Origin of the sequence: Streptomyces sp. CB00316 (assembly GCF_001905595.1) — a bacterium.
Lineage (GTDB): Bacteria > Actinomycetota > Actinomycetes > Streptomycetales > Streptomycetaceae > Streptomyces.
Genome location: NZ_LIXI01000012.1, coordinates 173,015 through 230,685, shown reverse-complemented (window position 1 = coordinate 230,685; position 57,671 = coordinate 173,015). Strand labels below are relative to the sequence as shown.

The 57,671-nt window shown below is 72.3% G+C and carries 24 protein-coding genes (2 of these 24 running past the window's edge); 5 read left to right on the top strand and 19 right to left on the bottom strand.

Going from position 1 to position 57,671, the window contains the following annotated elements:
* The 9 genes from AMK21_RS29670 to eccD all read right to left on the bottom strand — a co-directional run.
* Window positions 1–22,280: the 5' portion of a lonely Cys domain-containing protein gene (locus AMK21_RS29670; RefSeq protein WP_234422077.1), read on the bottom strand. 4,246 nt of this gene lie to the left of the window's left edge; only the first 22,280 of its 26,526 coding nucleotides appear in the window; its start codon is at window positions 22,278–22,280; its stop codon lies beyond the left edge, outside the window.
* Between the two features lie 114 nt (window positions 22,281–22,394).
* Window positions 22,395–22,763 (bottom strand): hypothetical protein, encoded by a 369-nt coding sequence (locus AMK21_RS29665; protein ID WP_073882257.1) that lies wholly within the window; start codon window positions 22,761–22,763, stop codon window positions 22,395–22,397.
* Window positions 22,764–22,765: 2 nt separating this feature from the next.
* Window positions 22,766–23,218, bottom strand: a complete 453-nt coding sequence (locus AMK21_RS29660) for a YbaB/EbfC family nucleoid-associated protein (RefSeq protein ID WP_073882256.1) — start codon at window positions 23,216–23,218, stop codon at window positions 22,766–22,768.
* Between the two features lie 102 nt (window positions 23,219–23,320).
* Window positions 23,321–26,875 carry an AAWKG family protein gene (locus tag AMK21_RS29655; RefSeq protein ID WP_073882255.1) on the bottom strand — a complete coding sequence of 1,185 codons (3,555 nt, stop codon included), beginning with the start codon at window positions 26,873–26,875 and terminating at the stop codon, window positions 23,321–23,323.
* 48 nt (window positions 26,876–26,923) lie between these two features.
* Window positions 26,924–27,397, bottom strand: a complete 474-nt coding sequence (locus AMK21_RS29650) for a type VII secretion system-associated protein (protein WP_073882254.1) — start codon at window positions 27,395–27,397, stop codon at window positions 26,924–26,926.
* Between the two features lie 109 nt (window positions 27,398–27,506).
* The gene (locus tag AMK21_RS29645) at window positions 27,507–27,815 is read right to left on the bottom strand and encodes a WXG100 family type VII secretion target (RefSeq protein ID WP_018516200.1); all 309 of its coding nucleotides are present in this window, start codon (window positions 27,813–27,815) and stop codon (window positions 27,507–27,509) included.
* 23 nt (window positions 27,816–27,838) lie between these two features.
* Complete coding sequence (locus AMK21_RS29640) at window positions 27,839–28,174, bottom strand: hypothetical protein (RefSeq protein ID WP_003970669.1); 336 nt, start codon at window positions 28,172–28,174, stop codon at window positions 27,839–27,841.
* A 385-nt stretch (window positions 28,175–28,559) separates the two neighbouring features.
* Window positions 28,560–30,110, bottom strand: coding sequence for a type VII secretion protein EccB (eccB, locus tag AMK21_RS29635; RefSeq protein ID WP_073882253.1), 1,551 nt, complete (start codon window positions 30,108–30,110; stop codon window positions 28,560–28,562).
* A gap of 81 nt (window positions 30,111–30,191) precedes the next feature.
* On the bottom strand, window positions 30,192–31,598 hold the full coding sequence (gene eccD, locus AMK21_RS29630) for a type VII secretion integral membrane protein EccD (RefSeq protein WP_073882252.1): 1,407 nt from the start codon (window positions 31,596–31,598) through the stop codon (window positions 30,192–30,194).
* Between the two features lie 403 nt (window positions 31,599–32,001).
* On the opposite strand from eccD, the gene eccCa reads away from it, so the two are divergent.
* On the top strand, window positions 32,002–36,012 hold the full coding sequence (gene eccCa / locus AMK21_RS29625; protein ID WP_234422074.1) for a type VII secretion protein EccCa: 4,011 nt from the start codon (window positions 32,002–32,004) through the stop codon (window positions 36,010–36,012).
* 55 nt (window positions 36,013–36,067) lie between these two features.
* On the opposite strand, the gene AMK21_RS29620 is transcribed toward eccCa, so the two are convergent.
* The 4 genes from AMK21_RS29620 to AMK21_RS29605 all read right to left on the bottom strand — a co-directional run bounded on the left by AMK21_RS29620 (window position 36,068) and on the right by AMK21_RS29605 (window position 42,791).
* Entirely contained in the window at window positions 36,068–37,327 is a 1,260-nt protein-coding gene (locus AMK21_RS29620) for a S8 family serine peptidase (protein ID WP_073882250.1), read from the bottom strand.
* Window positions 37,324–40,635 (bottom strand): right-handed parallel beta-helix repeat-containing protein, encoded by a 3,312-nt coding sequence (locus tag AMK21_RS29615; RefSeq protein ID WP_073882249.1) that lies wholly within the window; start codon window positions 40,633–40,635, stop codon window positions 37,324–37,326. The genes AMK21_RS29620 and AMK21_RS29615 overlap by 4 nt, the downstream gene beginning before the upstream one ends.
* A gap of 144 nt (window positions 40,636–40,779) precedes the next feature.
* The gene (locus AMK21_RS29610; protein ID WP_073882248.1) at window positions 40,780–42,162 is read right to left on the bottom strand and encodes an RICIN domain-containing protein; all 1,383 of its coding nucleotides are present in this window, start codon (window positions 42,160–42,162) and stop codon (window positions 40,780–40,782) included.
* Window positions 42,159–42,791, bottom strand: a complete 633-nt coding sequence (locus tag AMK21_RS29605) for a type VII secretion system-associated protein (protein ID WP_107430010.1) — start codon at window positions 42,789–42,791, stop codon at window positions 42,159–42,161. The genes AMK21_RS29610 and AMK21_RS29605 overlap by 4 nt, the downstream gene beginning before the upstream one ends.
* 333 nt (window positions 42,792–43,124) lie before the next feature.
* Here AMK21_RS29605 and AMK21_RS29600 point away from each other — a divergent pair, with 333 nt between their 5' ends.
* On the top strand, window positions 43,125–44,132 hold the full coding sequence (locus AMK21_RS29600; protein ID WP_073882246.1) for a mannose-binding protein: 1,008 nt from the start codon (window positions 43,125–43,127) through the stop codon (window positions 44,130–44,132).
* Window positions 44,133–44,393: 261 nt separating this feature from the next.
* Here AMK21_RS29600 and AMK21_RS29595 read toward each other — a convergent pair whose 3' ends face one another.
* Genes AMK21_RS29595 through AMK21_RS29580 form a run of 4 tightly spaced genes read right to left on the bottom strand, consistent with a single transcriptional unit; the run spans window position 44,394 to window position 49,931 of the window.
* A complete protein-coding gene (locus AMK21_RS29595) occupies window positions 44,394–46,847 on the bottom strand; it encodes a beta-glucosidase (RefSeq protein WP_073882245.1) in 2,454 nt (817 codons plus the stop codon).
* Window positions 46,844–47,665: a carbohydrate ABC transporter permease gene (locus AMK21_RS29590; RefSeq protein WP_073882244.1), complete on the bottom strand. Its 822-nt coding sequence runs from the start codon at window positions 47,663–47,665 to the stop codon at window positions 46,844–46,846. The genes AMK21_RS29595 and AMK21_RS29590 overlap by 4 nt, the downstream gene beginning before the upstream one ends.
* Window positions 47,662–48,597, bottom strand: a complete 936-nt coding sequence (locus tag AMK21_RS29585) for a carbohydrate ABC transporter permease (protein ID WP_073882243.1) — start codon at window positions 48,595–48,597, stop codon at window positions 47,662–47,664. The genes AMK21_RS29590 and AMK21_RS29585 overlap by 4 nt, the downstream gene beginning before the upstream one ends.
* Window positions 48,598–48,629: 32 nt before the next feature.
* Entirely contained in the window at window positions 48,630–49,931 is a 1,302-nt protein-coding gene (locus AMK21_RS29580) for an ABC transporter substrate-binding protein (RefSeq protein ID WP_073882242.1), read from the bottom strand.
* A gap of 140 nt (window positions 49,932–50,071) precedes the next feature.
* On the opposite strand from AMK21_RS29580, the gene AMK21_RS29575 reads away from it, so the two are divergent.
* Window positions 50,072–51,103: a LacI family DNA-binding transcriptional regulator gene (locus AMK21_RS29575; RefSeq protein WP_073882241.1), complete on the top strand. Its 1,032-nt coding sequence runs from the start codon at window positions 50,072–50,074 to the stop codon at window positions 51,101–51,103.
* A gap of 203 nt (window positions 51,104–51,306) precedes the next feature.
* Here the strand turns inward: AMK21_RS29575 and AMK21_RS29570 are convergent, their stop codons facing one another.
* Complete coding sequence (locus tag AMK21_RS29570) at window positions 51,307–52,689, bottom strand: cellulase family glycosylhydrolase (RefSeq protein ID WP_073882240.1); 1,383 nt, start codon at window positions 52,687–52,689, stop codon at window positions 51,307–51,309.
* Between the two features lie 38 nt (window positions 52,690–52,727).
* Complete coding sequence (locus AMK21_RS29565) at window positions 52,728–55,286, bottom strand: glycoside hydrolase family 9 protein (protein WP_199863308.1); 2,559 nt, start codon at window positions 55,284–55,286, stop codon at window positions 52,728–52,730.
* 742 nt (window positions 55,287–56,028) lie between these two features.
* On the opposite strand from AMK21_RS29565, the gene AMK21_RS29560 reads away from it, so the two are divergent.
* On the top strand, window positions 56,029–57,117 hold the full coding sequence (locus AMK21_RS29560) for a lytic polysaccharide monooxygenase auxiliary activity family 9 protein (RefSeq protein WP_073882238.1): 1,089 nt from the start codon (window positions 56,029–56,031) through the stop codon (window positions 57,115–57,117).
* Window positions 57,118–57,438: 321 nt separating this feature from the next.
* Window positions 57,439–57,671, top strand: partial view of a LacI family DNA-binding transcriptional regulator gene (locus AMK21_RS29555; RefSeq protein ID WP_073882273.1) — the beginning only. The gene runs 781 nt beyond the window's last position; the window shows 233 of its 1,014 coding nt (coding positions 1–233); its start codon is at window positions 57,439–57,441; its stop codon lies off the right edge, out of view.

Genomic DNA, 57,671 nt, shown 5'->3' with positions numbered 1-57,671 from the left:
GGGTCGGCGAGCCGCAGCGCGTCGACGGCCGCCCGGTCCACCGCCGCCGGGTCAAGGAGCCAGGCCGCAGCCGTACGCAGCTGCGGGAGGGGGACGAAGCTGCTCACCGGCAGCGCGCCGCCCGAGTTCCGCCACGCCTGCGCCGCATCGGCCAGCACCTGGCGGGTGACGTCCCCGCCCACGCCGCCCACCGCGAGGGGGTGCGCCGCGATCACCTGGCTGAGCAGCTGCGGCCAGAACGGGCCGGTGGGCTGGAGTTCCGGGTCGGCGAACCACATGTCGACGACCGCAGCGGCCCCGGCGACCAGCGCCGGGAAGTCGTCGGCCACCTGCACGTCGGGGCCGACGACCAGCTTCAACGCGCGGACTACGCGTAGCAGTTCGGAACGGACGCGGGGGGGCGGACCGCCCTCGAGTCCGGCCTGCTCCGCCAGCCGGTCGAGCTCCGCGTCGTCGGGTTCCGGACGGCTGGTCTCCCACCACCACGGGCGTCCCCGGGCATCGGTGGCCAGCACCCGCACCGGGCCGTCGCCGAAGCGGACCACGCCCTGGGAGGAGTACGACAGCCGCGTCGTGCGTCGCAGCTGGTTCGCCAGGTGCTGGCCGAGGGAGAGGGCGTCGTCGCCGAGCGGATCAGCGGTGAACGGCGCGGGCAGGACGCCGTCGAGCTGGGAGACGTCCTGCGCGGAGCCCTGCCCCGGGGCTCCGGAGTGGCAGATCACCAGGTCGACCCAGTGGTCCGGCGGCAGGCTCGCCAGGCTCTTGCGCCGCCGCAGCCACCCGGCCGCCTCGTCCCGGTCCGCGGTCCGGCTGCCGCCGTCGGCCAACGGCAGGGACAGCCCGCCCGGCAGGCCGTGGCCCGCCAGCCGGTACGCCTTGTCCGCCGGGCCGGGGTCCTCCATCGGCAGTTTGCCGGAGTACGTGTTGGTCGCGGCGTCCCAGTGGACGTAGAAGGACATGTGGTCGAGGTCGCGGTAGCTCTCGCGCTCCCCGACGAGCTCGGCGGGCTGGTGGAAGCTGCGCCCGGTCTGCTCCCCGGTCCGGGAGCTGACGATGGGCTGGGTCAGCACCTCGCGGTGCCAGGCCGGGGCGTCGTCGTCGGGGTCCGGCGCCAGGCCGGGGCGGACCGGGAGCCAGGTGCCGTCCGGCAGGCCGTCCCGGTGGAGCACGGCGATGGTGCTCGTCGCGGTCGGGTCGGGGTTGCGTTGCGCCAGGCCGCTGTGGACCCAGACGGTGCGGCCGGTGCGCTCGGCGAGCTTGCGGGGCAGTTCCAGGTAGCGGTCGCCGGCCGACGGCACGGCCAGCACGATCGGGGCGTACTCGGGCAGCGGGTGGCGGGCCAGGTCGGCGGCGACCAACTCGGCGAACTCGTCGGCGTCCAGCTCCCAGGTGGTGCCGTCCGGCAGTCGCGCCGTCACCCGGTCGTGGCTGCCGTCCGCCAGCACCGGGTACGGGGCCGGGTCCCACGGCCACGGCGCCATGTCCGCGTTCCCGGTGGGGGCGGGTGCTCCCGTGGGGCCGGTGGTGAGCCGGTCCACGAAGAGGGTGTCGAGCCCGGCGGTCCCGGTTCCGGTCCAGTTCAGGCCCGGCACCCGGATGCCGCCGGCCGAGACGTGCCGGGCGCGGTCGTCCGCGAGCAGGCCCTGCTCCTCCAGGTGGAAGGCGGTGAGCGCGGCCAGGCCGGTGGCCCGCCCGGCGGCGAGGGCCCGGCCGGTCAACCTGTAGAGGTCGCGCCGCATCTCCGGGTCGACGAGCACGGAGGGCGCCAGGTGCCAGATCCGGCGGGCGACGGCGTCCACGTCCAGGGGCCCGGAGCGCAGGACCGGGTCGGTGCGGCGCAGCGCGTCCAGGGCGTCCAGGGCTGCGGCGTGACGCGGTGACGTGACCCCGATGGTGGCCTGGCGGCCCAGCTCCTCCCGGCTGATCCGCCCGGCCAGGGCCACGGTGACCCCCTGGCCCGGCACCCGGCTACGGCCCCGCGCGGTGATGGTGAAGTCCTGCGGCCGCAGGGGCGTGACCCCGACGGGCAGGTTCGCCTGGAGGGTACGGAGGGCGTGGTCGAGCGTGCGCACGAACAGGTCGCGGGCCGCCCGCGCCCTCAGATCCCCCTGGGCCTGGGCGGCCTGGTCCCGGTCGCGCGCCGTCCCGGCACCGCGCGCGTCCGCGCCGTATCCGGCGATGTCGATCCTGGGCAGCGGTACCCGGTTGCGGCGGTTGCGCAGCGCGGTCCGGGCCACCTGGTGCGCCATCCGCTCCACTCCGCGCTCGGCGCTGTCGGCGGTTCCGGTGGCCTGCGGCGCGAACGGTACGAGGGTCAGTGCGGGCAGCGTGGTGAGGGGCCGAGCGGGCGGGGCGGCGGGCACGGCGTACACCGGCTGCCCGCCGCCCGCACCTGGGCCGACGGGTACGGGCGCGGGCAGGCCGAAGGTGAAGTCGAAGTCGGGGAGGTCATCCAGGTCACCCAGAGCGTCCAGGTCACCCAGAGCGTCCATGGCTCCCAGGCTGTCCAAAGCGTCCAGGTCGAGGCTGTCCAGGGCGGAGGGGAAGGCGCCGGGCAGATCGAGACCGCCCCAGCCCATCTCCATGTCCACGTCCATGTCCGGGAGCTGGCCTTGACCCTGGCCGAAGTCCAGGTCGGGCATGTCCAGGTCGGGCATGTCCAGGTCGGGCATGTCCAGCTCGGGCAGTTCGCCACCCGGCTGGGACTGGAGCGCGGGCCGTCCCGCCGCGGTGTCCCCGGCCTTGGGTCCACCCGCGGGCACCGTCCAGCGCGGTGCCAGGCCGAGGCCGGTACGCAGGGCGTCGGCCAGCTCCGCGGCGGACGCCCGTACACCCTCGGCACCGGCCTCCGCCGCCAGCAGATGACCGGCGACCTGGCGCACCGCGTCGCGGAAGGCCTCACCGGCGTACCGGGAATCGGCGAGCACCGGGTGCGGTTCGGGCGGCAGCACCAGGGCTACGGCGGCCGACCAGGCGCGGGCGGCCTCCGTGTCGCCCTGGCCTTCCGGGGCCGCGTCCAGGACGTCGGCGTACGTCCTGGCCCACAGCCGCCGCGCCACGCTCGCCGCCACCGCGTCGAGGGCCCGCGTTCCGTCGTCGGCCCGGACCAGGCGCACCCGGGCCAGGTCCAGTGGGGAGAGTCCGCCGGCGGGCAGCCGGCCGTCACCGCGCAGCATCATCTCGGCGCGCAGCCCCGGGGAGAGGGTGACGTTCGCCTCGCGCAGCTCGTCCGACCCGACGGTCTCCTCCGCGCCGGGGGGCGCGGGTACAGCAGGCAGGTCGTCGGCGGTGAGCCGTTCCGCGATGTAACGCCGCTGCTCGGTGTCCCGGGACACGGCCGGGTTCGGCGTGAGAGAACCGGTGGCGTCGCCCGTGCCGTCGGCGGCGGCGGTGCCCCGGGCGGCGCCGAGCGCGTCCGGAGCGACCCCCAGGACCCACAGCCGCTGCTCCGCCCGCTCCAACAGCGCTCGCCGGGTGTCGACTTCCACCAGGGCCTCGGGGGCAGTACCGACCGCCGCCGCGCCGAACGCGCTCCACGCCCGGCTGTGCGCCTCCCAGGCCGCGTCGAGATCCGCGTCCGGCCCGGTCGGCACAGCCCGGCCCCCGGACGGGGCTGAGTTGAGCGCCGGAGCCGAAACGGAGGCCGGGGTGTCGGCGTCCAGCACCGCCTGAGCGTGCTCGTCGGGGAAGCGGCCGTCGCGGGCGACGTGGTCGCGCAGCTCCTGCTCGGTGAGCGGGTGGACGTTCCAGTAACGGCCCCAGTTGTCCTGGTAGTCCAGTGCCGGATCGTGCCCGGGGAGGGAGTCCAGCGCCAACTGGGCACCGCGCATCACCTCGTGGAACGAGTGGTGGCCCGCCGCCAGCGACATGGCGATCATCCCGGCCCGGATCAGGCCGAGGTCGAGGTCGAGACCCCACTGGTCCCGCATGCGCGCTGCATGCACCAGGAAGCGGTAGGTCGAACCGGCGGTGCCGGTCAGGACCAGGCCCCCCGAGTCCTCGGCCGTCCCCTGGAAGCCGGAGCTCATCGCGAGGTCGTACACGGAGGACGCGGGCATCCAGGTGAGCCCGAGGTCGTTCACCGCGAAGGGGCGCTCGGCCCGGCTCAGCGGCGGGCGTACGTGGTCGGGATCGGTCCGGACCGTGTGTTCCCGGGTGGCGCGCGCGAGCTCCGCCTGCCTCTCCGGTACGGAGAGGGTGTCGTCCAGATTCAACTGTGCGGCCAGTCGCTCCAGTTCGGTGCGTCCTTCCGCCTGGCGGCGGCTGGGCCGCTCCCCCTCGATCTCCGGGTTCGGGTCCTCGCGGCCACCCAGCATCTCCGGCACCAGGTCGCTGGAGATGCCCTGGAACAGGAAGGTCACCAGCTCCCTCAGGTTACCGGTCCGCAGCACCTGCTGGAGGGCGGGCCTGCTGGTTCCGACCGTCCCGGGCATGCTCGGGTTCTCGCTGCCGAAGGTGGCGAGGGCGCGCGGGTACTGCTGCCGCGCCCGGTCCCACGCGGCGCGCGCCATCTTGCGGAACTCCTCCGTCACCGCCTCGTTCTCGGCGAGGTGTTCGGCCAGTCGGCGCTCGAAGGCGACGGACTCCTCGGCGTACCGGATGCGGGCCCGGACCCACGCGGGCACCGGTGCGCCACGGTCGGGGCGGGGCGTCGCGGACCGGCGGCCCGGACGGGACGGGTCCCGGTCGGAGGAGGTGCGGGACCCCGTGGTGCCGGTGGCCGGGTCCGTAGCGACGGGCGGCGACGCCTCCGGGGCGGGCCCGTCGGCAGGGCGGGGCAGGGCGGGCGGCTCGGTTCGGGGCTGCTCTCCGGTGGGCACGGGGCGGGCGGGTGCGGGTGGCGAGGTGTGCCGGTGATCGTCGATGTCGACGGTCACCACCCGTCCCCGGTCCGGGTCGGTGGCGCGACGGACCCGCTGGGCGTCCAGGGTGAGCGTGAAGTCGGAGAGCCTGACGTGCGGACCGGGGGCACCCTCCTGGAACGTCCTCAGCAGCCGGGCCAGCCGGTCCCCGAGCGCCCTGCCGACCGCATCGGCCCGCTTCTGGCCGCTGGCCCGGGAGCGGTTGCCGTGTCCGGTGACGGTGACCGCGGGCAGGGGCAGGCCGTTGGCGCTGTTCCACAGGCCGGTGCGGGCGAGGTACAGGGCCAGGGCGCCCAGGCTCTCGTCCGCGTCGGGGGGCAGGGTGTGCTGCTGCTCGGCGAAGCGTACGGCCCGCCGGTCCGGGCGGAGGGCGTGGCCGTGCAGGGCGACCGTGGTGAGCGGATTGGACACGGCGGGTGAACGGTCCGACAGCAGCGCCGCGTTGACCGCGTGCGCGGACTCGCCGGGGCGCTTGCTGTAGGCCCGGAAGAACCACTGGTCCTTGTCGTCCAGGACCGGTGCCGCGTCCCGTACGGCGTCCCGGGCACGGGTTCGGGCCTGGTCCACCTCACGCTGTGCCAGGGCGTGTTCGGGGCGGTCCTCGGTGAAGTGCCACCGGACGTGCTCGGCCTCGTGGACGGCGGCCAGGGCCCGGGCCGCACGCGCGAACCCTTCCAGCCGGGCGATCTCCGCCGGATCGGCGCCGTCGCGCCGGGCCGTCTCGGCGCGGTCGTCCGTCTCCCGTGCCAGTCCGTTCAGCTGGTCCTCGTCGTAGCGGTCCAGGTTCTCGTCGACGACCGCGTCGAGCTGGTCCGCCGGGGCCGGTGTACGGGAGTGGGTCTCGTTCTCCAGGGAGATCTGGTGGGTACCGTCCTCACTGGCCAGCACCACCTGCGCGAAGTGGTACGGGGCGTGCGGACCGACCGGGTCGCCGGGCTTGGCGTGGTTGTGGGTGAAGAGCTGGGCGCCACCGTCGTTGGTGGTGCTGACCGACTGGATCAGATAGCCCTCGCCGACGTCCGCCCAGGCGTACTCGTTGATCCCGGCACGGGCGGCGGCCTGGGTCAGCGGCCCGCGCAGCGCGTTGTCCTGGGTGTGGCTGAGGGCCCGGCCGTACGCCTCGCCCGGGGTGGGCGCGCCGACGACCCCGCCGGTGAAGCGCGGGTCCCGGCCCGCCTGTCGGACGGCCCAGTCCGGGGTGACGGCGGTGGCGGGGCGGGTGCCGCGGGCGACCTCCGTCAGTGCCTGGGCCAGGTGGTGGGTGCCGGTGACCTCCCGGCCGTGCAGTCCGTTGACCGGGGCCGTGGCCACCGTCCCGTCGGGACCGCGGAAGGCGAGATGGGAGAGCGGCGCGGCATCCGTTCCGGCGACCATCCGGGCGAAGTCGCGGGTGAAGGCGTGCTCGGACGCCCCGGAAGCGGTGAGGAACCGGGGCTCGACCCGGAGCAGGGGTTCGCCGGGCGTGCCGTCCTCCTGGTCGAGCACCACGCGCACCGAGGGGTCGGCCTCCAGCCGTACCCCGGCTCCGGCGGCGGCCAGTCGGGCCGAGGAACGCTCGATCGCCGCCCGGGTGGCGTACACCTGCTGACTTCGTCCGGTGGTGTCGTTCCCGGCCGAGAGCAGCGCGACCGTCCGGTCCTCGGAGATGTGCAGCGGCGGCCGTCCGGCGGCGGCGACGGTCCTCGGAGTCCGGTGGGGCAGGACCAGCGCGGGTCCCTCGGCCCTCTCCTCCGTACGGACTTCGCCGACCGTCCGGGGCCCGGGCTCGGTGAACAGCACTCCGGTGCCGCTGTCGTCGACGACGCGGTAGTCGCGGGTGACCAGGGGGCGTGGGCGCAAGGCGTCGACACGGTGTTCCCACTGCAGTCGGTCGGCCAGCCGGTCGAACTCCGCGTCGCCGTCGCTGGTGGAGCCGCTGTCGCTCTCGGTGTCGCTGTCGCGGCCGTCGCCGCTGTCACCGTCGCCGCTGTGGTCGCGGGCGCCGGGCAGGCCGGGCTCCCGCGGTGGAGGGGGCGAGGTCCAGTCCGGCCCGGTCTCCCCGGCCCCGCGGTGCACCACGAGGTGGGCGGCCCCGGTGGTGGGGTGGGTGGCGACCTCGGCCGGTCCCAGGGGGTACCAGACCGGGCGGGCCGTCGTGCCGGCGACGAGGTCGGCGACCTGTGCGGCGAACGCCGGGGGCAGGGCGAGAACGATGTCCGCACCGCCCGGCCGCCGGGAGTCGTACGAGATGATCCGGGCCATCTCCTCGGCGTCGCGGACCACGAAGGTGCGCCACGGCGTGACGATCTCGACGCCGCCGCCCTCCGCCGCCCCGGCCACGAACAGGTACGGGTTACGCCACGGCGCGCTCTGCCCGGCCGCGCGCCCGGACCGCTCGGCGAGGTAGGAGTCCGGAGCCGGAAGGCCCCGGTCCGACCCGGTGAGGTTCCGTCCCGCCGGGGTCCGGTCCGCCGTACGCAGCAGGGTCTCCGCGGCGAGGGCGTCCCGCCGGGTCTCGATCTGCCGGTCGACGAAGTACGCAGCGAGGTCCTCGGCGGTCGCCAGGTCGTCCGAGGACGCCTCCAGCGCCAGCGCTCCCAGGTCCAGGACGTCCTGGTTGCTCACCCGGGCCCGGAGCGGCAGGTGCAGGACGTGCCGGACGAGGTCGGCCAGCCCGGCGCGGGTGGGACGGCCGCCCGCCGCCGCCTCGACCAACTCGTAGAGGGCTTCGGAGGTCTCCTGGAGCCGGGCGCGGGGGGCCCTGCTCCACTGCGGGCCGAACACCGCCGTCAGCCACTCGGGGTCCGCCCAGATCGGGGTGTCCTCCTCCCCCTCGGAGTCGGAGTCGGAGTCCCCGTCACTGTCGGGGTCGGTATCGGTGCCGAGACCGGTGTTCTCGTGGGGCTGCGGCCGGGACTCCGCACCGGACAGCGTGCTGAGTTCGTACGCCTCTTCCTCTCCCGGCAGCCCGGGCCCCTCGCCGGTGGGGGACGTCTCCGGCGTCTTCGGCTTCGGGGCCGGGGTCCGCAGGAGCAGCGGTACGAAGTCCCCACCCCGGCGGCGGAGTCGGAGGACGGGTGCGTCGGCTGAGGGGCCGGCGTAGGTGTGGGCGGTGCCGTTCTCCTCGATCAGGGTGACGGTGGCGCCGGTCGCCTTCGCCGCCCACTCGGCCACCGCACGGTCGGCGTCCGGGCCCCACGGAGCATGGGCGAGGTGGCGTCGCAGGTGGCCGTCACGGGCGTCCCGGCTCGGCGCGGGCGCGCCCGGTCGTTCCCGGAGGGGCGGGGGCGAGAACAGTGCGTCGCGCTCCGCCCGGTCGCCGGGGAGCCCGTTCAGGCGCATCAGCTGGGCGGGCGACGCCCCGGCGCGGATGCGGAGCCGGGCCGCCGCCTGCGGGTCGCGGCCGGGCTGCTCGGCGGCCTGGCGCAGGGCCGTGGAGAGCGCGGCGAAGAAGCCGTTGCCCCGGCCAGCCGGAGGGCCCTGGGTGTAGGTGGCTCCGTCGGGTGCGGTGAGGACGCCGTCGCGGCCCAGGCGGTAGCGCGGGCCACCGATGTCGGCGGGGGGCAGCCAGGGCGGGGTGGGGTGGCTGCGGTGGACGGACGGCTTCGGGGTGGTCTCCGTGGTGGTGCCGGTGACGGGGGCCGTCCCCGTGCTCGTCCCCGTGCCGGTGGCGGGCGGGGCGGGCAGCGCGGTGGTGGAAGGAGGTGTCGTGCCGGGCGTCAGCGCGGCGGAGAAGAAGCCGTCCGCGGCGAAGAGCACCGGACCCGAGGCCGGGTCGGCCGTCGCCGGGTCGGCGCCGTGCGGGAGGAACATCTGCTGCCGCCCCTCCCCCGTCACCACCGTCACAGGGGTGCCCAGGAGACGGGCCGCGAGTGCGGGCAGAACATCGGCGCCGCCGTGGTCGCCCGCCCGGCGCTCGGGCGGGGCCGGGTCTCCGGCGCCTGGGTCCGCCGTCGTGGGCTCGGCCGTGAACGGGCGGTACAGGGCCGCCGTGGCCAGCGCCACCCGTTGCTCCGGGCTCGGCCAGAAGGTCTGCGGGAGTCGGCCGAACGCGTCGAACTCGATCTGCTGGGCAGCCGTCAGCACCACTCCGGCGGCGTCCAGTTCGGCCTGGGTGAAGGTGTCCGCCGCATCCAGGGCCAGGCCGTCGAGCAGATCCTCGTTGCCGTTGTCGGCAAGCGCCCAGGCGAGCCGGTCGCGCGCGGCGCCGACGGCCTCGGCGGTGACCGCCGGATCACCGGGGACCGCCGCGAACCGGTCGGCGAGGTCCGCGTCGAGCAGGAAGGACAGCCGGTCCCGGTCCTGGGCCGTCGCGAGCAGTGCGTGGAAGAACGAGGCACCGTCGTGCGGGACTTCGTGGACCTCGTGCACCGTGCGCAGGTCAGGCGAGGTGAGGGTGCGCGGAGCGGAGTCGGTGGCGTCGGTCACCTTGTACGGCTCCGGCGCCTCGGAGCGCCAGTCGGGCGCGGTGTACTCCTGCGGCACGTCCTTCACCTGCACGGAGCCCGAACCCTGGTGGTGGGCGGTGAGGCGGGCGGCGGCCAGGTGGAGGCGGTGGTGGTCCTTCGCGGCGGCGTCGAGGCGCTGCTGCCAGCGGCGTACCTCTTCCCGGGCCGTCTGCCAGGCGGTGACGGCCGGCGACTGGGCGACGGCCCGGGGCAGGACGGTGGCCCGGTCGCCGTCCCCCAGCGCGGCCTGTTCCTCGGCGCTCAGGTCGAGCCAGGTCTCCCGGGTCCTGGCTCGGGCGTCGTAGTAGTTCTTCTCGGCGGTGGCGAGGTCGGCCGCCGCCTTGGCCTGGTCGTCCCAGGCCGTGCGGGCCTCGTCGGGGAAGGTGGTGTCGTCCAGGAGGCCGTAGTCGCGGGCGATGTCCTCGCGGAGCCAGACCAGGGCGGTGGTCTCGGCCTCGACGGCGCGCGGGCCTCGTTTGGGCTTGCCGAGTGCCTGCATCGGGCGGCTGTCGGTGACCCGGTGGTCCACCTCGGCCACCGACAGCCAGCTGACGGGCACCGCGAAGAGCATGCTGCGGTCGGTGACGACCTTGATGTGGGTGCCGAGAGTGGTGTCGGTGGCGCTCCTGAGCGCGGTGGAGTCGTTGGCACCGCCGATCGGGACCGTGGCGCCGGGGTTGGTCATGCCCGCGTTGCTGTTGCCCGCCAGCGGCGACGTACCGACCGCGCCCTCGACGTTGTCGGTGATGCCCGCTTCCAGCGCGTCACCGGTCTTGCGCCGCTGCATGGCCTCCATACGCGGCTTGTTCTCCACGGCCAGCAGCCGGACGCCGGTGCGGCGCATCTTGGCGTAGAGGCGGGAGTAGGCGGTGTGGGACTGGCCGAGGAGGCGGGCGGAGGACTGGGTGGGCAGCGGCGAGCCGTCGGCGCCGAGCGCCTCGCGGAAGCCCGCGGTCAGACCGACCTGGGAGGTGGCCTCCTGCTGGGCCTGGGCCGGTGCGGTGCCGAGGGCGGTGAGCGGGGTGTGGCGGGCCATCCGTACGCGTTCGGTGAGCGGGGCGCCCGTATGCCGCTCGCCGAGGTCCGTGTCACCGGGGAAGCCGTCGGCGCGGGCGGTGGCGAGGGTGAGGGCGTCCTGCACGTTGGCCGAACCGAGGATGTCCACGGCGAGGATGCCGGAGCCGATCACGTCGTCGAAGGGCAGGATGTCCGGGTCGGTCTCGCCGCTCCCCCCGTCCGTGGTCCGCCACCGGGCGATGCCTTCCGGCCGGGACTGATCAGCAGTCAGCACCTTTACTGTGCGCTCCGGTTCCGGCACGTCCTGCTCGGTGAGCGCGCCATCCGCACCCTCACCGTCGGGGGTGAGAAGACTCGCCGGGAGGATCTCGTTGAGGGAGCCGACGGGGGCGGTGGCGGTGGGGCCGAGGGGCTTGCCGGAAGCGTCCACCAGGGTGGCCGTCAGGGTGTACGTGGTCACGATCTCGGCGTGCGCCTGAGTGGTGGCGATGTTGGGCATCGTGGTGCTGCCGACCGTCTCGGTCGCATTGCTGGACCGCTGCTTGGCCGCGGTGCCCTGGAGCGCCGGGTTGGCGACCAGCACCCCGCTGCCGGCCGCGCGTTCGCTCGCGCTGAGCGTCACATCGGCGCCGCGGTCCTGGGACCGGCCCTCGACGTCGTCGCGGGCCGTGGTGCGGTAGTCCTCCAGCTCGTAGCCGGTACGCAGCCGCTCGACGGTGGTGGTGACCGGCGTCAGGGTCACCTTCAGCTGACCGGGGCTGCCGCCGACGGGCAGGTGGTGCGGGCTCGTCCAGGTGCGGTAGCGGACCGGCAGGGCCATTCCGTCGGTGGTCAGATCGTGCACGTGGGAGCGGAGGAAGTCCGGGGAGAGCCGCTGGAGCACCTGTTCCCGGTCGTGCGAGGGCACGCCCATCCTCTCCAGCTGCCCCATCAGCTGCTGCGCCACCCGGCTCGCGTCGAGCCGGCCGCTGGGGTGGGAGGGGAAGTGGCGGCGGAGGAAGGGAGGCAGCCGGTAACCACCGCCGAGGTTGTCCGGTGTGCGGGTGCCGAGGCCGTCGGGGGCGAGCCCGGCCTCGATCGCGTCCTGCATCGGCAGGTGGAACATCACCGCGTCGCGGATGCGCTGGAGCGCGGCGGCTCCCCGGCGCGGGGCGAGGCCGCGCCCGAGCCGCTCGGACATCCGCCCGGCGGCGGAGCTGATCCCGCCCCCGGCACGGGTGCCGACCGCCCCCATCGCGGCCGTCCAGCGGTCCCGCACGGCCACGGTCTCGGTGGCGTCGGCGACCACCAGGTACATCCGCCCGGCGTAGCTGAGGGTGGTGTTGCGGCCCCGGGTGAGGGTCTGGGAGATGCTGCGGCCCTTGCCCCAGGCGTACTGGAGAGCGGTCGAGTACGTGCCGACGATCGCCTGTTCACCAAGGGCCCGCTGCAAAGGCATTGCGGCGCCCTGGAGTCCGAGGGTGGTCCGGGAGCCGGTGCTGGAGGTGCCGGCGACGCGGTGCTCGTTGCCGATCGTGGCTTCGAGGCTGCCCGGCCTCGGGTCGCTCTTGACGCGTACGTTGTCGAGTTCGCCCCGGACCGCCGCCTTGAGGTAGTGGGTCGAGAAGGGGCCCGCTCCGGTGAGTCCGGTGATGCGGGAGCCGAACGGACCGAGGTACTGCCCGAGTTGCCCGGCGACGGCGAGGTTGGCCATGGCCCGGCGCAGGGCGGTGCGGATCGGGGTGCCGGGCGCGCTGACGTGCCAGGAGGAGCCGGTGGCGCGGTCGGCGGTGTCCTGGACGAGCCGCTGGCGCAGCTCGCCGCCCTCGGTGCTGAGGACCACGTGCGGGGCGCTGAGCAGCTTGTTCACGAGCTGACGGTCGGGCGCGGCGGTCCGGGGCAGCGGCCGTGTTCCGTCGAGGAGCTGGTCCGCCTCGGTGGCGGAGAGGGGACGCGGTACGGGGGCGGGCGCCGGTGCGGGACCGGTGGCCGGAGGGTCGGCGGGGGCGTGGCGGTCGGAGCCGTGGGCCGCCGGGACGGCCAGCTCCACCCGGCCGACGGTCTCGGTCCCCCGGGTGAACAGCGGCCGCTCCCCGACCTTGCTGACGAAGACGCCCGCGCCGAGCAGCCCCACCGTGACGAGCCGGGTCCAGCCGCGCGGGCGGCGGTGGCCCTCGAAGGTGGCGCCCAACTCCACCTGGTAGCTGTAGAGATCGGCGCCGTTCTGGAAGGTCAGCTGGTCGTGGGCGACCGCGACGGTGTTCTTGGTGGCCCGCGCCCGCGTCTGCGCGTGGCGGGCGCCCAGGGAGACGTTGCCCGCCTGGCGGGGCAACCCGGCTTCCGGATCCTTGTCGTGGTCGCGCGGCGAGATGCCCAGCTCGACACCGGCGGAGAGGGTGGTGGACTCCTGCTGCCCCTGGCCGGAGACCTCGGTGCCGATGACCGCGTTGCGCAGCGAACGTTCGCTCAGGGTGGTCTCGAACCGCCGGTCGGTGAGGCGGGCGCGCAGGATGAGCGTGTGGTGGCCCCGGCGGACCTTGCCGTCCTCGGTGAGGGTGACGGGCACTCCGGTGGTGGTCAGGTCGTCCAGGCTCTGCGCGAGGCTCGGCCGGTTCAGCGCCTCGCGCACCTGGCGCTCGTTGTGCAGGGCGGTCCGCATGCGCCCGTCGCCGTACCAGAGCTTGGCCAGGTGGGGGTGGCGCAGCATCAACGGCGGTACGAAGAGCGACGGGTACGCGCGGTGGAGCGTGTCAAGGACCGTGTCGGTGAAGGCCTTCAGGGGGTCCTGAGGAGTCGGGGCCGGGGCGAGGGCGGGGGCGGGGGCCGGGGCCGTCGACGTCGCCGGGGGTGGCTGGACGGCGGGGCGCCGGTCCGGCACGAAGCCCTCGGCGCGGACCTGACCGCCCAGGTGCACCGGGTCCTGACGGGTGAGGTACCACGGCACCGGCGGCTCGGCGTCCGCGTTCGGGCCGGTCGCTCCGGGCGTACGGCTGTCCCAGCCCGCGAGGCGGCGGGCGTCCTGGGTGGAGTACCAGTCGAGACTGACCACCCGGACCGGCCGCGCGGCGGAGGCCGGCTGACCGGCCTTCCGCACCATCAGGGTGCGCTCCACCCGGTAGAGCGCCATCGGGTGGTTGCGGACACGGCCGGTCACCTTGCGGGCCGCGTCGGCGCCCAGGTAGTGGCCCCGGCCGGTGCTGAGATCGGTGCGGACCAGGGGGCCGCCCTGGAGGCGTACGTCGGTCTCGGGGCCGATGAGGGTGTAGTTGGGCCCGGCGGTGACCTGGACCCCGAGGCGGGTGTCGCGGATGTGGGCACGCTGGTTCTGGTAGGTGGTCTGGGCGAGGTCGCGGACCTCCGACTTGACCGACTCCGTGACCAGGGTGGCCCGGTGCGGGATCGACCGCTCGACGATCAGATGCCCCAGCGGGTGCTGACCGCTCCCCCGGGTCAGCTCGGGTCCGCTGACCGCTCCGGCGAACCGCCCGAAGAGGCCGAGCAGCCGTCCCGGGCGGACGTAGGAGATCAGGGTGCGGTGGGCCGAACTACCGGGCCTGGCTCCGGAGATGGCGAGCGCCACGTCCTCCGGCGGGTCCGTCAGGTGCAGAGCGGTCGTGTCGGTGATCCGGGGTTCGGCCCCGTCCGGGAAGGTCAGCCTCTCCGGCGCCCGCTTCGGCCCCTTGAAGGGCACGGTGAGGTCGTCCGGCAGCCGCCAGCTCAGCCCGTCCCGCATGGCGAACCCGGCGGAGTGCACTTCGCCGCGCTGCCAGCGGGGGGCGGCGGGCGGGGTGCCGGGCCCGGGGACCTTCGGCGCCTCCGTGACCCGCTCCACGCGCACCCGGTAGTGGACGTCGTCGAGGTGCAGGTGGGACCCGTCCAGGGCCCGGTACTCGCTCTGGTGGTAGGCCTGGGTGCCCAGGGTGTAGTCGGTCCTGCGGGTCCAGCCCAGCGAGAGACCGATTTTCAGCATCCAGTTGAGCGGCGGGCCCATGCCCAGCGCGGCGGCGACCCGGCGACCGACCCCGACGCTGCGCCCGCCGCCCGTACCGGACTGGCCGCGCCGCATGGTGTCGACCCGGACGGTGGCGCCGCCGGGCTCGGAGAAGCGCTCCCAGCGGTGGTACGGAACGGCCTCGACGACCAACTCGTGGCCGACCCCGGACTTCTCCCGGCCCACGAAGCGGGCGCCGCGCGGGGCGGTGAACGCTCCGGGCTGGTCCTTCAGCAGACGCAGCAGCTCCGCCTCGTCGAACTGGGAGCGGAGCTTCTCGGGCAGCTGGTCGAAGACCTCCTTCGCCACCTGACCGGGCGAGCGCAGGGTGAGGACACCCAGGCCGTTGAGGAGCCCGGGACTCGGGGTCCCGTCGGTCCGGGCGCCCGGGTTGGCACCGCCATCGTCCGGGTCGGCGTCCGGGCTGATCAGGACGGTGGGCAGCCGGCTGCCGTCGTCGAAGGTGACGGTGCGCGGGGCGGGGCCCGGCGGCCGGGCGTCCTCGCCGGTCAGCAGCCGTGCCGGGCGGTGCCGCTCCAGCTGGGTCTCCAGCGGTACGGGGTCGCCCCGGTCCGGGCTCTCCGCGGCCGGGGCATCCAGGTCGGTGACTCCGCCCAGGCTCCGCAGCCACTCCCCGAAGACGTCGGAACCGGCCGGGTTTTGGGCGGCCGGGGCGGGGGCGGGTGCGGGGGCCGCCGGGGTGGGGGCGGGCAGCGCGGCGGCCGGGATCAGGGCGTCGTAGTGGTCGGAGCCGTTGTAGGCCAGGTGCACGGTGCCGCCCCGGCCGCCCGGGTTGAGCGGGGTGACGGAGGTGCCCGCCGGGGCCGACGCGTCGGGCCTGACGAGTCGCAGCTCGATGTCGAGGGTGTGCGCCAGCGCGAGCGGGAGCGCGTCGGCGAAGGGCGAGGACCACAGGGCCGGGCGCTCGGCAGCCGCGACGATCAGCCCGTCGGTGCCGAGGCGGCGGGCGTCGGCGGGGGTGGGCGCCACGTCGGCGAGGTGGGGGTAGCCGCTGTCCTTGAGGATGCGCCGCCACCGGCGTCCGTCGCCGTCGGTGACGACCGCCTGCTGGATCCCGTCCCAGCGCTGCCCGATCCGCTCCCGCGCCTCAGGGTTCCGTACGCCGGCCAGGGCGGTCATCCGCAGGTCGTCGACGACGGCGAGCACCGGGTCCGGGGTGGCCTCGACGTCCGGGACCAGCAGTTCGGAGCCGATGAGCCGGTCGCGGAGCAGACCACGGAGGCCGGTGACGTTCCGCGCGGCCCAGGCGGGCGGGACGTCGTGGCTGCGCGCGGTGTCGAGGAGCGACCGGAAGAGGCAGTCCCCGTCGGCCCGGGTGCGCAGCCTGTGCAGGGCCTGCCCGTCCACGTGGACGGTGTCCGCGAGGCCCGGCGCCCCCGTGTCCTTGCTGAACAGGTCCACGCCCTCGGCGAGGCTCTCCGGGCGGTCGGACGGGGAGGGCGGGCGGGGCTCGGGGTGGATGAGCACGGCGTGGTCGTTGCCGGGGCTGAAGCGGAGCAGCGGTTCCCCGGTCGGGCCCTGATGGGAGCTGACGATCTTGTCGAAGACCGACTTGTCGAAAGCCGTCGGCGGATTCCAGAACATGTGCGCGCCGTGCGCCACGGCCATGTCCTTGGCCCGCATCTCAGCGATCAGCGCGTCATGCGCCGGACGCGAGACCCGGGAACCGTCCGGGGACGACACATCGAACAGGTCGTGGTCTCCGGTGATCGGACGGCGCCGGCCTCCTTCATCGATCCCGAACACGATTCCGTCGTGAACGGTGAACTTGCCGTCGGCCTCGTACTGGGCCATCTTCCCGGCCAGTTCACGGAACTCCGTGGACCGCTGGTTGAACCGGGAAAGGACCCGGTCCCACGCATCCACCGGAACGGAACCCCGCTCCGGCAACACCGGCTTGAAGTAACCGACCAGCCCGACGTTCCCCACATCGGCGCCCAGCAGGACATCGACCTCATTGACGGTCTTCGCCTTGATGTCCTGCGGCTTCGGCATCGCCCCCGCATCCAGCCACTTCGCCGCGGACGGATTCGTCGGCCGCACATCCACGACCACGTTCCGGTCCCGCGCCACATCACGGAACTTGTCGAAATTCTTCTCCGGAATGCCGTACGTGTGCCGCGCCGTGTAGGGGTCGACCTGTCCGGGCTTGAGCTTCTGCGTCCAGGTGAGGACGGCCTGGTCGCTGTTGGGGCTGAAGCGGAGCAGCGGTTCGCCGGTCGGGCCCTGATGGGAGCTGACGATCTTGTCGAAGACCGACTTGTCGAAAGCCGTCGGCGGATTCCAGAACATGTGCGCGCCGTGCACCACGGCCATGTCCATGGCCCGCATCTCAGCGATCAGCGCGTCATGCTCCGGGTGCGGAAGCCGCGAACCGTCCGGGGAGGAGATGTCGAACAGATCGTGATCACCCGTGATCGGACGCCGTTCACCCTCGTCATCGAGCCCGAACACCACCCCGTCCTGAACGACGAAGCGGCCATCGGCCTCGTACTGGGCCATCTTCCCGGCCAGTTCACGGAACTCCGTGGACCGCTGGTTGAACCGGGAAAGGACCCGGTCCCACGCATCCACCGGAACGGAACCCCGCTCCGGCAACACCGGCTTGAAGTAACCGACCAGCCCGACGTTCCCCACATCGGCACCCAGCAGGACATCGACCTCATTGACGGTCTTCGCCTTGATGTCCTGCGGCTTCGGCATCGCCCCCGCATCCAGCCACTTCGCCGCGGACGGATTCGTCGGCCGCACATCCACGACCACGTTCCGGTCCCGCGCCACATCACGGAACTTGTCGAAATTCTTCTCCGGAATGCCGTACGTGTGCCGCGCCGTGTACGCGTTGACGACGGTGGCGTTCACCGGGGGCAACACCACAGGCGGGGTTCCGTCGGACACGGGCGCGTCCGGCTCGACGGTCGGGGCGGGCGGGGCCGCGGGCTCCGGGCGGTGCAGGCGACGGGCCAGCTCGGCGGTGTCGTCGGGGCCGAGGCCGAGTTCGGAGAGCGGCAGCGGGGCGTCCGACAGCGACCAGGCGATCTGCGCGGACCGCGCATAGGTGAGGCCCAGCACGTCGGGCTGCGAGACCAGGGTGTCCGGTGCCGGTTCGGGCGGCGGGGGCGGCAGCAGCCGGTCGAGCGTGGTCGTGGGGGTCGCGCCGGACCGCAGCCCGGCGGCCGCTTCCAGGAAAGCGGTGTACTGCCCCGGGGTGGGACCGGTGGCCGGGTCGACCTTCGTGCCGTTGGTCGCGGTGTGCCAGTCGGTGACCATCCGGTCCAGCAGGGCCGGCGTCATCCGGCCGTCGCCGTACCGGGCCGCGGTGCCCGGATCGCGCCAGCGCAGACCGTCGACGTAGGCGAGCGCCGCCAACAACTCGCGGTTTCCCGAATGTTGTTCGGCGTCCGGGCCGAGTACCTCGCGCAGGGTGCGGAGCTGCTGAAGGGTACGGGCACGGGCGAAGGCGTCGGCCGGGTCCGGGCCCGTGTGCAGTCCGGCGTCGCGCGCCAGGTCGTCCAGTTCGGCTCCGGCGGGCTCCGGGGTGAACAGCCGCCACCGGCCCGGCCCGTCCGGGCCTTCGCCGAGCACCGCGCGTACGTTGCCGTCCCGGTCCTTGGCCGTGCCCGCCTCGGTGGTCGGCGCGTACACCGGGCGCCCGGTCCGGTTCGCCACGTGCTGGGCGACCGGGAGTCCCGCGATCTTCGGCTGCTGCCCGGTCTCGCACGAGAACAGCACCAGCGGCCGGTCCCGGTCCCCATCCCGCGCCCACGACTTGAGCACCTCGCCGAGCTGCACACCGCTGACCTTGACCGTGGGGTACGCGGCGTTGTCCGTCCCGAGGGTGACGGTACGGGGCGTTCCGTGGCCCACGAAGTAGTCGGCGCCCCGCTCGGTGCCGGAGCCAGGGAGCGCCGTCGGCGGGCCGGTGAAGACCGTACGGGGAGCGGGCGGCGCCTCGGAGCTCCCGGCGGGCGGGGGCTCGGCCGAGGTGGTGCGCACCCCGCGGAAGGTGTCCTGGCCGAGCAGCGCCTCACGGCCCGCGCTCTGCCCCGTACCGTCCTCGGCCGGGCCCTGCGAGATGGTCACCGTCTGTACGGCGACACCGGGTTGCGGAGCGAGCGCCGCCTGCGGCACGAAGCGCCGGAGCTCGCTGAAGGGCACCGTCTTGCGGTCGAGCGTGGTGACGGACGGCCCGGTCGCGGCAGGCGGTGCGGTTCCGCCGCCGTCGGTGGTGCTCGTGGTGACCGGGGCGATCGGGGTGTCGCTCGTGCCCGTGTCGCCACCCCGCCCCGACTCCAGGTACGGATCGGCGGCGGTCCCGCCCTGCGGCGGGCGCGGCCCCCCGGTGTCCAGAGCACCGTTGCGGATCAGGGCGTCGACCATCTGCTGTACCGAGTGGCCGCCCTGGAACAGGCTGTACATGGTGTCGGGCACGACGGGGCGCAGGCCCTGCTCCAGCAGGAGTTTCGGCAGCAGGATCTGCACGTTGGACCGGAGGTTGCCGTCCTGGAACGGGTGGACCACGTGCAGCGCCCGGACGGTGCGGACGATGGAGGCGAGCTTGGCCGCGTCGTCGGCGCCGGGGGCCAGGACGCGGGCGTAATGCTGCTGGAACAGCGTGTCGACGAGGTCGGGCGCGGCGTTCTTGCCGTAATTGGTCGCCAGCGACGGGTTGTTGTGCAGGAACCGGGTCAGAATGGTGACCGGTCGGGGCTTGGGCAGCGGCTTGGACCAGTCGCGGCTGGTCGTGTCGTAGACCAGCAGCTGCTCGCCGATGCGCTCGTCGAAGATGTCGTCGGCGAGAGTCTCACCGCGCAGCGGGAACTGCGTGGCACCGCCGCCGGACCAGCCGATCGTCCGGCCGAGGTGGCCGGTGGCCAGCCCGTGCATGGTGCGGTACGAGGTCGAGTCCATCGGCGTCGCGACGGTGGCGGGGTCGCCGAGGAACTGCGTGTACGCCGACACCATGCCCTTCTGGAACCCCGGTGAGCGGTCGTGGTCGTAGTAGGAGCCGGGGTCGTCCGGGAAGGCGTCGAGCGCGGCCTGGTGGTTCTTGGGGTCGATGTAGAAGGTCCACCACCGGTCCTCCGGCAGGAAGTCCCGGAGGGTCTGCGGAGGTAGGTCCTGTGCGGGGTCCGCGGGTCGCACGGTGATCTGTCCGGGCGGGGGCGGGGTGGCCGAGGGCGTGGCGGTGGTGTTCCCGTCGCCACGGCCCGACTCCAGGTACAGGTCGGTCGCCGTCTCGGTCCAGGGCCGGGCGTCCGCGGCGGACTTGGAGGCGGCGGGCACCTCGGTGGGGGTGGTCGAGGGGGCCGGGGATGTCGGGACGGCCGTCGGCTTGATGTCCGGGGCGGCCTCGGGGACCGTGGTGGTGAGCGGCGGCTTGACGTCCGGGCCGGGCGCGGAGCCGGTGGTCGTGACCACCGTCGGCATGGAATCCGGGCCCGGCATGTCGCCGGTGGCGGGAGCCGGTTCGCCCGAGACCACCCTCACGGAGGACGGGTCGGTGTCGTACCGCTCGGACTCGGTGGGGCGGGGCGCGGTCTCGGGATCGGCCGGACCGGACCCCGTGTCGCCGGACGCGTCCGACGCCTCCTGTGTCTCCGGCGTCTCCGGGCCCCGCTCGCCAGGCGGAGGTGCGGCCGCGCCGGTGTCGCCGGACGGGCCGCCCTGCGCGACGGAACGCGGCGGCGCGGGCACCGTCGCGGGGGCCGAATTGGCCGACGCGGTGGTCGAGGCGGCCGGCGGTGGAGCGGCCGGCATGACGGGCGGCACGCCCAGGGCGTCCGCGAGGGGCAGCAGCACGTTGGCGCCGGGGAACGCCGTGTGCGCCCCGCTCCCGGGCGTCGCGGCGGATCCTGGGCCGGTGAGCGAGCGGACCTCCACCGGCGCACCGGGGCCTTCGCGGGTCAGCTCGACGGCCTCGCGCACCGGCTGCCCCGCCGCGTCGGAGCCGGTCGGCGGACCGAGCACCACGGCCCGGTCCACCCCGGCGCCGTCCAGCAGCTCGGCCGCCTCAGGCGATGGCGATGCGGCGACCGGCGGCGGCCCGTCGGAGACGACGACGGTCAGTGGGGGCGCACCGGTGCCGGGGCCGTCGGCGGTGGTCGAGGTGTCGCCCTCCGCTCCGCGCGTCCCGGGGCCGCCGGCCTCGTCGGGGGTGCGCTCATCGCCGTACGAACCGCTGGTGTTCACCTCGGCGGGGGCGGTGGTGCGGGCGCCGGGGTCGGGCGAACCGGCCCCCGGCGGCACGCCCGGCCTCTCCCCCAGGATCGGCGGGTCCACCGTCACCGGCGTGCCGAAGCCCTCCAGGGCCCGGCGCACCTCGTCGGTGTCGACCTGGCCGGCCGGGCCGTTGCCGGTGGGCACCACCCGTACCTCGGGCAGCTGCGAGAGCCGGTCGTGCACCCCGTCGCGTACGCCGATCTCTGCGGGGCCCGGCGGCTGGGAGCCCCGCAGAGCGGCGAGTTCCCGCAGTGCCTGCTCGCGTACCTCGGCGGGACCCTGGTGGACCTGCCGCCACAGCGCGTTCTCGGCCGCGGTCACCGGCAGCGGGCCCGGAGTGTACGGGGGCGGGTCGGCCGAGACGTAGGGCGGCGGGTCCTGCGACACATAGGGCGGCGGTGACTGGCTGCCGGTGAAGTCGCCCTGCCCGGTGGTCTGCTGGACGACCGGGGGCGGTGAGGAGAGACCGGGGCCGGGGTCGTCACCGCCGGTGCTGTCCGTACGGGAGGGGCCCTCGGCTCGGTCGGAGCCGCCTGTCTCCGGGCCGTCGCCGCCGGACACGGTCGGGGGTGGCTGGTTGCGCAACTTGTCGATGGCGTGGCGGAGTTCGGCGCCGCTGTTCAGCGCGGCACCCATGAGGGAGGACTCGACCCGGCTGCTGATGCCCGCGCCGAAGAAGGTGGTCCAGCTGGAGGACCAGTCTCCCTCGAAGGCCCCCTTGATCAGGATCTCCGCGACCACCTCGCCCGCTCCGGCGGCGATGAAGTCCGCCGTCCCCTTGAGGGCGTAGTGCCCGGCCAGCGCGCCCGGCCGGTCGAGGTTGAGGCGCAGGATCCGGCTGTTGCGCCACAGCTCGGGGTTGTTGCGGAAGGAGAGCGGGCCGTCGCGGAAGGTGACGGGCACCGGGGCGGGCGAGGGCGTGGGGCCGGGGCCGTACGGGTTCGGGTCGGGGCGGTCCTTCGGCAGGTCGAGGTCGGGGCCCGGCTTGGGGTCGGGGGTCGGGCCGTTGGTCTTGAGGTGGTCGACGTTCGGCGTGTCCCGCCAGGTGGGGTTCTTGAAGTCGAGATCCGGGCCCCCCTTGAGGAAGTTGCCGTCGAAGCTGCGGACGATGTCCTTGGCGAACTTCTCGAAGACGCTGGTGAAGAACCCCGCCGCCGCCCCGAACGCCGCGGCTTTGCCGATGTCGCTCCAGTCGATGCCGTCCGGGCGGCGGCCGTCCGGGGCGAAGTTCATCATCGCCAGCCGTACGGCGAAGGTGGTGAACGCCTCGGCGAACGCCTCGGTCAAGGAGGGTGCCAGGTGCAGCCGCTGGAGCAGATGACTGAGCGTGGTGAGGATGAAGAAGCGGCTGCGCAGCTTGGCCATCATGATCTGACTGGCCGAGGCGCCCCCGGTGAAGAAGGACATCGCCAGGTAGATGGCGATCTCGATCAGCAGCCGGATGATCTCCGCGATGACCTGCCACTTGGACTCCATGATGTCCATGGAGGTCTTGCGGCGACCCTCGGCGATCTTGTCGAGCTGGTCGGAGAAGTCGCGCAGGTAGTTCTTGCCGCCGTCGTCGATGAGCATGCCCATCGCCTTGGCGTACGAGGAGGCGAGGTCGTCCGGCATCGACTCGCCGATGTCGTGGATCGACTTGTCGATCAGCGAGGAAAGCCGGTCCAGTTTGCGCCCGAGGCCTGAGTAGGGCCGACGGCTCTCGAAGGCGAGGTCCTCGTCGGCGTCCATGAGCTTCTCCCCCGTGAGGATGAAGATCATGGCGTTGACCTCGGGCGATACCTGGATGCTCACCGGCTGCCGCCTCGGGGGCCGTGCGGGCAGGGCGAAGTGGCCGCTCCCGGACGGGTACGGGAGCGGCCTGCGGTGCGGTGGTCAGCGCCGGCCATGTCCGCCCGGGCCGTCGAATCCATCGGCGTCGAGGCGACTGTTTCCGTGCTCGATCTCGTCGATGTTGCGGTCGCGGGTGTCCTTCATCATCCGGACGTTGCCGATCGTCGCGTCGGTGATGCCCACCAGCGCGTCCCGGATGGAGAGCATGGTGTCCTTGGTGGTCTGCCGTTCCTTCTGCTCCTGCGGCTTGGCCTTCTCCGAGAACTCGCTGTTGGTGCCGGGCCAGCTGACCGTGGGCGCCAGCTCGTCCAGGAACTCCTCGGTCATCGACCTGGTGAGCGTCCCGATCTCCTCCAACTGCCGCGCCAGGGCCTCGATGCGCTCCGGGTCTACGTAATACCGCTGTCCCATCGTCAGTCCTCTCCCTCGTCGCCGAGTGCGTCCCGCCAGGTGGGGGTGGCCGGGCCGCGCGAGGTGTCGTCGTCGTCCTCGCGCAGGACCTCGGGGCCGAAGATGCGCTCCCAGTCCAGCTCGAAGCCCTTCAGCTCGGGCACGTTGCTGCTGGGCTCGGCGAAGGGGGCCATCGCCTTCATCACATGGCGGTTCATCTTCAGCCGGGCCGCGCTCGCCGCCTCCAGCACGCTGGCGGCCAGCTCCTGCGGGGACATGTCGCGGTACTTGTTCTCCAGGAACTCGATCCCGGTCAGCTCGCCCTGCGGGCCCGCGGTGGCGCGGACCGCGCGGTCGGAGGAGAGCACGGCGAACGATGCCGACCGCAGCTCGCGCTCGGTGCGCGCCACCGCCTCCTGGGCGGCCTGGAGTTCGGCCATGGCCTTCTCCAGGCGCTTCTCCAGTGGTTCCGTCACGCGCCCCTCCTGCTGTCTTGATCTTGCCGTCCGTACGCACGACCGTACGTTCACCGCTCCGGGCCTGGACAACCGGCCCCGCCGTCCTGATCTGACGGAGCATCACCTGCCGATGACGGCAGGGGTACCACCCTCCTCGGTGCCCCAGACGTCGGCGTCCTCCTCCAGGTAGTCGGCGGACGTCATGGGCCTGCGCCCCTGCTCCTGCTCCTCCTCCGCCGGGTCGCCGCCGGTGGTCGCCACCCGGGAGGCCGGGGTGAGGAAGGTGTCGCTGTCCTCCTGGCGGTTCCACGGGCTGCGCCGACGGCGGTTGCGGCGCTCGCTCTCCTCCGCCGCGTCGACCAGGACGGAGCGCACGCGCTCGCCGTTGCCCTTCTCGCCGCCCGCGCCCATCCCGCCCATGCCGCCGCCCATCGGCATGCCGGGGGTGCCGGGCATGCCCGGGGCGCCGGGGGCTCCCGGGCCGCCGCCGGAGCCGGCGCCGGGGGCCGTCGCGTTGTTCGTGGAGCCGTCGGAGAGCGGGGGGACCTGGCCCAGAGTCTCCGAGGACGACGGAAGGTTCGCCCCGGGGAGGCCGCCGCCAGAACCGCCCGCGCCGACCTGGGCACCCAGCCCCAGTTCCGAGAGGGAGACGTCCCGGGTGGTTCCGCTGCCTCCCACCCCACCACCGCTGCTGCCGCTGCTGCCGTTGGCGAGGTCCTTGAGCCCGTCGAGATCGAGGTCCCGGTTCCCGTTCACGCCGTCCGGGCCCCGGTTCCCGTTGAGGTCACCGAGGTTGCCGAGGTCGCGGTTCTGGCCGAGGTCCCGCAGGTCGTCGAGGAAGTCCGGCCTGCTGTTGCTCCCCCGCGGGTCGAGCTCGTCGAGGGTGACCGTCTCGGTCCGGCCCTGGGGGTCGGTGACGGTGGTGATGCCCGTGTCGGGGTCGATGGAGTGTCTGGAGCCGTCCGGGAAGGAGTTGACGAACCGGCCGTTGTCCAGCGAGGAGACCGAGCCGTCCGGGTTGGTCACGTCGGCCCCGTGGGTGAGGTCGGTGGTGACCTTGGAACCGTCCGGAGCGATGCTGGTGAGCTGCCCCGTGTCCGGGTCGAAGACGCTCTTGCCGCCGTCCGGGAACGTGGTGGCGAAGTCTCCGTTCTCCAGGCCGGTGAGGCTGCCGGTCGAGGACTTCAGACCCACGCCGTCGGTGTTGAGGTTCCCGAGGTCGCCCAGGTCGTTGATGATCTCCCGGTCGCCGGGATCGCCGATGGCGCCCGGGGATTCGGTCGGCAGGTCGGCGTTGATGTTGCCCAGGCCTCCGAGGCCGCCCAGGTTCCCGAGGTCGTTCCGGCCGTTCAGGCCTCCGAGACTGCCGAGGTTCTCCGTGGTGACGGTGCCGTCCGGGGCGGTGGAGACGGCCTGGCCGGTCGCGGGGTCGATCTCCTGCTTCGTACCGTCGGGGAACGTCGTCGTCAGCTTGCCGTCCTCGCCGAGGGAAGTGACGGAACCGTCCGGATTGGTCACCCGGGTGCCGTCGCCCAGGTCCTGCGTGGTGACGCTACCGTCCGGGTGGGTGGTGGTGAGAAGACCACTGTCCGGGTCGAACGAGGTACTGCTGCCATCCGGGAAGCCCGAGGTGAGCTGGTCGCCGTCGAGCTGGATGGAGCCGCCGGTCGGGGTGTCGAGGGAGCCGCCGGCGCCGTTGTTGAGGCCGCCGAGGCTGCCCAGGTTCTCGGTGATCGCCCGGTCGGCGGCGTCGTTGGGGTTCCGTATGGTGCCGGGGCCGCCGTTGATCCCGCCGAGGTTGCCGATGTTCGGGCCCACGGGGAGCGGGCCGCCGCCGGGGTTGTTGACGTCGCCGAGGTTGCCGAGGTTCTCGGAGACCGCGTTGTTCACGTCGTCGAGGCTGGGAGTGTTCGAGCCGCCGGGGCCGCCGGGCGTGTTGATGCCGCCGAGGTCGCCCAGGCTCTCCGTCACCGGGACGTCCTGCTTGAGGTTCAGCAGATCGTCGAGGTTGCCGAGGTTCTCGCCCCCGCCGCCCGGCCCGTTGATGTCACCGAGGCTCTCCTCCATCTGCCTGGCCTGTTCCTCGGCCTCCCGTTTGGCCTCCTCCTGCTCCCGCCGCTGCTCCTCGCGCAGCTCGTCCTGGTACCTCTTGTCCTCTTCGCGCTGCTCGTTCTGCTCCTTGCGCAGCTCGTCCTGGAGTTTCTTGTCCTCCTCGCGTTGGAGGCGCTGCTCCTCGCGGAGCTCGTCCTGGAGCTTCTTGTCCTCCTCGCGCTGCTCCTCCTGCTCCTTGCGCAGCTCGTCCTGGAGCTTCTTGTCCTCCTCGCGCTGGAGGCGCTGCTCCTCACGGAGCTCGTCCTGGTAGCGGCGGTTCTCCTCGTTCTCCTCGTTGATCTTCTCCTTCTCCTCCTCCAGCTTCCTCTTCTCGTACTCCTCGCCGGCCGTGCCGGTCGACTTGGGCTCGGGCACGTTGTCGGAGAAGTCCTTGGAGAGGTTCAGGAACTGGTTGTTGAGCCTCGACTGCACCTCGCGGGCGGGCTCCACGAGCATGTCGTCCACGGCCCGGCTCCAGATCTCCACCGCCTTGTCGCCGACCTTCGCCCAGTTGGCGATGTCGGTGAGATCTCCGTAGTCCGGGTGTACCTGTGAGAAGCCGTCCCGCGGGCTGTGGCTGACGGTCGTGGAGTAGCGGGTGGTGTACGACTTGATGTCGGTCTTGGCGACGTTCTCCCTGTCCACCCACTGGGCCAGGTCGTCCAGGACGTAGCGCAGCACCCGGTGCGGGTCGTAGTAGTCGGACTGGGCCCAGGTCAACCAGTGGCCCAGCAGGTCCCGGGCAGCCTGCTCCAGGTGGGAGCGGCCCAGGGAGAGCGCGCGGGAGTACACGGTGCTGCCGGTGCCGGTGGCGTCGCCGCTGCCCGCCGTCTCGTTGAAGGTCTCCACGTAACTGTCGTAGTTCTCGCGGATCTTCTTGATGAGGCTGCGGAAGACCTCCGCGGCTTCGCCCTTCCAGCTCGCGTCGTCCCGGCCGAAGCGGTCCTCCCAGTCCTTCAGCACCGGCGCGTGGTACTTGAAGAACTGGGCCGCGTAGTCGAAGGAGTGGCCGGCCCTGGTGAAGGATTCCAGGTCGACGACGTCGGACTCCTTGGCGACCAGGCCGCTGAAGCGGCCGTCGCCGCTGTTTCCCCTCAGCAGGGCCATGAGCGCTGCTCGTGGCCCGTTCATGTAGCGGGCCAGCGGGATGGTGCTGAACTTGTCCTTGTTGTAGTCCGTGAACTCGTTGCCCTCGCGGACGGACACGTTGTTGACGTCGGTGGAGTCGGTGCCGGCGAAGATGATCTCGTCGCCGGACTTCACGCGGCCCTCGAAGACGATGCGGGCCTGCATGATGGAGCGCTTCTTCCCGCCGTCGAAGAACCAGATGTCGTAGTCCTGGCCCTTGTTCTGCAGAAAGCCGGAGTCCTTGACGAGGAGGCCGAGGCTGCGCTCCTTGATGTCCATCCGGAAGAGCTTGCCACCGTGGTCGGAGCGGAGCGTGTCGAAGATCTCGCTGCGCTTGGGCACGGGATAGCCGGTGATGTGCGTGACAAGGTCGGCCCAGTTGTCGGCGGATGCCGCGTCCCTGTTCTCGTACTCCTTGACGTTTTCCTCGGATGACTCGTCGTACCGGTCGGCCACCGCGCGCCCCTCTCGTCTCTCGCCGTCCACCCCGGTGCGCGGGGGCGGCTACTTCTCTTCCGTGCCCGAGGATCCGCTGGTGAGCGTGTCGACCTCTTCGAACGTCTGGAGCAGCGTCTGCGCGTCGATCGCGTCCAGGTTCTTGTTCTTGGTCTTGTTGGCCTCTTCGATGGTTTCGGTGAGGGCTTCCTTGAGCTCCTTGAAGAGTTCCATCTGGTCGCCGAGCAGCTTGTCGAGGGACGTGGCGACGGATTTCACGCTCTCGACCAGCGTCGGACCGGAGATCAGCTTCTCCCTGTTGATCAGTCCGAGGCGCAGGAGCTGCGATTCCTGGTCGAGGTTGTCGGCCGTGGTGTAGCCGCCGATCAGCTCGCTGAGGGGGCGGATGCGGTTCTCGCCCTTACCCTCGCCATCCTCTCTGCGCTTCTTGGCCGAGGTGTAGACAGGGTGAACCTCGTTGTCGCGGAAGTTCTCCATCTGCTTGAGGTCGAAATGCTTGACGTCGGCCTGCTCACCGGCCATGGGACGTCCTCCTGCGATCGGGCCCGGACGGGGTCACTGGGACAAGAGCTGCGCGAAGCCGGGGGCCGCCTCCACCGAGTACGGCATGAGGCGGACCCCGGCCGGAAGGCTAACGGGCCCGCACGCCACCCCAGTTGTCGGCGCTCCTGCGCTCGTCGCGGGAGTGGTTGTCGTGGATGCTCTGGACCAGCTCACCGCTGTCGCCGAGGAGCAGGGCCATGTTCTTGGTCGCCTGGTCCCACTCGGCCTGGACACCGCGGTACATGGCCTGGTCGTCACCCTCCCAGGAGGTGATGAGCGGCTTCAGCTCGTCCTCCAGGTTGTTGAGGGTGGTGATGATCTGCTGGGTCTGCTGCTTCAGCTCCTCGATCGCGTTGCGGACCGTGGAGTACTGCACATCGATGATGCCGTCGGCCATGACATCTCCTCTCGGGTGGGGGGTCAGCGCAGCGCTTCGAAGACGCCCTGGCTGGTCTTGCTGTTGAGCACCTCGGTCAGGTCCTGGTTCTCCTTCGCCAGCCGGTCGGCCGACGTCACGTTCTCCTGGAGCGCGTCGACCATCTTGCTGATCTGGACGACGACCTTCTGGGCCTCGCCGTTCCAGCTGCGGAACAGCTTCAGCAGGGCCTGGCCCTCGTCACCGCCGACACCCGAACGAGCGGCGATCTCGGCGACGTTGTTCTGGATCTTCTCGACCGCGGCCCGGGCCGACTCCAGAGAGGAGACACCTCCCAAGCCCTTGGCATAGTCCGCCCGCCTCTGGCCACTGTCAGCCATGTCGCGCTCCCTTCGTTGAGGACTCTCATCGCACCGTTGCCCGCTGAGGCTAAAGAGAACTCACCGTCCGGCGCAACGCATGTCAGGAAGATTTGAGCATAGGTCAGTTCGCGAGAATCCTTACATGCCAGCGGAGTTGTCCGAAGGTTTCGACTAAATGAACGTGCCCCGCCACCCGTCGGCCGAGGAGAGGCGATACGGACGGGAATCGGGCAGCCAGAGAATCCGAACGGTCACCGGTACCGCCCATTTTCTGAGCTTAATCTGAGGTTTCCCCCGCACGGGTCCACACCGAATCCCTCCCGATCGGCGCCGAGTTATGTGCGAAGTTCTACCTCCACTCCCTTTTCCCTTTCTTAGGCACCGTTTGAGGCCTTTGCCTGGATCATGGCCGGGAGTCGGCCGCTCGGGCGGCGTCCCCGGCGGTGTCCCCGGCGCACTTGGGGGCCGTGACCCTGGGCTCCGCGGCGCCCGAGGCGGCGGCCGGGTCCAGGTCCGCGCCGGTCGGCAGCGCCGCGAGGAGCGGTGCGGGCACCGAGCCGATGTCCCCCTCCCCGTACCCGAGCGCGCCCAGGGAGTCCTTCGCCGGGACGCGGTACTTCACACCGTTCTCCGCCACCAGGTAGGTCGTCCCCGCGTGCGCCGCACCGCTGGCGTGCAGGGCCCGGACCAGTGCCCCGCGTCCGGGGCGTACGACGGTGGCGTCCGTCCGGGCGCAGGCCTCGGCCACCGGCTGGGCGGCACCCTGCGACACCGCCACGGGGGCGAGCCCGGTGAGCGGCACCAGCACCGACCGGATCCGGGCGCCGCCGTTTCCGCCGTCCACCTGGGCGCAGAGAGCGGTGCCGCGGGGTGCGGACTGCGGGGCCGGCGGCGTACGGGGCAGTTCGGCGGCGGCTCCGGCGGCGGCCGTCTCCTTCGCCCGGTGCGTACGGAGCGCGTCGGCGCCGACCGCGCGGGCCTCGGGCGAGCGGCCCTGGTAGGCGTCCTTCTGGGTGGCCGGGTCGCCGAGCACCAGGGCGGCCTCCAGCCGGGACAGCGGCACCAGGCCGTCCTTGCGCAGCAGGTGGTACGTGGACCCGCCGCCGGGCACGCTGACCTCGAAGAGCTGGCCGATCCGGCTCGGTTCGCCGCCCAGCACCGGGCCCTTCTCCCCGCGCCCCGCGACGTCCGGCGGCTTCAGGGCGGGGCCCGGGGCCAGGGCGTCGAGGAAGGCCGCCGAGACCGGCATCGCCCGCTCGGAGCCGTAACCGAGGGCGTTACGGGCATCGGACGGGCGGTCCAGGGGCAGTCGGCTGCCCCGCCACACCAGGTACTCGGTGCGGTCCGGGCCGATCACCAGCACCCCTCGGCCGGCGCCGACGTCCTGGGTCTCCAGCGGAGCCCCGGCGACCAGGGTGGTGGCCCCCGCCCGGTCGACCCCGGTGCCCGTGACGGCGCCGGTGGTGCTGGGCAGCGCGCCGTCCGGGCCGGTGACGCACATGTGCCAGGCCCCGGCGTCGAGCTGGCCGGGTCCGGGCAGGGTGTCGGGCGCGCCGGGGATACCGGCCGGAGAGCCCACGGGGACGTCCCGCAGCGAGGCGGTGGAGACGTCCACAGCCTTGAGCTGGGCGCCTCCGATCAGCCGGGCCGAGGCGTAGTTGCGCACCGGGTGGAGCACGCCGTCGGTACCGGTCCACAGATAGCGGGCACCGGTCTCGCGGTTGACCACCAGGTTCTCGCCCTTGCGCCAGGTCTCGTTCCCGCCGGGGCGCAGCAGCCCGTAGACGGTGGCGCCCGCACCGATCAGAACGGTCACCAGCAGGCCGAAGACCACACCCCGGGTCGTCCGGCCCAGCGGGCTCTCCGGGGCGTCCGGGTCGGCCGTCAGCAGGCCCGAGCTGAGCCTGCCCATCATGAAACCGTGGGCCTGCACCTGGTCGCGCTTGGACTGCACAGCCTCTCCTCAACTCTTCTTCGATGGACCGGCGTACGGCGTGTTCAGGCCTGATGGACGGGGGGGGGGGGGGGGGGGAAGTCAGCCGAACAGGCCGCGCAGCCAGCCGAAGAGGCCCGCCACCCACAGGGTGAACGGCAGCAGCGCGACCGCGAGACCGGTGTGGGCGAGTTCCGCCGCCCGGCCCCAGTACGGCAGCACCCGGCGGCCGGGCACGACCCAGGACGCGGTCACCAGGGCGGCGGCGACGGCGAGGAGTACCGCGAAGACGACCACGCGGCCGTCGGCGTCGCTGTCCATCGCCCAGGCGCGGGCGAGCAGCAGCAGCCCCCAGACCCCGGGCACCGCCAGAGTGAGCCGCTGGCCGATGTGGACCAGGCCGCGGGAGTGCAGAAGCAGCAGCAGGGACAGGGCGAGCGCGGTCAGCGTCTCGGGCAGGTCCGGGGTCTGGGCGAGGACGGCCAGGGCTGCGGCGGCGATGGTTCCGGTGGCGGCGAAGAGCGCGGTGACCCAGCGTCCGGCGAGTTCGGTGCGTTCGGCGACCTCGTCGCCCGCGTACGGGTCGATGCCTTCCTGGAGCTGGCCGGCGGAGGAGGGCAGGGAGGGCATCCGCATCCCGGCCAGTTTGAAGGCGAAGGGGGCGACCGCACCGGCGGCGAGCGCGACCACCGTGGCCACCAGTGCCGCGGCGGCGGGCACGTCCAGGCCGGTGTAGCCCATCAGGGCCCCGGAGATAGCGGTGGCGACCGCGACCACGGCGGTGGCCAGCAGGGCGGGGGCGCCGACTGCGGTCGCGGCGAGCGCGAGGACCGCGCCGCCCGCAGCCGCAGCACCGGCGGCGAGCAGCCGGGCACCGACGACCCGGGCCGCGTCGGGGCCGGTGAGGTCGCCGCCGGGCAGCACCCAGCCGACGAGGGCGAAGCACGGGGCGACCAGCAGGCCGAGCGCGGTCGCGGAGAGGCGGTCGCCGACCGCTCGGCTCGCGGTGCCCGCGCCCGCGAGGAGCAGCACCCCGACGACGGCCGCGCAGGCCGCCCGAATGGCGGTCGAGTCGGTCACGCCGGGCCGGAACACCAGCACCAGCGCGGCGATCACGGTCGCCACGGCGGTGCCCACCAGCAGGCCCCGGGCGGCCCCGGCGTGCCAGGTGTGCAGCCGACGGCCCACCGTCTCGGCGATCCCGTCGACCAGGTCGTCCAGCCGTGCTTCGGGCAGCGCCTCGGTGTGCGGGCGAAGATGGAGCACGGCTCCGTCGAGGAGACCCGCCCGGGCCAGGGTCGTCTCCTCGTCGAGCGGCGCGTCGCCGAGCCGCTGGAGCACCCAGCCGGCGTGGTCGAGCCCGGCCTCCTCCGCCTCCTCACCGACGTACCGCAGGAGGGTGGGGAGCAGGTCGGCGACCGGCACGTCGGCGGGCACGGCCAGATCGATGGTGACGCTCGGCGCACGTACGGTCAGGCGGCACGACTCGGCCACCGCACTGTCGGTCATCAGCAGAACTCTCGTCTTCCGTGCAGGCTTTGACAGGAAGCTTCCCCGGGAGAGGGAATGTGCGAACAGTACGGATAAGTCCGCGTGGCTGTGAACCGGGTCGCCGGGCAGGGGAATTGTGCCCGCGCACCCGGTGCCCGCCACTCCCGCGTGGACAGGGCGCGTTCCGTGAATGCAGACTACTGCCTGCGGCCACCGGCCGTACTGCGGGCCGGGGTGAGCAATCCGGCAAACGGGCGGCCATCACGGAAGTTGACCGCTCCCGCTATCCGCTCGGAACATTCACCCGGCGTTCATCGAGGCACCCGCGCCCGAGGAATCCGGCGGGTGCGGTCTTTCCTCCTTCCGGATGGGCCGGTATTCGGAGCGGGCCGGAAAGTCAGTGAACCGGAGGTTCTCTTCCTTGAGTGTCGTGCTGTTTCGCCGCCCGGCCCGCAGGCGCGGGCCGGAGATGCCCGAGGGGCAGTTGACCCTCCAGGAGCCGCCGGTCCTCGCCGAGACGGTGCCCGACACCTCGGCGGTGTGGACCTATCTGCCGATGGCCCTGATGTCGGTGTCCATGATGCTGATGTTCCTGCGCCCCGGCGGGGGGAACGGCGTCTTCATGTATCTGGCGATGGGTGTGATGGCGCTCTCCGCCGGTGCCATGCTGCTGGGACAGCTGATGCGCCGCTCCAGCGAGCGCAAGCAGCGGCTGAAGGGCGAGCGGCGGGACTACCTGCGCTACCTGGCGCAGACCCGCAAGCGGGTGCGGACCACCATCGCGGAGCAGCAGCGGGCGCTGGCATGGCGCCACCCCGAGCCCGCCTCGCTCCGCTCGCTGGCCCGCACCTCCCGGCTGTGGGAACGGCGCCCGGCCGACGAGGACTTCGGCGAGGTCCGGCTCGCCGTCGGGGAACAGCAGCTCGCCCTCACCCTGAACCCGGTCTCCACCCGCCCGGTCGAGGATCTCGAACCCCTCTGCGCGCACGCCCTGCGCCGCTTCATCCGCGCCTACTCCACCATCCCCGAGCAGCCGCTGGGCCTCTACCTGCGTTCCTCGGCCCGGATCCTGCTGCGCCCGGAGGAGGCGCCGGAAGGCGACACCGCGAAGCCGGGCGGGGGCGACGACAGCGACGCCGTACGGGCCCTCGTGCGGGCCGTGCTCGGGCAGCTCGCGGTGTTCCACGCGCCCGAGGAGCTGTGGATCGCGCTCTGCGTCAGCGACGAGCGGCGCCCCGACTGGGAGTGGGTCAAGTGGCTGCCGCACGTGCTGGATCCGCACGAGGAGGACGGGGCGGGGCAGGCCCGCCGGATCACCGCCGACCTCACCGAGCTGGACGATCTGCTCGGCGCCGAGTTCGCCGAGCGCCCGGGCTTCGACCCGGACGCCCGTCCCGGCCGTGACGAGCCGTACACGGTCATCGTGCTGGACGGCGTCGCCGTCCCGGAGGGCCACCGCTGGGAGGGCCACGGCTACCGCAACGCCCTGATCCTGGACGTGTCCGGGGCGCTGCGCTGGCGGCCCGGCCGCAACACGCTGCGGCTGACCGTGGGGTCCGACCAGGTGAACCTGGTGCGCACCGACCGCAGCCGCAAGGAGCGTTCGGTGCCGCTCGGCCGCCCCGACCGGCTCGGCCCGCTCGGCGCCGAGTCGCTGGCCCGGCTGCTCACCCCGCGCCGGATGAGCCTGGGCACCGACATCGCGCAGCCGCTGGACACCGACGTCGAGCTGACCACCCTGCTCGGTATCCCCGATCTGCACCGGCACGACCCGCAGACCCTCTTCGACCGGCACTCCGGCTCCGGCCGGCTGCGGGTGCCGATCGCGGTCGGCGTGGACGGCCGTCCGGTGGAGTTGGACATCAAGGAGTCCGCGCAGGGCGGTATGGGCCCGCACGGCATGCTCATCGGCGCCACCGGCTCCGGCAAGAGCGAGCTCCTGCGCACCCTCGTCCTGGGCCTCGCCCTCACCAACTCCTCCGAGACCCTCAACTTCGTCCTGGTCGACTTCAAGGGCGGCGCCACCTTCCTCGGCCTGGAGGAACTCCCCCACACGTCCGCGGTGATCACCAACCTGGCCGACGAAGTGGCCCTGGTGGAACGCATGCAGGACGCCCTGCACGGGGAACTCATCCGCCGTCAGGAGCTCCTCCGGTCGGCGGGCAACTACACCTCGGCCCTGGAGTACGAACGGGCCCGCGCCTCGGGGGTGGACCTCGCGCCACTGCCCAGCCTGTTCGTGGTGGTGGACGAGTTCAGCGAACTGCTCTCCACGCACCGGGAGTTCATGGAGCTGTTCGTGATGATCGGCCGCCTCGGCCGGTCGCTGGGCGTGCACCTGCTGCTCGCCTCGCAGCGCCTGGACGAGGGGCGCATGCACCAGCTGGAGAGCCACCTCTCGTACCGCATAGGGCTGCGCACCTTCTCCGCGATGGAGAGCCGCGGCGTGCTCGGCGTGCCTGATGCCTACGAGCTTCCCGCCGCGCCCGGCAGCGGATTCCTGAAGTCCGGGGTGGAGGCCCTGACCCGGTTCCGTGCCGCGTACTCCTCGGGGACGTACCGGCGTCGGACCGGTGCCGTGGTGCAGGCCCGGGTGGCGAGCCAGGTGGTGCCGTGGACCAGCGGCTGGGTGGTGCCGCGCACCTTGGAGACCCCGCCGGAGCCGGAGACGGAGACGGAGGAGGCCGAGGACGAGGAGGCGCTGCTGGATGTGGCGCTGGAGCGGCTGCGGGGTTCCGGTCCCGACGCCCACCAGGTGTGGCTGCCGCCGCTGGACGAGCCGTCGCCGCTGGACGCGCTGCTGCCCGGGATCACGCCGGACAAGGTGCGCGGCCTGATCGCCGCGCGCTGGCCGGGCACCGGGAAACTGCGGGTCCCGGTCGGGCTGGTGGACAAGCCGTTCGAGCAGCGCCGCGACCCGCTGATCGTGGACCTGTCCGGCGCGGGCGGCCATGTCGCCGTCGCGGGTGGTTCGCAGAGTGGCAAGTCGACGCTCGCCCGGACGCTGATCGCCGCCCTGGCGCTGACGCACACCCCGGCCGAAGTCCAGTTCTACTGCCTGGACTTCGGTGGCGGTGGCCTCTCCCAGCTCGCCGCGCTCCCGCATGTCGGCGGCGTCGCGGCGCGGCTCAACCCGGAACGGGTGCACCGGGCCGTCGCCGAGGTGATGGCGCTCCTCGCCCGCCGTGAGCAGTTCTTCGTGGACCACACGCTGGACTCCATGCAGTCCTACCGCCGCCGCCGGGCCGCCGGGGAGTTCCCGGACGAGCCGTTCGGCGATGTGTTCATGGTGGTGGACGGCTGGTCCACGGTCCGCCAGGACTACGACGACCTGATCCCGAAGTTCAACGAACTGGCCGCGCGTGGCCTCAACTACGGCATCCACCTGATCATCACCACCACCCGCTGGGTGGAGCTGTCCGCGCAGGTCCGCGACCAGGCCGCCACCCGGCTGGAGCTGCGGATGGGTGACCCGATGGACTCCGAGATCGACACCCGCAAGGCCCGTACCGTGCCGCGTACCGGCGGCCGGGGCATCACCGCCGACAGCAAGATGCACTTCCTCGCCGGCCTGCCCCGCCTGGACGGCAGCGGCTCCCTGGAGGACCTCGGCGAAGGTGTCGCCCACCTGGTAGCGGAGATCTCCCGGCACTGGTCCGGGCCGTCCGCCCCGCAGGTCCGGATGCTCCCGCACCGGCTGCCGGTCTCCGAACTCCCGGCGCCCGAGTCCACCGAGGGCGGCGGCATGCGCCTCGCGCTCGGTCTCGACCAGGACGCGCTGGAGCCGGTCTGGCACGACTTCAGCCGCACGCCGCACCTGATCGCGGTCGGCGACACCGAGAGCGGCAAGACCAATCTGCTGCGCCTGATCACGAAGGGCATCACCGCCCGGTACGCCCCCGCGGAGGCGAAGATCATCGCGGTGGACTACCGCCGCACCCTGGTCGACGCCATCCCCGAGGAGTACCGCATCGGGCACGTCATCTCCCTGGACAACCTCAACGAGACCATCGAGGGGGCTGCCCGCGCGATGAAGACCCGCGTGCCCGGCGCCGACATCTCGCCCGCCCGGATGCGCACCTGCGACTGGTGGACCGGCCCACGCCTGTTCATCCTGGTCGACGACTACGACATGGTCTCCCAGAACTCCTTCCAGAGCCCCTTCGAGCCGGTCTTCGAGAACCTGACCCTCGGCTTCGAGATGGGCCTTCACCTGGTCGTCGCCCGCAGCGCCATGGGCGCGGGACGCGGACTGAGCGACGGGCTGATCCGCCGCCTGGACGAGGCCAACAACCCGGCGGTCCTGCTCTCCTGCCCGCCCACGGAGGGCCGTCTCTTCGGCAACGCGAAGCCTCTCAACCTGCCGCCGGGCCGGGCCCTGCACATCCAGCGCCGCAAACCGCGGCTGGTGCAGACGGCGCTGGTGGAGTGACGCGAAGCGTTACACCGATGAGGCGCCCTCCCCGACGGGAGGGCGCCTCACGCGTTCAGCCCTTGGTCGTGCCGGCCCCGGCCGGGCGCCAGCCCCGGGCGCGGGCCCGGGTGAGGGCGAAACCGACCCAGAGGAGGGAGAGGACGCCGGCCGATCCGAGGAGGACGAAGAGGATGGCCCGGCCGGTGGCGCGGTCGGTGTCGGAGGTGTCGCGTACGGCCACGGGTTCGGCGGCCCGCTCGGCACCGGCGGCGGGCGCGCCGGCGGCGCCGAGAACCGTGGTGACGGCGGCGTAGGCGTCCAGCTGAGGGATGTCGGCCGGGTACGCGGTGGCGGTCAGCCGACGGGCGACCGCGTCGGCGGCGTCCTCGGGGTGGGTGGCGCGTACGGCCGCGGCGGCCCCGGCCGCGTACGCGGTGGCCACGGCGACGCCACCGCCGAGGTAGTGCCCCTTCCCGCGCGGCCCGCCGGAGACCACGCCGGCGCCCGGTGCCGCCAGATCGATGTCGGCGGTGGGCAGGGCGGCGTCCGGGCGGGTGCCGGCGGGCAGCATGTCGGCGACGGCGAGGACTCCCGGTTCACCGGCGGGCCAGTAGGTACGGGAGGGAATCTCGTCGGCGGAGCCGCGCGAGGGCGGCTCCGGGGTCGCCGCCGCGACCACCACCGCCCCGCCCCTGCGGGCCTCGGCGACGGCCCGGGTGAGCGCGGTGTCCTTGCGCGGGAGAGCCACCGCGACCGCGATCACGTCGGCCTTGGCGGTGGTCGCCGCCCGTACCGCCGCCGTGACGAGCGCGGGGTCCGGCCGTCCGCGCCGGTCGGTGCCGCGCAGGGCCAGGATCCTCGCGTCCGGGGCGACCCCGGCCAGGCGGCGGGTGGAGCCGCCGGTCCCGGCGATCAGCCCGGCCAGGAACGTCCCCTGCCCGACGCAGTCGTCGGCGGCCTCGCCCTCGGCGGTGACGCGGCCGTCGAGTCCGTCGGCCCCGGGGTCGACGCCGGTCGAGATCAGCGCGACGGTCACACCCGCTCCGGTGGTGTGCCGGTGCAGCCGGTCCAGGTCGAGCCGCTGGCGGGACCAGTCGTGCTTCTTCGCCTTCTCCCCGGAGGCGGGGGTGCAGGCGACGGCCTCCACCCGGGGGTCGAGTGCGGTGGGCATGCCGGGCAACTCCTGGCCCTTCGCCCCGTCGGCGGCCGGGAGGGCCGCCGGGGTACGGGAGAGGGGCTCGGCCTGGGCGGGCACAGCCGAGGGCACCACCAGCGCGGCGGTGAGAGAGGCCCCGTACAGCAGGCGGACGGTCCGCCGGACGGGCGGCCTCACCGGGGCACCGCCTTCGGGACCACGGCCGTGACGTCCGACGGGAGGAGGATCCGCAGGTCGTCCAAGGTGGGCGCGGCCAGTGAACTGAGCCTGCCCGCCTGGCGGGTGACCATCGATTCGACCACCTGGCGGGCCAGGCGGGCATTGCCGAAGGAGCGGTCCCGGGGCAGCGCGTCGAAGTACTCCTTGAGGAGCGGGCCGGTACCGGGCCCGCACTCGTACCCCATGTTCGCGGCCTGGGCCCGCACGATGGTGACCAGTTCCTCGGAGGAGTAGTCGGCGAAGGAGATCCGGCGCGGGAAGCGGGAGGAGAGGCCGGGGTTGGAGGCGAGGAAGCGTTCCATCTCGTCGGTGTAGCCGGCGACGATGACGACGACCTCGTCGCGGTGGTCCTCCATCAGCTTCAGCAGGGTGTCCACCGCCTCCTGGCCGAAGTCGGCGCCGCCACCGCGCGGGGTGAGGGTGTACGCCTCGTCGATGAACAGCACGCCGCCACGGGCCCTTTCGAAGACCTCGCGGGTCAACTGGGCGGTGTGGCCGATGTAGCGGCCGACGAGGTCGGCGCGGGCCGCCTCGATCAACTGGCCACGCTGCAGGACGCCGAGCTGGGTGAGGACCTCGCCGTAGAGGCGGGCGACGGTGGTCTTGCCGGTGCCGGGCGGGCCGGTGAAGACCAGATGGTTGCTGAGCGAGGGGACGGGGAGCCCGGCGGCGGCCCGGTGGCGGGCGGTGGTGATGAGGTTGACCAGGTCGGCGACCTCACGCTTCACCTCGGCCAGGCCGATCATGTCGCCGAGGCGGGTGAGCGGGTCGTCCTCCGGTGCGGCGGTCCCGGCGGCCGACGCGACGGCGGTGGCGGAGACATCGTCGGGGAGCAACAGCCGCAGATCGCGCTCGCTGACCTGGGGCTGCGCGGAGAGCCGCACCGCCTGCCGGTCCACCATCTCCTCGAACACCCCGCGTGCGGCACGGCCGTTGCCGAAACCGGCGTCCCGGTCCATCGCCCCGAAGTGTGCGGCCAGCGCCTCCGCGGTCCCCTCACCCAGCTCGTACTGGTGCTGGGCGCACATGCTCTCCATGATCGCGACCAGGTCGGGCACGGAGTAGTTCTCGAACTCGACGGTCCGCGAGAAGCGGGACGCCAGGCCCGGGTTGGAGCTGAGGAAGGAGTCCATCTCGCGGGAGTATCCGGCCGCGACCACCACCACGTCGTCGCGGTGGTCCTCCATGAGCTTGAGCAGGGTGTCCACGGCCTCGCGGCCGAAGTCGGCGCCGCCGTTGCCACTGTCCGCGGTGAGCGTGTACGCCTCGTCGATGAACAGCACGCCGCCGAGTGCCCGTTGGAAGGTCTCGGAGGTCTTGATCGCGGTGCCGCCGACGACCTGGGCGACCAGGTCTGCGCGGGAGACCTCCACCAGGTGGCCGCTGCGCAGCGAGCCCAGTTCGGCCAGGATCGCCCCGAAGAGGCGGGCGACGGTCGTCTTGCCGGTGCCGGGCGGCCCGGCGAAGACCAGGTGCCTGCTCATCGGGGGTGCGGGCATGCCGAGTTGCTCGCGGCGCTGGGCGAGCTGGGTGAGGTTGACCAGGGTGCGGACCTGCTGTTTGACGTTCTCCAGGCCGATGAGCGCGTTGAGGGCGCCGAGGGGTCCGTCCGCACGGTCGGGGGCGGGCCCGTCGGCGGCGCCGGAGCCTGCCGGGTCGGTGTTCTCGGCGCTGCCGCTGCCCCAGGCGTCCCGCTTGCCGTTGCTGACGCTGTTCAGGCCCTCCACGGCGAGCCGTTCGCCGGGAGCGGTCTGCACCAGGCCGCCGCCCTCGTTCTCCCGGGCGGTGCAGTTGACGAGCGAGACGGGTGCGGTGGACTCGACCCGGAAGCCGTCCTGGGCACCGCCGCCCGCCTCGCAGCCGCTGAGCGAGGCGAGCGCGCCCTCGCGGAGCAGGAAGCCGTGGCCCTTGGGGGCGTGCACGGATGTGCGGTTGGCGGTCAGCTCGCCGCCGGCCTCGACGACCACGCCCTCCTCACCGGAGATCTCGACGCGGAAGTCGCGGACGGTGACGTTGCCGCCGTCCTCCACGATCAGGCCGCTGGTGGCGGTGTCGGAGACCCCTCCGCCGGCCAGGTAGAGGGTGGAACCGGAGGCCACCCGTACACCGGCGCCCTTCGGCCGGACGATCTCACAGTCCTCGACGCGGCCCCGGGCGTCCCGGGTCGCCGCGATGCCGTCGCCGGCGGGCTCGACCAGACGGGCCCGGCGCAGCAGCGGGTTGGCGCCGCCGAGCAGCGCGACGGCGGGCGAGGAGCCGATCACCTCCAGGCGGTCCAGCTCGGGCGCCGAGTCCTCCTCCAGGAGCAGCCCGGCCCCCTCGCAGTCGCGGACGGTCAGCCCGGTCAGCGCCGGGGAGGAGGCCCCGGCGACGCGCAGCGCAGCGCCCTGCGCGCCGTCCACCCAGCAGTCCTCGAAGGTGCCGCGCGCCCGGTCGGTGACGACCACGCCGTGACCGCGTACGCGCGAGACGCGGCACCGGCGCAGGACGGGGTCGGTGCCGCCGGCCAGGGCGATCCCGTTGCCGGAGGCGCCGGTGACGCGGACGTCCTCCAGCGTGGTGCGGCCCGCGGTGCTGAGGTGCACACCGGTGCTGGTGTCGTGCACGACGGTCCGCACGACCGAGAGGGCGGAGTTCTCCTCCAGGGCGATGGAGGGCTTGTCGGTGGAGGAGATGTCGCAGTCCTCGACGGTGCCCCGGGTCTCGCCGTTGGCCAGGAGGCCGTTGCCCCGGGCGCCGCGTACCGTGCAGTCGCGGATGCGGGCCTCGCCCTGCTCGGCGAGGACGATGCCGCTGGTGCCGAGGTGTTCGAGCGTGCAGGACTCGACGGTGGTGGGCGTGGTGGAGGTCACCACGATGCCCGCCCCCTGCGGGTTGCTCACCCGGCAGTCCCGCAACGCGAGGGAGCCTGTACCGCCGGCCAGCATCGCGGTCCAGGCGGCGCCGACGATCTCGCACCCGTCGAACGCGGCCTGCCCGCGCCGCACATCCACGGCGGGCAGCTCCAAGTCGCCGCCACGGAAAGTGAGTTCGGAGAGCATGACGGCGTCGGCGCGCAACGCGATGACGCTGCCCGAACGCGGCCGGACCTCCACCGTGCCCCGGCCCTCGGCGGCGGTGAGGGTGACCCGGGTGTGGATCACCAGGTTCTCCGCGTACGTTCCGGGTCGGACGCTGATGAGCGCACCGGTGCGGGCAGCGGCGAGCGCCTCACCGATCGTCGAGAAGCGGTCCCCGGGGCCGACCGACAGTACCTGGCGCGACACGCACCAACCTCCTTGCTACGGCGGCGCCCTGTCCGGACGCCGCTTTCCGCCGGGGGCCGTGAGGCGGTCCGGCGATGCCATCATGCCTGGCCCGGGCGGCACGCGGAGGCCGGGAGCGGGGCTCCGGGTCTCCGGACCTCCGGGTCAGGTGCTCCACTTCTGATTGTCGTTGCCCGTGCACTCCCACAGGACCAGATATGTGGACGGGCCCCTGCTCGTGCTGTGGTTCGGAATGTCGACGCACTTGCCGACGACGGTGTTGACCAGGTCGTGGGCCCCGTTCAGAGTGAACTTCTGGGCGGCGGAGCCGTTGCACCAGGCGAGCTGGATGGGCGTGCCGTTGCCGAAGTTCGCGTTGGCCACGTCCAGGCACTTGTCCCTGGCCCGGATGGTGCCGTCGGAGCCGAAGCGCCACTGCTGGGCTTCGGCGCCGTTGCAGTCCCACATGAACAGCGGCTGGCCGTCGTTGAAGTTGTGGCCGGGCACATCGATGCAGCGGCCGGAGAGATGGCTGCGGAAGGAGACGGGCCCGCTGAACGTGACGGCGGGCTTGGCCTTGGCGGGCTGGTTCTCGGCGGCGCCGCTCTCCGCCTTGGGCTGCGCCTCGGGCTGCGCCTCGGGCTGCGCCTTGGGCGGATCGGCCTGCTTCGGCGGGTCCTTGGGGGCGCCGGGCTTCTTCGCCTCCTCCGGGCCGCCGCCGGAAGGCGCGGCCGGCGGAATGACCGGGACGGGGTTGCCGCCCTTCTCCGGCTTCTCCTCGTCCGTCTTCCCCTTCCCTTTCTCGTCCTCGGCGGGCGCGCTGGTCTCGGGCGCGGTGACGGCGAACTCGCCCGGCGCCTCCTGCCCGCTCCCGTCGAGGACGGTCCCGGCCGCCGCCGCGTTCGTCCGCTTGGGCCCGTCGTCGTTGTTCCCGGCGAGCACGAGGAAGGGCACCGACACCAGTAGCGCTCCCACGACCGCCGCGCCCGCGAGTGCGGCCCTGCCCGGCCGTCCCACGGGACCGGCCTCCTGCCGCGGCTGGCCGATGGCGGTGGCGCTCATGGTCCGCACGAGGGCGGGGAGCCGGCTCTGGGCGGCGGCGGAGGCACTGGGGTCGGGATCGGAGTCCGGGGCGGCCTCGCGGGCTCCGGGCTCAGCCCCCGCGGCGTCGGCCGGGGCCCCGGAGGTCGCGGACCCGGGCTCGGCGGCTGCGGTGCCGGCGGTACTGGCAGTGGCCTCGGCGGACTTGGGTGCTCCGGGCTTCTCGGCCTCGGGGGCCTGGGACTCCCCGGACTTGTCGGACCCGGGGGCCTGGGGCTCTCCGGACTTCTCGCCCTCCAATGCCTTCGGGGCGGCGGCCTCTTCGGTCTTCGCCTGTACGGGCTCGGAGTCGGGCGCTGCTGCCGTGGTCGGCACGGTGGAAGCACCGGAGGCGACGGGAGTGACGCCCGCGGCGGAGTTCACGGCCGTGCCGTCACCCTCGGCACCGGACTCCGTACGAGCCTCAAGGGAAGCGGGGGTCTTCGGGGACGACGACGAACGCGTCACGGTGTCCTCCCTGTGGTGTGGGGCCGGGGTTCGGTCGAGTGGGGGCCGCCCGTCCCGGCCGCGGGGGCGGGGTCCAGGGGCTCGAAAAGGCTGTCGGCCGGGACGAGCAGGGGTGCCGCGGCACCGGGGTTGACCGACAACAGGGCTCCGACCGCCGTCACCGACTCGGCCAGCTCCCGTGCGGACACCGTGTCATGGTGAAGTGCCGCGGACATGAATTCGTGTGTGGACGAGGTGAACAGGAGCACCACCGGTGTCCCGCCCCGCCCCGCGGCCACGAGCGGCCCGCCGTCCGGCCCGCGCACGACGGTGACGTCCGCGTCCGCGAGGGCGGCCAGCGCCTCGTCGACCGTGCCGTATCCGGTCGCGGCCCGCTGAGCCGCCGCGTCGACCGGATCGGTGGGCTCCGGCCACCCGAGGACGCGGGCCGAGGGCCGGTACGCCGGGTTGGCGCGGTACGCCCCCACGTCCCCGCTCGCGTCCGACTGCCACTCCCCCAGAACTGCCCACTCCGGCGGCGTCCGCTCCTGCGTCCACTCCGGATCGACGATCCCGACCCAGTGCCCCGGCGCCCGACGAGCAGCGTCCTTCACGGCTTCCGGCACCAGGGAGGCGTCGGGAAAGGCCAACGGAACGCCCTGTGGGCCCTCTTGCGGCTCTCCGGTCGAATTCTCCACCTGAACTCTTGGCTCCGTACGAATTCTTGAGCGCCGGACGTTCTCAGCGCACCGCCGACAGTGATCAGATCGGGAAGCCAACAGGATGTCATACGAGCCTCGATCACGGCGCGCGGCGGGAGCTCCGAATAGCCCGCCCACGTGCCCGTTTACTGCCCGAACGGAGAACTTTCCGGGACCAGTGAGGCGCAGGCGGACAAAGCGACGGGAGCGTACGGGGCGAGACACCGCCCACTCCCCCCACGACGGGCTACGTTGGGCGCGCCACCGAGGAGGAGTCACCGCATGCCCCCCGAGCATCCCACCCCCGGCCCCACCACCGCGACGGCCACCGACCGCGTGGAGGAGGCCGACCCCGCCGCACCGTCGAAGGAGACACCGGCCGCCGAGCCGACGGCCGAGACGGAGCCCAGCGCCTCTGCCACGGAGGAGAAGGCGCCCGCCACACCCGAGCCCGGTGCGCCCGAGCCCGCCGCGTCGGCCGAGACGGCCAAGGCACCCGAGGAAACCCGCGCGGAGGGCGCCGCCCTCGCGGCGGCCGTCGGGACCGCGCCGGAGACCAGGACGCTCACGGCGGCCGACCGAGGCCGCCCCCGCACCCCGGTCCTGGCGGGGGCCGTGTTCGTCGGCGCGGCCCTGGTCGCGATCCCCGTGCTCCTGATGGGCAGCGCGAACGACGAGGAGCCCCGCAACACCGCGACCGCACCGGTGGCCGGGAGCGCCGACACGGTGCTCAACCCTGAATCGGCTCCGGCGGCTCTGGAGGACTACGTGGCGGTGAAGCCCACACCGTCCCCGACCGAGCCGAAGAAGGTCACCCCTCCGAAGGTCGCCCCCGCCCCCGCGGCACCCGCGCCCCCGCCCGGACCCCGGACGAGCGCCCCCACCGAGAAGCCGAAGCCGAAGGCCTCACCGAAACCGACACCCAAGGCCTCACCGAAGCCGACGCCCAAGGCGGCCCCCAAGCCGAACTGGGGCACCCAGACGGTCTCCGCGACCAGCTCCATCGGGGTCGGCCAGTCCTGGGCCACGAACCGCATCCGTATGACGATGCAGCAGGACGGCAACCTCGTCGTCTACAACGAGCGGAACAAGCCCATCTGGGCGGCGATGACCTTCGGCGAGAACCACCGGGCGATCTTCCAGCCGGACGGCAACCTGGTCATCCACAACGGCGACGACCGCGCCATCTGGGCCTCGAAGACCCACGATTTCGGAGGCGCCCAGATGGTCCTCCGCCCCGACGCCAAGGTGGTCATCGTCCACAACGGCCAAGTGGTCTGGTCGACCTGACCTGCCGGCTTCTCGCGTACGGGCGAGGGAGGCGGTGGCGCGGCCTCACCGGCACGGACCTGAACACGTATCCGAAGGACTTCGCGTCCGAGATGCCGCTCACCGACGGCCACCGGAGCGGGGGCCTCGGTCGGCACCTGCCGCGGCACGCCCGGGGCGTCCTTCGCCGGGCGGAGAGTCGCTGCGGTGTTCGGCGAGGTCCTCGCCGCCGGGCCGGAGGGCCTTCACGGGTGGTCGTCCCACCCGTGAAGGCCCTTCCGGTCAGTGTGCGCGGGGCTGCGGCGCGTCCGTGAGGAGGTCGGTCGCGGCGCCCATGTGCAGCCGCCGGGTGTGGTCGACCGTCCGCACCGGCCCCGTCAGCGTGACCCGGGCGGTGAGGCGCGTGTCGGTGCTCGACGCGCTCAGCCGCAGTTCCAGATCGCCCGGCTCGACGATCCGGTGGCCGTCGCGGCCCGTGAAGGACGCGAGGTCCGCCGGGACCGTCACCCGTACCCTGGCCGCCCGTCCGGGATCCAGGTCGAGACGCACGTACCCGATGAGGCGCTGCACCGGCTGGACCACGGAGGCGACCGGGTCGTGCAGATACACCTGGACCACTTCGGTCCCCGCCCGCGCACCGGTGTTGCGGACGGTGCAGAAGAGCGCGAACTCCCCTTCCGTAGAAGCCTCTCCACGCTCAACGACGAGGTCGCTCCACTCGAAGGCGGTGTAGGTCAGACCGTGGCCGAACCCGAACGCCGGGGTCGGATCGACACTGGACACCTCGCTGGAGTGGCCCAGCCGCGCCGCCAGGTAGGTGGAGGGCTGGGAGCCCGGGTGGCGCGGCACGCTGACGGGCAGTCGGCCGGACGGGTCGGTGCGACCGCTGAGCACCGAGGCGATGGCCCTCGTTCCTTCCTCGCCGGGGAAGAACGACTGCACGATCGCGGCCGCCTCATGCACCGCGCGCCCGAGGGCGTAGGGGCGTCCGGCGAGCAGGACGACGACGACGGGGGTGCCCGCGTCGAGGAGGGCGTCGAGCAGCTGCTGCTGGACACCGGGGAGTGCCAGGTTCTCCGCGTCGCAGCCCTCCCCGCTCGTGCCGCGCCCGAAGAGACCGGCCCAGTCGCCGAGTGCGACGATCACGAGGTCGGCGCCCCTGGCCAGTTCGACGGCATCATCGAAGCCCCCGGTGTCCGGGGTGTCGATGTCCGCACCCCGCGCGGTGACGATCTCGCTGTCGGGGAACTCCGCCGCACACGCCTCGTACAGGGTGGGCAGTTCGATGCCGAGCGGCGTCTCGGGGTGCTGGCCGCCCACGTGGACGGGAAAGGCATAGCAGCCGAGGACCGCCGTCGGGGTGTCGGCGTTGGGCCCGATGAGGGCGATACGGGCCGGGGCTCCGGCGGCCGCTTCCGCCGTCAGGGGCAGGGTGCCGTCGTTGCGCAGGAGTACGACGGCCTGCTCGGCGACGCGGCGGGCGAGCGCGCGGTTCTCGTCGGTGTCGAGACGCACGGTCCCGCGCAGCCCCTCTGAGTCTCCGCCCGCCGATCCGCCCACGCGGCCTTCCACTTCCGCGGCGGCGAGCACCGGCGGCACCGGCCTCCAGTCCGCGTCCAGCAGCCCCAACTGAGCTTTCTGGACCAGCACTCGGCGTACCGCGCGGTCCACCAGCGCCTCGGGTACGAGCCCCTTGGCGATCGCGTCGGTCAGCGGGCTGCCGAACGTGCTGACGGTCGGCAGTTCCACGTCCACGCCCGCGCCGAGCGCCGCACCGGCCGCCTCCCCGAAGGTCCCCGCGACGCCGTGCAGCGTCTTCAGGAACGCGATGCCGAAGTAGTCCGCGACGACGGTCCCCTCGAAGCCCCAGGTGTCGCGGAGCAGTCCGGTCAGCAGCGGCCCGTCGGCCGCGGAGGGGATTCCGTCGGTGTCGGTGTAGGCGTGCATGACGGACCGTACGCCGCTTTCGCGTACGGCCATCTCGAACGGGGTCAGGATGATGTCGGCCCGCTCCCGCGCCCCCATGCCCACGGGGGCGAGGTTGCGGCCGGCCCGTGAGGCGGAGTACCCGGCGAAGTGTTTGAGCGTGGCGACGATCCCGGCCGACTCCAGTCCCCGTACATAGGCGGTGGCGACCGTCCCCACCAGGTACGGGTCCTCGCCGATGGTCTCCTCGACGCGGCCCCAGCGTGCGTCGCGTACGACGTCGAGTACGGGGGCGAGCCCCTGGTGCACGCCGACGGACCGCATGTCGCGGCCGATCGCGGCGGCCATCTCACGAATCAGCTCCGGGTGGAAGGTGGCACCCCAGGACAGCGGCACCGGGTAGGCGGTCGCGCCCCAGGCGGCGAAGCCCGCAAGGCATTCCTCATGGGCGAGCGCCGGTATGCCGAAGCGGTTCGCCCCGGCGACGCGCTCCTGGGTGCGCGACAGCGAGAGGGCGCCCACGGCCGGGTCGACCGGGGCCGTTCCGAACGGGCGGGTCAGCTGGCCGAGGCCGTGCGGGAGGAGGTCGTCGAGGGCGACGGCCTCCTCCATGTCGTGCTGGAACGGGGCGACTTCGGCGCCTTCGTCGGACGCGCCCACCCAGACGCCGAAGAGCTGGGAGACCTTCTCCTGGAGGGTCATGGCGGCGATCAGGGCGTCGGCCCTGGCCTCGGGAGCGAGGGTGGGATCGCGCCAGGGCCCGGTGCGGTGGTCGGTGGCGGCGGTCGCTTTGTCGCTGTTGGCGGTCACTTTCCTCCTACCCCCATGAGCCCCTGGACCAGGGCCCGGCGTGCGAACAGGTAGACGATCAGGATGGGGAGCATGGACAGGACGACCGCGGCGAGCAGGCCGGGGGTGTCGACTCCGCGTTCCGTCTGGAAGTCGTAGAGCCCCAGGGTGATCACCTTGGTCTCCACCGACTGCGTCAGAACGAGGGGGAAGAGGAAGCCGTTCCACGCCTGGAGCGCGGAGAAGACGACGATCGTCGAGACCCCGCTCTTGGACAGCGGCAGCACCAGCTGGAAGAAGACCCGCCGGGACGAGGCACCGTCCATCGTCATCGCCTCGTACAGATCGGGGGTGATGTCACGCATCACGCCCGTCAGGATCAGGGCGCACACCGGCATGGCGAAGGCCGCCGTCGGGAGGATGACACCGATGAGATTGTCGTAGAGACCGGCCTCGCTGATGATGAAGAACATCGGGACGATGACCGCCTGCGAGGGGATCGCCAGGCCCAGGAGGAACAGCCGGAAGACCGTGGTGGTGGCGCGGCCCCGGCTCCTGACGATGGTGTACGCCAGCGGCGGGACGAGCAGCACGACGATGCCCACGACGCACACGGTGACGATGACCGTGTTGAGGAAGTACTGCGCGAAGCCGCTGTTGAGGTCGTTGACGTAGTTGTCGAGCGTGAAGTGCTCGGGGAAGGCCAGCGGGCCGTTCGCCGCGTAGTCGGGGCGCGACTGGAACGTGGCGACGAGCATCACGTACAGCGGCAGCCCCACCACGAGGAGCCAGACCAGTGAGCCGAAACCGGCGAAGTAGTTGGGACGGCTCTTCCTCACAGTCCCTCCATGGTGCTGCGCATCTTGTCGTAGCCCGAGAGCCGCACCACGATCAGCGAGATGACCGTGGAGACGAGGACCAGGAGGAGGGCGATGGTGGACGCCGCTCCGTAGTCGAAGCTCTTGAACGCCTTCTGGTACATGTAGTACGCGCTGATGGTGGTGTCGCTTCCCGGTCCGCCCTGGGTCAGGATGAGCACGGTGTCGAAGGTCGTGAGGCCGCCGACCACCATCAGGATCATCGAGGTGATGATCGAGTTGCGGAGCTGCGGCAGCGTGATGTGGAAGAACTGCCGCACCGTGCCCGCGCCGTCGATCTGCGCCGCCTGGTAGAGGACCGGCGGCACCGCGCGCGCCGCGCCCTGGTAGATCAGCGTGTGCAGAGGGGTGAACTGCCAGGTGCTGACGAAGACCAGGACGCCGATGGCCGTGGCCTGCGTCCCGAACAGGTTGCCGTCGCCGAACAGCCATGTGGCGTGCGCGGGGACACCGAGGTTCGGGTCCAGGACGGCGCGCCACAGTACGGACACGGCCGCGATGGACAGCAGCATCGGGACGAAGTAGATGGCGGACAGGACGGCCCGGTTGCGCTGGTGCCCCGCCGCCCAGACCCCGAGCAGGATGCTGAGCGGGGTCTGGACGACGACCCCGAGCACGGTGAGCAGGACGCTCAGCCAGAGACTCTTGATCATGACGGGGTCGTCGAGAAGCTTCCTCCAGTTGTCGAGGCCGGCGAAATCCGGGTCGCTCAGACCGTCCCAGCTGGCGAAGGAGAGGACGGCGACCATGATGAGCGGGACGATGGCGAAGAGGCCGAAGAAGACGGCGGCGGGGGCCGCCCAGAGGAATCCCGGGCGGCCCGCTCCGATGCCGGACGAGCCGGCCCTCCTGGCCGTCCCGCTGTCCGCCGAGGGTGGTGGGGTTCGGGTCATGTCAGCTGTTCCGAGTCCGGATCTCAGTGAGCTCACGAGGTCGGCAGCGCCTGCATGGCCTTGATGAAGGCCTCCTCGTCCATCGAGCCGTTGAAGAACTGCTGGAGGGACTGGTACATCGCGGTGGCCGCCGACTGGGGGTACGCCTGGTCCCAGGAGAGCTGGAAGGCCGGGGCCGCCTTGACCATGTCGTACTGGAACTTCGCGAACTCGGGGCTGGCGGCGGTGTCCAGGAGGCCTTCGGTGTTCGTCGTCGTCGGCAGGTTGCCGATGCCGAGCTGCGCCTTGACGAACTGGTCCGAGTACATGAGCTTCAAGAACGCGGCGACGGCCTGCGGGTGCTTCGTCTTCTTCAGCACGGAGTAGAAGTTGTTGGTGTTGCCGACGACGTTCGCCTGGTCGCCCTTGCCGCCCTCGACGGAGGGGAACGCGCTGTATCCGAGGTCGCTCCCGGCGAACTCGGGGTGTGCGTCCTGCTGTGTCGAGTACTCCCACGAGCCCATCAGCTCGAAGCCGGCCCTGCCGGTCGCCAGGAGCGTGGGGGAACCCTGGTCGGTGAACTTCACCGAGTCGTAGTTGGTGCCGAAGGCACCGGCATCCACCAGTTCCCTGATCTTGCCCAGGGCCTTCCGGCTGTCCGTGCTCGCCCAGGCGTCCTTGTCGCCGTCCAGGGCCTTCTGGAAGAGATCCGGGCCGGCGATGCGGTCGTACAGGTACTCGAACCACATCAGTGTCGGCCACCGGTCGCCACCGCCCAGCGCGATCGGGGTGACACCGTCGGCCTTCAGCGCCTCGACCGCCGCCAGCAGGTCGTCCCAGGTCTTCGGGGGTTCGACGCCCGCCTTCTTGAGGACCTTGCCGTTGTTGAACAGCAGTACGGGCTGTGTGCCGCGCATGGGGACCCCGTAGGCCGTGCCGTCGACCACCGCGCTGTTGAACACGGACGGCAGGAACTTCGCCTTGAGGTCCGGGTCCTTGGCGATGAGGGGGTCCAGCGGGAGCAGCAGGCCTGCGTCGACGAACGGCTTGATGCTGCCGCCGCCCCAGTTGAAGAAGACGTCCGGCGCCTGCTTGCTGTTGATGATCGTCTGCAGCTTGGCCTGGTAGTCGGCGCCCGGGATCGTGTCCAGGACGGCCTTCACCTTCGACGTCTTGTTGAAGGTGGCGACGAGCTCCTTCTCCACCTTGTTCGCCGCGTCCCCGTAGACCAGGACGTGGATGGTGTCGCCGCCGGCCGCGTCGGAATCCTCTCCGCACCCTGACAGGGACAGCACCAGGGCCAGCGCGGCACCACCGACGACAGCGGTCCGCGAGAACCGTGCGCGTTGCTTCATCGACTCACCCTTCGAAACTTTTTCGGCGTGACTACCGAAACTTGTTGAGTCGGGACGCTAGAACTCCCCCTTCAGGGGGTCAACCCTCGGTCGCCGCGTTACCAAAGCGTTACGCCTGGGTGCCGGGTGTCTCATGCTTTATGCTCCTCGCCATGCGCGATGACGAGAGAATGGGCCGCATCACCCTGGCTCAGGTGGCCGAGCGGGCCGGCGTCTCCATTTCGACAGTTTCGAAGGTCCTCAACGGACGACAGGACGTGGCGACCCCCACGAGGGTCAAGGTGGAGCGCCTGCTCGAAGCCCATGCGTACCGGCGCACCACACGGTCGGCCAGCGAGGCGCCGCTCATCGAGATCGTGTTCCACGAGCTGGAGAGCATCTGGGCGATGGAACTGATCCGGGGGGTGGAGAACGTCGCCAAGGCCCATGGCGCCGGGGTCGTCCTCACTGAAAGCGGAACCCGCCACTCGCCCGGCCCCGACTGGATGGAGGCGATGCTCCAGCGTCGGCCGCTCGGTGTGGTCCTGGTCTTCTCCACCCTGCCCGGCGAAGTGAAGCAGCAGCTCAGGGCGCGCTCGATCCCGTTCGTCATCATCGACCCGGCGGGCGACCCGGACCCCGACGTGCCCTCGGTCGGCTCGGCCAACTGGAACGGCGGACTGGCCGCCACCCGCCATCTCATCGAGTGCGGCCACCGGCGCATCGGAGTCATCACCGGCCCCGAGGACATGCTCTGCTCCCGCGCCCGGCTCGACGGCTACCGGTCGGCGATGGCCATGGCAGGGCTGGAGGTGGACCCCGGGCTCATCCTGTTCGGCGACTTCCACGTCGAGGGCGGCTACGACCGCGCCACCGAGATGCTGTCCCGCCCCGGCCGGCCCACCGCGATCTTCGCGGGCAGCGACCTCCAGGCGCTGGGCGTACTGGAAGCCGCCCGGGTGCACGGCCTACGCGTCCCCCACGACCTCTCGGTCGTCGGCTACGACGACGTCTCCATCGCCCGCTGGGCCAGCCCGGCCCTGACCACGATCCACCAACCGCTGCGTCTGATGGCGGAGGAGGCCACGCAGATGCTGATGCGGCTACGGGCCCGGGAACCGGTGTCCACGCGGCTGGAACTGGCCACGAGCCTGGTCGTCCGCAAGAGCACGGCGCCACCGCGCGAGAACTGAGCGCTCGGGTGGACGGCGGTCGGTAGCAGGTGTAGGGACGCGGTCCAGGGGCGGACGGGGGCGGCGTGCCGCGGCGTGATGTCGGTCAGAGCCGAGGGCAGGTTTCGGCTACGGCGTGTCCGTGAGAGGTCGGGTGACATCAGGGGGCGCGGGGCGGGGCTCCGGTCGGCCGGAGGCCCGCCCCTGGTCAGTTGGTCAGCTGGTCAGTTGGTGGGGAAGGAGTCGGGGGTGCTGATGCGGTTCTTGAGCAGTGCCCCCGATTCGGTCAGCACCCCGCTGCTGCTGTAGTCGCCGCCGTTGCAGGTGCCCGGCCTGAAGGCGGCGCTGCTCTCGTCCGCGTCGGAGTAGGTCCAGTTCGCGTAGCCGATCTTCAGCTGGTCGAGCAGGTCCAGCCAGGCCGTCGTGCTCGCCCGGTCCATCGCTCCCCCGCCGGTGGCGCTCACTGTGCCGAACTCGGTGACGAAGAGCGGCAGTTGCGAGGCGGCCCGGCTCAGCGTGGCACGGTAGGAGTCCTTGTGGCTCGCGGCGTAGAAGTGGAAGGCGTACATGATGTTGGCCGCTCTGACGGGGTTGTTGACGACTTCGCTCTCGTCGGAGCCGTCCGAGACGCCCAGTGAGGACCAGCCGCGGGTACCGACGATGACGACGGCGTCCGGGTCCGCGGCCCGGATCACCGGGATGACCTGCTCGGCGTAGCTCTTGATGGCCGTCCAGCTCACTCCGTTGGGCTCGTTGGCGATCTCGTAGATCACGTTCTCCTTGTCGGCGTTGCGGGCCGCGACGGACGCGAAGAACGTCCGGGCCCGGTCGAGGTTGTGGTTCGGATCACCCGGCGTCAGGGTGTGGAAATCGATCATGGCGTACATGCCACGTGCCTCGGCCATGTCGACGAGGCCGTTCACCCGGTTGGTGAAGCCCGCCGGGTCGGTCTCGTAGCCGCCTTCCTGGACGTACATGGCCACGCGCAGCAGGTCCGACTTCCAGTCCTCCGCCAGCGCGTCCACCGACGCGGCGTTGTAGCACCTGCTGAACCACTGGAGACCGTGTGTGCTCATGCCCCGCAGCTGTACGGGGCGGTCGTACTGGTTGCACAGGTGTACGCCGCAGACGTGGAGCTTGCCGTTGATGTCCACGGGGGTGCCGGTGCCCGGGACAGGCGGGTCGACGGGCGGGGGCTCCTCCACGGAGCCCGTACAGGCGACGCCGTTGAGCGTGAACGCCGTGGGATTCGGGTTGGCGCCCGTGAGGGAACCCACCATCCCCAGATCGGCTGAGGCTCCGGTGGCCAGTGTGCGGTTCCAGTCGACGCCCGCCGCGGAGACCGCCGGACCGGACTGCGACCAGGTGGCGTTCCAGCCCTGGACGAGCTTCTGCCCCACCTCGGGCATCGTGAACTTCAGGGTCCATCCGGTGACGGGTCCACCCAGGTTGGTGACTTTGACTCCGGCCTGGAAACCCCCCTGCCACTGGCTGGTGACCGTGTAGTCGACCTTGCATCCGCTGGTGGCCGCCGCCGGAGGACTGAACAGGGCGGTGAGGCCCAGGACCATCGCACAGGTGGCCAGTAGAGCCAGAAGACGTTTCACAGCGATTCTCCTCGTACGCAGTAGGACGGGCCGTCCGCTCATCCTCGTGATGCCGTCACGCAGACCTTGCCGTTCAGCCTGAAGACCTGGGGGTCGTGCACGAGGCCGGTGGGGCGGCCGTTGAAGCCGAACCGCACGGTGGCGCCGGGTGCGAGAGTGGCGTTCCAGCTCAGGGCGTCGGCGGTGACCCGGGGGCCGGTCTGCACAATGCCGGCACCCCAGGTGTCGGTCACCTGCTGCCGGTCGGCGAACGTCCAGTCGAGCCACCAGGGTTGGACGGGGCGGTCGCCGGTGTTCCTCAGCGCGACATGGGTGGTGAAGCCGTTGCTCCAGCGCTGCGAGGTGTACGTCACCTCGCAGAGCGCCTTCACGGGCTCACCGCCGCCCAGGTCGTCCACATAGGACGCGACCCAGGCGAGCGGGGCGTTCCAGTTGATGGTGATCTCGTTCGTGGCCCAGGACTCGATGTCGTCGATGTAGCACATCGCCGGTGCGCAGCCCTTCAGCTTGGCCTGCGCGACCGGGTCCTCGATGGACGCGTTCGGCCCGCCGGCCAGGGAACCGGGGGCGGGATTCGGCAGGGCCGGGTCGAGCTGGTCGGCCCAGAACCGGTGGTGCTGGTTGCGCGAGTCCCGCTCGCCGTACCCGGTGACATAGGACTGGTTCAGCGCGTTGCGGCCCAGCAGGTAGTCGAGTCCGCGCAGTACGGCGTCACGGTAGACGGTCCTGCCGGTCAGGTCGTGCGCGGAGCCCAGGACGACCATGTTGTTGGCGACCTGACTGTTCGAGCCCCATACGTAGTGCCCGTCGTCGGGGGCGTACGGCAGGCCGTACGCGGCCCGCGCCGAGTCGGCCGCGTATCCGTCGGCGGCCTCGGTCACCATGGCGCGCACCGTCGCGAGCTGGTCGGCGGACAGCTTGCCCGGCACACTGGCGAGGTTCAGAGCGCCGAGCCCGGCGACCGAGCCCCAGGACATGCCGCCGCGCGGGAAGACCGCGTCGGTGTCACCGTGCAGCGGGGAGCGGAGGACTTCCTGGCGGTAGCCGTCCTCGCCGGTGGTGAGGAAGAGTTCCGCCGCCGCCCAGTAGAACTCGTCCCGAACGTCGTCGTCACTGTAGGCGCCGCCGCCCGTGGCGTCCTGCGGGTCGGCGAGGATGCCCGGGTGGGCCTTGGCGGCAGTCCACGCGGACCGCGCGGCCGACCGGCACCGTGCGGCGAAGTCGGCGTCGTAGACCTGGAAGAGGCGGGCGCACTGGGCGGCGGTGGCCGCCAGGTTGAGGGTGGCCGCCGTGGTCGGCGGATGCAGTTCCCGGGGCTGGGGGTCGCGGTCCGGCCGGAGCGGCAGTCCGGTCCACGCCCTGTCGTGCAGTTTGTGGTGGGCCATACCGGCGAGCGGCTCCCCCGCGGGCACCTGCATCCGCATGAGGAACTCCAGCTCCCAGCGCGCCTCGTCGAGGATGTCGGGAGTGGCGTTCCCGTGCTCGGGCAGCCGGAGCTCACCGTCACCGAGCGGCCCGGCGTCGGCGGTCTCCTCGTACAGGGTCCGTTCGAACGTGGACATCAACTGGGCGACCGATATACCGCCGTTGACCACGTACTTACCGTGGTCACCTGCGTCGTACCAGCCCCCCGCCGCGTCGAGACGGTAGTCGCACACTCCCGGCTGGCAGGGCACGTCGTTGTCGCCCTGGTTGGGGCTCACGCCGAGATGGCCCGCCGGGCGCGCGTACTGCTCGCCCACGATGTCCGCGTCGATCTCGATGCCGCTGCGGTTGTGGTAGAAGTACGCGAGCGCGTCGGTGCGCAGGGACGCGTAGAGGTCGTCGCCGATGGCGAACGGCTCGCTCTTCTCCCCCGCGACGGTGACGGTGTACCCCTCCCCCGCGGTCGTCACGGCGCTGAAGTCGAAGGTGTGGACGTGTTGCCGCGAGGCGGTGTCCACGCCCGCCGGAGTGGTGGTGCCGCCGGCCACGCGGGTCCCGGCGGCCGAGTCGAGTCTCCAGGGCAGCGGGTCCGCCGCGTCGGTGACCACCGTGCCGGCCTTGGGGCCGTGGGTGAGGTAGCCGACCTGGTTGACCCGGACCGGGGACCCGGTGTCCGGTTCGTACGGCGGCGGCGCGGTCCCGCCGCGCAGCGATACGTCGTCGACGCAGAAGGTGAGGGCCGCGGCGCTGCCCCCGATCTGGAAGACGAGCTGCGCCGCGTCGTGGTCGGCTCCGGCCGTGAAGGTCTCCGTGACGCGTTCGGCGGTCGTCCCGACCGGCTGCGCGGTGGCCAGTTCCGTGGTCCACGGCTCGGTCGCCATCTGCACGTTGGTGCGGATGGTGACCGGCACGGTGGACGTCGCCGTGTAGCTCAGGGTGTATCCCTCGCCGGCGGTGAGAGAGAGCCCGTTCTGCCCGACGATGGCGTCCCACGCGTTGTCCGTGCCCGCGGGAACGTCGGCACAGAGGCGACCGTCCGAGACGGTGACGGGACTGTTGGCCGTCGACCACCAGGGGGCGGTGCCCGCGGAGAAGTCCCCGTTGACGATGACCTCGGGGGCCTCGTCGAAGGGCTGGGCCGCACCGGCGGGTGGGGCAAGGGTGCCGGCCAGCAGACCGGCGGCGGCTAAGACGCCCGCCCACACGCTGACGCGGCCGGAGCGGTCCGGTCGGCGGAACGTGCGGGAGGAGCGAGGAGCGTGAGGCTGGTGTCGCGGCACACTGAAGTCCTTACGGTAGGGGAAAGGCACACGGTGACGGGGGCACCGGCATGGCGTCCGGCGGAGTGCCGACGAAGTGGGAGCGCTCCCAAAATCGGGGTCCAGAGACGCGCCGTCAAGCGGTTGGACAGGATTCGCCGCTTCGCCGGCCCCATGAAAGGGCCGCGTCGGCCCCGACTCGCCGGAACCCCGCCTTCGTCGATTCGCTCGACGCATGCCTCCCGATGGGTTGTCAGGGACACAGCAAAGCTCCTACAGTCCGTGGTACCAGGAGGTGGGAGCGCTCCCAGACTGAACGGCCAAGTGCTTCCGGTTCCGTGATCGCCCCATCGGTCATCCCTCCCGGAGAGGCCCCGCATGCGAGCGTCACTCCCCCAGGACCACGCGCAACCGCTCAGCACTCCTGCCGGCGTCGGTCCGACGCGGCTCGGTCGGCGTCGGGCCCTGCCCGCGCGGGGCAGACGGCTGCGGCCGCACGGCCGTGCACCGGCCACGGCGATTCCACCTGCCTCGCGCCCGCGCCCGCCCTCGACAGCGCCCTGATCCAGGTGCCACCCCAGACTCCTCGCCCGACGGCGGCCGCAGGAGAGAAGCACAAACGGAAGACCGTCCCCACACAGGTACAGGAGACCTCATGGCCCGACGCAAGAAGCTGTTCACCTCCATGGCGGCGGTGCTGGCGACACTGCTCGGCGGAATCGGCCTGACGTTGATGGGCCAGGGCGACGCCCAGGCCCACGGCGTCACGATGACACCGGGCTCGCGTACGTACCTCTGCATGCTGGACGCCAGGACCGGCACCGGCGCCCTGGACCCGACCAACCCGGCGTGCAAGGCAGCGCTCGACGAGAGCGGCGCGACCGCGCTGTACAACTGGTTCGCCGTGCTCGACTCCAACGCGGGCGGACGTGGCGCGGGTTACGTCCCGGACGGAAAGCTGTGCAGTGCCGGGGACCGGTCGCCGTACAACTTCACCGGCTACAACGCCCCCCGCTCCGACTGGCCCCGGACGCACCTGACGTCAGGGAAGACGATCCAGCTCCAGCACAGCAACTGGGCGGCGCACCCGGGCTCCTTCCGGGTATACCTGTCCAAGCCCGGCTACTCACCCAGCACCGAGCTGGGCTGGGACGACCTGGAGCTGATCGGGACCGTCACCGATCCGCCGCAGGCGGGTGGGCCCGGCACGGACGGCGGCCACTACTACTGGGACCTGGACCTGCCCTCGGGCCGCTCGGGTGACGCGGTCATGTTCATCCAGTGGGTGCGCTCGGACAGCCAGGAGAACTTCTTCTCCTGCTCCGACATCGTCTTCGACGGTGGCAACGGCGAGGTGACCGGCATCCGCGGCTCGGGCGGCACTCCTCATCCGACGCCCACCCCCACTCCGACCCCGACACCCACCGACCCGCACACCGGGTGCATGGCCGTCTACAGCGTGACCAACTCCTGGAGCGGCGGTTTCCAGGGTTCCGTGGAGGTCATGAACCACGCCACGGCGGCGCGTGAGGGTTGGGCCGTGCGCTGGAAGCCCGGCGTGGGCGCCAGGATCAGCAGCTTGTGGAACGGTGCGCTGACCACGGGGCCCGATGGCACGCTCACGGTCAGGAACCTCGACCACAACCGCACGATCGCACCGGAGGGCAGCGTCACCTTCGGGTTCACCGCGACATCGACCGGCAACGACTTCCCGGTCGGCCCGATCGGCTGCGTCACTCCGTAGCCGCTGACGCGCGCAGCGCCGGTTCCCGCATCGCGCGGGAGCCGGCGCTGTCGTGTGTGCGGCCCATCCGCGCACACCCGGAAAGAACGGAGCGGACGAGAAACCCCTCCGTGGCATGGAGCATCAGTCAGCCGCGTGACATACGGCGCTTGGTGAGGTCGAGCCGCCCCGCTCGGCGGGCAACATGAAGGACATCGGAGTTGTCGAAGCGCTTCGACTGCAGAGTCTGGACAGCGACCCTCAGAGCGGATTAATGTTCTGGCAGCTTGCAGTTTGAGTACAGAGTGCGTGTTGAAGCGCTTCCCGATCTTGGAGATCCTGATGGTCACCCTTGCCGACGTGGCGCAACATGCCGGAGTTTCCGCCAGCACGGTCAGCTACGTCCTCAGTGGCAAGCGAACCATCTCCGAGGTCACCAAGCGCCGGGTGGAACGCAGCATCACGGAACTGGGCTACCACCCCAACGCTGGAGCCAGAGCACTGGCGAGCAGCAGATCCAACATCATCGCGCTGATGATGCCGTTGCGCACGGACATGTACGTCCCGGTGATGAT

Bases quoted from the DNA above. Each gene is read 5' to 3' on its own strand.
- AMK21_RS29645 (WP_018516200.1), bottom strand. From the start codon at position 27,815: ATGGCCGACGGCATCATCGATGTGCAGTACTCCACGGTCCGCAACGCG.
- AMK21_RS29575 (WP_073882241.1), top strand. From the start codon at position 50,072: ATGCTCCTCGCCATGCGCGATGACGAGAGAATGGGCCGCATCACCCTG.
- AMK21_RS29585 (WP_073882243.1), bottom strand. From the start codon at position 48,597: ATGACCCGAACCCCACCACCCTCGGCGGACAGCGGGACGGCCAGGAGG.
- AMK21_RS29580 (WP_073882242.1), bottom strand. From the start codon at position 49,931: ATGAAGCAACGCGCACGGTTCTCGCGGACCGCTGTCGTCGGTGGTGCC.
- eccD (WP_073882252.1), bottom strand. From the start codon at position 31,598: ATGACCGACAGTGCGGTGGCCGAGTCGTGCCGCCTGACCGTACGTGCG.
- AMK21_RS29600 (WP_073882246.1), top strand. From the start codon at position 43,125: ATGCCCCCCGAGCATCCCACCCCCGGCCCCACCACCGCGACGGCCACC.
- AMK21_RS29640 (WP_003970669.1), bottom strand. From the start codon at position 28,174: ATGGCTGACAGTGGCCAGAGGCGGGCGGACTATGCCAAGGGCTTGGGA.
- AMK21_RS29560 (WP_073882238.1), top strand. From the start codon at position 56,029: ATGGCCCGACGCAAGAAGCTGTTCACCTCCATGGCGGCGGTGCTGGCG.
- AMK21_RS29665 (WP_073882257.1), bottom strand. From the start codon at position 22,763: ATGGGACAGCGGTATTACGTAGACCCGGAGCGCATCGAGGCCCTGGCG.
- AMK21_RS29650 (WP_073882254.1), bottom strand. From the start codon at position 27,397: ATGGCCGGTGAGCAGGCCGACGTCAAGCATTTCGACCTCAAGCAGATG.